The organism is Streptomyces montanus (assembly GCF_005786655.1).
GTDB lineage: Bacteria > Actinomycetota > Actinomycetes > Streptomycetales > Streptomycetaceae > Streptomyces > Streptomyces sporangiiformans.
The window spans coordinates 1-56191 of record NZ_VBZC01000052.1 but is presented as its reverse complement, the minus strand read 5'-3'; the positions used below and the strand labels follow the sequence as shown (position 1 = coordinate 56191).

The following is a 56191-nucleotide window of genomic DNA, read 5'->3' as shown; positions in this document are numbered from 1 at the left end:
AAACCCTCTTCGATCAAGTTCGAGGTGAAGGTGCCCGCCGGCCGCCTGTTCGTCATGGGGGACCACCGGGCCAACTCCGCCGACTCCCGTTACCACCGCACCGAGGGATTCAACGGCACGGTCTCCGAGGACGGGGTCGTCGGCCGGGCCATGGTCATCGCCTGGCCCATCGGTCACTGGAGTCGTCTGGAGGAACCGGACACCTATGCGTCCGTGCCCGACGCGCCCGGCGGGTCGACCACCGCCATCGGCGAGTCGCATAGGGTGGCCAATGCGGATCGATACGGATTGATCCCGCTCCCGAGCCCTGCGGAACTCCCGCTCGTTATGGGAGTGGTGGGCCTGCGTCGGATCTGGCGCAGGCGGCGGCACGGAGTGAGGAGTGGATGTGGGGGATTTGGCGGTCGGCGCACGGTCCGGGCAGGAGGGTCCCGAGGACAAGCCGGAGCGACCCGAGGAGATGGCTCCCCCAGCCGCAGAGGACGCCTCGGGTTCCGGGGGTGACTCCGGAGCCGGCGACGACAGGAACGAGCGGGGTGGGGACGCCCCGCAGCCGAAGAAGCAGCGGTCCTTCTGGAAGGAACTCCCGCTGCTCATCGGCATTGCTCTCCTCCTCGCTCTGCTGATCAAGACCTTCCTGGTGCAGGCGTTCTCGATTCCCTCGGACTCGATGCAGAACACGCTCCAGCAGGGCGACCGTGTACTGGTCGACAAGCTGACCCCGTGGTTCGGCTCGGAGCCCGAGCGCGGCGAGGTCGTCGTCTTCCACGATCCCGACAACTGGCTGGCGGGCGAGCCCACACCCAACCCGAACGCGATTCAGAAGGCCCTCAGCTGGATCGGCCTGATGCCGTCCGCCGAGGAGAAGGACCTCATCAAGCGGGTCGTGGCGGTCGCCGGCGACACCGTCGAGTGCAAGGGCACGGCCCCTCTGAAGGTCAACGGCCATGCGCTGAAAGAGCCCTACGTGTACCCGGGGAACACGCCGTGCACGGTCGACGACACGGGCGGCCAGTTCAAGGTGAAGGTACCCGAAGGCAAAATCTGGGTCATGGGTGACCACCGGCAGAACTCGCTGGACTCCCGCTACCACCAGCAGGACAGCAACAAGGGCTTCGTCCCCGTGGACAACGTCGTCGGCCGCGCCATCGTGGTCGCCTGGCCGCCCACCCGCTGGTCCACGCTGCCGGTGCCGGACACCTTCGACCAGGGCCTCAGCGCCGCCGCGGCTCCGGGCGTACTCGGTCTCGCGGGCGCGGTGCCCTTGGTGCTGTGGCGCAGGCGGCGGATTACCGTCGGAAACCCCAGGGTTTCTGAGCGGGGTACCGCCGGGTAGGGTGCCGTCCCAGATCGCCGATCTTCCGGGGCCGGAACCAGGGCCCCGGGGTCGATTCTCCGAGTTGGGGGAGCACTGATGAGCGGGACAGGTCGTACGGACGAGGGCCACGGACGGCTCGGCAGCAAGCTGTCGGGGCTGGCCGTGGCCCTTGGCTGTGTGCTCTTCCTCGGCGGGTTCGCCTGGGGCGCGGTCGTCTACCAGCCGTACACCGTGCCGACCGCCTCGATGTCGCCCACCATCGCGGCCGGCGACCGGGTTCTGGCCGAGCGGATCGACAGCGGTGACATCAAGCGCGGCGACGTCGTCGTCTTCAAGCAGGCCAGCTGGGGCAATCTCCCCATGGTCAAGCGCGTCGTCGCGGTGGGCGGCGACACGGTCTCCTGCTGTACGGACGGCAAGCTGACCGTCAACGGCAAGAAGATCGAAGAGTCGTATCTGCCCAAGGGCTCCGAGGCCGAGGCGAGCAAGATTCCCACCATCGACGTCCCCAAGGGCCGGCTTTTCCTGCTCGGTGACGAGCGCAGCGGCTCCCTCGACTCGACCGCCCACCTCACGGAGGCCGGCAACGGCTCGGTACCGGTCGGCGCGGTGAGCGCGCGGGTCGACGCGGTGGTGTGGCCCATGGACGGCATGCTGGACCGCCCCACCGGCTTCGAGACGCTCGGCGGCATCTCCCAGCCGGGCCCCCTGCGTCTGGTCCTCGCCACGATCGTGGCGGGCGCCGTGCTCGTCCTCGGCGGGGCGGCCTACGGGCCGGTCGCCAAGCGGGCGGCTCAGCGACGCAGCCGTACCGGAGGGACGAGGGAGCAGGCTCTTGCGGGGTGAGCAGCCGCTTGAGGGGCTCGCGGACCCCGGCGAACTGCGGAAGGTCGCTGCGGCCCCCGGTGAGCTGAGGAAGGTCGCCCGGGTGGTGCTGCTCGACCCGCAGGATCGCATCCTGCTGCTGCACGGCCACGAGCCCGAGGATCCGTCCGACAACTGGTGGTTCACGCCGGGCGGCGGTGTGGAGGGTGAGGAGACGCGCGAGGAGGCCGCATTGCGGGAACTCGTGGAGGAGACCGGCATCACCGAGGTCGAGCTCGGCCCGGCGCTGTGGCGGCGGACCTGCTCCTTCCCGTTCGCGGGACGCCGCTGGGACCAGGACGAGTGGTACTACCTGGCCCGTACCACTCAGACGGCGACCCAGGCCCTGGGACTGACGGAGCTGGAACGGCGCAGTGTCGCCGGAGCACGCTGGTGGACGTGTCAGGAACTGACCGAGGCACATGAGACGGTGTATCCGACCAGACTCGCCGGGCTGCTGCGCAGGCTGCTCGACGAGGGTCCCCCGGCCAGGCCCGAGATCCTCGACACTGAAATTGTCTAGAGGCGCGCGGGGCTGGCGCACAATAGGGGGACGCACGGCTGAAGGGGAACATGCCATGAGCGCCGAGGACCTCGAGAAGTACGAGACCGAGATGGAGCTGAAGCTCTACCGGGAGTACCGCGATGTCGTCGGTCTGTTCAAATATGTGATCGAGACCGAACGGCGCTTCTACCTCACCAACGACTACGAGATGCAGGTCCACTCGGTCCAGGGCGAGGTGTTCTTCGAAGTGTCCATGGCGGACGCCTGGGTGTGGGACATGTACCGCCCCGCTCGCTTCGTGAAGCAGGTTCGGGTACTCACGTTCAAGGACGTGAACATCGAGGAATTGAACAAGAGCGATCTGGAGCTGCCGAGCAGCTGAGGGGTCTGGACGGAGGCTCGTGTGGGTGACTGAGTTGTCCACACCCGGCGGGTTGTCCACCAAGATCCAATAGCGCGCGGATGTGCCCTCAATGTTGGCGCCGGAGGTGGTGCCGACATGAACGCACGCAACGCAGGCAGCTCTAGCGACACAAGCAGTGCCAGCAACACAGGTAGCGCCAGCAACACACGTGGCGCGAGCAACGCACGCAGCGCACTCGGTGAGTACGGCGAGAACCTGGCCGCACGGCGGCTGGCCGAGGCCGGGATGAAGGTCCTGGAGCGCAACTGGCGCTGTGGCAGGACCGGTGAGATCGACATCGTGGCCCAGGACGGGGACGCGCTGGTCGTCTGCGAGGTCAAGACCCGCCGGGCGGGCGCCTTCGAACACCCGATGGCCGCCGTCACACCGCTCAAGGCCGCGCGGCTGCGGGGCCTCGCCGAGCGCTGGCTGCAGGAACACGGAGGGGCGCCACCCGGAGGCGTCCGCATCGACCTCGTAGGCGTCGTCCTCCCCGACCGCGGCGCACCCGTGGTGGAACACGTGCGGGGTGTGGCCTGATGGGATTCGCCCGTACATGCGCGGTGGCCCTGGTCGGAGTCGAGGGCGTTGTCGTCGAGGTCCAGGCGGACCTGGAACCGGGGATCGCGGCGTTCACCCTGGTGGGACTGCCCGACAAGAGCCTCACGGAGAGCAAGGACCGGGTGAGGGCGGCCGTCGTCAACTCCGGCGGCGAGTGGCCCCAGAAGAAGCTCACGGTGGGGCTCAGCCCCGCGTCGGTACCGAAGGGCGGCAGCGGATTCGACCTGGCGGTAGCCTGCGCCGTGCTGGGAGCCTCCGAGCGGATCGACCCACGGGTCCTCACCGACATCGTGATGATCGGAGAGCTGGGCCTGGACGGCCGGGTCCGGCCCGTACGGGGCGTGCTGCCGGCGGTGCTCGCCGCGGCGGACGCGGGGTACGAGCAGGTGGTGGTGCCCGAGTGCGCGGCCGCCGAGGCCTCCCTGGTGCCCGGTGTGTCGGTACTCGGCGTCCGCAGCCTGCGGCAGTTGATCGCCGTCCTCACGGACGAGCCGGTTCCCGACGAGGATCCGGACGAGCAGGGCCGGCCGGACCCGCTCCTCGCGGGCCTGCGCATGCCGGGCACCGGCGCCGCCACCGGTATGCACAGCATGGGCGCGGCGCAGCACGACCACGGCCATGACCTGGCCGATGTCGTCGGTCAGCTCTCCGCGCGGACGGCGGTGGAGGTAGCCGCGGCCGGTGGGCACCATCTGTTTCTCGAAGGCCCTCCGGGAGCGGGAAAGACGATGCTCGCCGAGCGGCTGCCCGCCATCCTGCCGCGGCTCGCGAGGGAGGAGTCGCTGGAGGTCACGGCGGTCCACTCGGTCGCCGGCCTGCTGCCCCCGGGAAAGCCCCTGATCGACGTTCCGCCCTACTGCGCACCCCACCACTCGGCGACGATGCAGTCACTGGTCGGCGGCGGCCAGGGCGTCGCACGTCCCGGGGCGGTGTCCCTGGCCCATCGAGGGGTGCTCTTCCTCGACGAGACACCGGAGTTCAGCGGCCAGGCCCTGGACGCGCTGCGCCAGCCCCTGGAGTCCGGACACGTAGTGATCGCGCGCAGCGCGGGCGTCGTGCGCTTCCCGGCGAGGTTCCTGATGGTGCTCGCGGCCAATCCGTGCCCGTGCGGCCGCTTCTCGGTGACCGGCGACTCGTGCGACTGCCCTCCCGCCATGGTCCGCCGCTACCAGGCCCGGCTCTCCGGCCCGCTGCTCGACCGGGTGGACCTCAGGGTCGAGGTGGACCGCGTCACGCGCGCTGAGTTGACCGAGCGCGGTGTGCGGGGCGAATCCACCTCGACGGTCGCCGATCGCGTCCGAGCGGCCAGGAAGCGGGCCGCCGCGCGCCTGACGGGTACACCCTGGCGGACCAACAGCGAAGTGCCGGGGCGGGAGCTGCGCAGCCGGTGGTACGCGGCGCCGGGCGCCATGGAGGAAGCCGAGCGGGGCCTGGAACGGGGGCTCCTCACGGCCCGTGGCCTGGACCGCGTACTGCGCGTCGCCTGGACCGTCGCGGACCTCGTCGGACACGACCGGCCCGACGCGACAGACGTCACCCTCGCCCTGCAACTGCGCACCGGAGTCCCGCGCGGGGTGCCGATGGCGATCGGGGCGTTGTCATGAGCGGGGACGACGAGCGGCTTCACCGTGTCTTCCTCGCACGCGTCATCGAACCCGGGGACGAGGCCTGCGGGCGCTGGCTACGGGAGATCGGCGCGGGGGAAGCGGTACGGCGGCTCGTCGGAGGCGGGGAGCAGCCGACGGGGGTGACCGACAAGCGGTGGGCAGGTCTGAGGGCCCGGGCCGAGCGGGCGGAGCCGGAGCGGGACCTGGTGGCGGCACGGGAGGCGGGGACGCGGTTCGTGTGTCCCGGGGACTCCGAGTGGCCGGCGCAGCTCGACGATCTGGGAGACGCGCGGCCCCTCGGGCTCTGGGTGCGCGGGCGGCCCAGCCTGCGGATATGGGCGCTGCGGTCCGTCGCGGTCGTGGGAGCCAGGGCCTGCACCGAGTACGGCGCCCATATGGCGGCCGTATTCGGCGAGGGACTCGCGGAGCGCGGGTGGGTTGTGGTGTCCGGGGGCGCGTACGGGATCGACGGCGCGGCGCATCGCGGTGCGCTGGGGGCCGGGGGCGCCACCGTCGCCGTGCTCGCCTGCGGGGTCGACCGGCCCTATCCGCGTGGGCACACTCAGCTGATCAGCAGGATCGCCGAGCAGGGTCTGGTCGTGGGGGAGCTGCCGCCCGGTGATCATCCGACGCCGAGCAGGTTCATCCTCCGCAACAGGGTCATCGCGGCGCTGACCCGGGGCACGGTGGTCGTCGAGGCGGCGTACCGCAGCGGAGCGCTGGTGACCGCCAGGGCGGCTCAGCGGCTGGGGCGGTTCACGATAGGGGTGCCCGGTCCCGCCACCAGCGGGCTCTCGGCCGGTGTCCATGAACTGCTCCGGGGAGACGCGGTGCTGGTCACCGACGCCGACGAGGTCGCCGAGCTGGTCGGTGACATGGGGGATCTGGCACCGGACCGGCGCGGGCCGGTGCTCCCGCGTGACCTCCTCGACCCGGGCGCCGGACGCGTCCTTGCGGCGCTGCCCGCGCGGGGGACCGCCTCGGCCGAGGAGATCGCCAGAGGCGCGGGGACGACGCAGGACGACGCGGTCGGGAGACTGTACGAACTCCGCTCACTTGGGTTCGTCGAACGACACGGCGACGGCTGGAAGTTGACACGCCAGGCGATGATCCCCGTCCACACGGATCGGGGGCGATGCTGACCGAGCGTGTTCGGCCGTCCGGGCGACACCCCGATGGCCTTGGCAGTTCCCGCAGTTGGCGCCTCACGACGGTCACGCACGGCAACGGACGTGACCCTGAGGGGCGCCCAGCGGAACGTATCTGCGCACGGTGGTTCCCCTGCTCTTCGCTCACTGCGACTCCCCAGTCACGCTACGCTCACGGGGATTCCGACTCAGACAGCAACTGGATACAGACCGACAGCTCACTCAGGCACCCCAGTTCACGGCAGAACGGCACAAGACGACGAATGCCCCAGCACACCTCCGGGTCTGACCGGGCGGCTGCTCCCCCCACTGCGCGAAGCGGCGTGCGGCCACCCGCGCCCTCGACGCTCGACGAGCTGTGGAGGTCGTACAAGGCCACGGGCGACGAGCGCTTGCGCGAGCAGCTGATCCTGCACTACTCGCCGCTGGTGAAGTACGTCGCGGGCCGCGTGAGCGTGGGGCTGCCTCCCAATGTCGAGCAGGCGGACTTCGTCTCATCGGGGGTGTTCGGGCTGATCGACGCGATCGAGAAGTTCGACATCGAGCGGGAGATCAAGTTCGAGACGTACGCGATCACGCGGATCCGGGGCGCGATGATCGACGAGCTGCGGGCGCTGGACTGGATCCCGCGATCGGTGCGGCAGAAGGCACGCAACGTCGAGCGGGCCTACGCGACGCTGGAGGCGCGGCTGCGGCGCAGCCCCTCCGAGGGCGAGGTGGCCGCCGAACTGGGCATCGGTGTGGACGAACTCCACTCGGTCTTCAGCCAGTTGTCGCTGGCCAACGTGGTGGCGCTGGAGGAGCTGCTGCACGTCGGGGGCGAGGGCGGCGATCGGCTGAGCCTGATGGACACGCTCGAGGACACGGCTGCCGACAATCCCGTGGAGGTCGCCGAGGACCGGGAGCTGCGGCGCTTTCTCGCACGGGCGATCAACACGCTGCCCGAGCGTGAGAAGACCGTGGTCACGCTCTACTACTACGAGGGGCTCACGCTCGCCGAGATCGGCAATGTGCTCGGGGTGACCGAGAGCCGGGTCAGCCAGATCCACACCAAGTCGGTGCTCCAGTTGCGGGCGAAGCTCGCGAGTTTCGGGCGCTGACCCTCGCCGAATCGTCCCTTCCCCGTCCCGGCCGGGTCGGCCGGCTTCCCCTGCCCTCTCTGACGCCGACGTGCCGAGTCACTCCCTTCGCCCGCGGTCCGTCCGTAAAGTGGAGACGTGCCAAGGATTCGAGCGGCCTCCGTGGCCGAGCACCGATCGATGCAGCGAGCCGCCCTGTTGGACGCGGCGCGGTCACTGCTGTCCGAGGGCGGGACAGAGGCGCTGACCTTCCCGGCGCTGGCCGAGCGCACGGGACTCGCGCGGTCCTCCGTCTATGAGTACTTCCGGTCGCGGGCGGCCGTGGTCGAAGAGCTCTGCGAAGTCGACTTCCCGGTCTGGGCGGCCGAGGTCGAGAAGGCGATGGCGCTGGCCGCGACGCCCGAGGGCAAGGTCGAAGCGTACGTCCGGCAGCAGCTCCAGCTGGTCGGAGACCGACGTCACCGGGCCGTGGTCGCGATCTCCGCGAGCGAGCTCGACGCGGGCGCGCGCGAGAAGATCCGCGCGGCGCACGGCGGGCTCGTCGCGATGATCGTGGAGGCGCTGGGTGACATGGGGCATGAGCAGCCTCGTATGGCCGCCATGCTTCTTCAGGGAATCGTGGACGCCGCGGTCCGGCGGATCGAGCTGGGCGCTGCCGAGCAACCCGACGTCATCACCGACGCCGCCGTCGCGATGGCTCTGCGGGGTGTGCGGGGCTAGGTACTGGTCCTGGGTGGCCGAAGCCGAGGCGCCGTCAGGCACCTTCTGGGCGCCCCTGGTCCGCAGGGCCCTCCGGTACGCCGATGACCGGGAGCAGGCGTGAGGGGCCGCGGTGGAGCAGCCAGGGCGGCAGCAGGGAGAGCGGGTCCAGATAGGCGTCGGCCCTGCGCAGGCCCCAGTGCAGGCAGCGTGTCGCGCAGTGGGAGCCTGCCGGTTCCACGACGCCGACGACCTCGCCCGCCGCGACCTTCGCTCCCTTCCTCACCGTCGCGCGCACCGGTTCGTACGTGGTGCGCAAGGGGGGATCGCCGGTGCCGTCCAGTTCCACGGAGACGACTCCGCGGCCCGCGACCCGGCCCGCGAAGGAGACGCGGCCGGCAGCCACGGCCCGGACCGGAGTGCCTGAGGGCGCGGCGAGGTCCACGCCGCGGTGGCCCCGCCCGTACGCGCTCGCCGGTGGCTCCCAGCCGCGGGTCACCCGTGGCCGTGTCCCTACCGGCCAGGCGCGCCCGACAGCCGGCACCGGCCCGTCGACTCTCGGCGGCACCGCCCCGCCCGCTCTCGGCGGCAACGCCCCGTCGGCTTTCGGCGGCGACGCTCCGTCCACCCCGGCTTTCGGCGGCGACGGTCCGTCCACGCCGCTGTCGCGTGCAGCGGCCGGAGGCAAGGCGGCTCCGAGGGCGGTCGCTGTCAGGCACAACACCAAGGCCAGCCACGTACGAAGGCATCGTGTGCATCGTTCTGCTCGCATGCGAGAACGCTCTCGCGGTACGGCGAGAGAAGTGGATCATGGCCGGGATCTGTGGAGTACCGGCCGGTTGTGGACAGCGGCGTCACCCGGTGCCTCGCGTGTCCCGTACACTTCTGGTGGCGATCCGGGTCACCGGGTCGACTTCGCACGCCCCGACACCAAGCCCTCACAGGCCGGTGTCAGCGCCCCTCGGTCCCTAGTGGCAGGCGCGTCGTGGGCGTCAGGCGCGAGTGCCGTCCGGCACGCGCGGCACAACCGAGAAAATTCAAGGAGAACGGCCATGGCCGTCGTCACGATGCGGGAGCTGCTGGAAAGCGGCGTCCACTTCGGTCACCAGACCCGTCGCTGGAACCCGAAGATGAAGCGCTTCATCTTCACCGAGCGCAACGGTATCTACATCATCGACCTGCTCCAGTCGCTGTCGTACATCGACCGCGCCTACGAGTTCGTCAAGGAGACCGTCGCCCACGGCGGCACGGTCATGTTCGTCGGCACGAAGAAGCAGGCGCAGGAGGCCATCGCCGAGCAGGCCACCCGCGTCGGCATGCCCTACGTCAACCAGCGCTGGCTGGGCGGCATGCTCACCAACTTCTCGACCGTCTACAAGCGCCTGCAGCGCCTGAAGGAGCTTGAGCAGATCGACTTCGAGGACGTCGCGGCCTCCGGTCTGACCAAGAAGGAGCTGCTCGTCCTCTCCCGCGAGAAGGCGAAGCTGGAGAAGACCCTCGGCGGTATCCGCGAGATGCAGAAGGTGCCCAGCGCCGTCTGGATCGTGGACACCAAGAAGGAGCACATCGCGGTCGGCGAGGCCCGGAAGCTCAACATCCCGGTCGTCGCCATCCTCGACACCAACTGCGACCCCGACGAGGTCGACTACAAGATCCCGGGCAACGACGACGCGATCCGCTCCGTCACCCTGCTCACCCGCGTGATCGCCGACGCCGTCGCCGAGGGCCTCATCGCCCGCTCCGGTGCCGCCGCCGAGGCGAAGGGCGAGAAGGCCGCGGGCGAGCCGCTCGCCGAGTGGGAGCGCGACCTGCTCGAGGGCGGCGAGAAGAAGGCCGAGGAGACCACCTCCGAGGCCCCTGCCGCCGAGGCCCCGGCTGCTGCCGCCGAGGCCCCCGCCGCCGAGGCCGAGAAGTCGGCCGAGACGGAGAAGCCGGCCGAGGCCCCCGCCGCCGAGGCCGAGAAGCCGGCCGAGACCGAGCAGGCCTGACCCGGCGTCACGGCTGACTGACGGCGGGCGGCGCGGACCGCGCCGCCCGCCGTTCACCCACAGCCCGTAGATCTTCGGCGGACGCCAGCCCGATCAGCCGCGGACGCCGACTTCGAGACTTCGAACTCCGAGAAGAGATTCACAGATCATGGCGAACTACACCGCCGCCGACGTCAAGAAGCTCCGCGAGCTCACCGGCGCCGGCATGATGGACTGCAAGAAAGCGCTCGACGAGGCCGACGGCAACGTCGACAAGGCCGTCGAGGCCCTGCGCATCAAGGGGCAGAAGGGCGTCGCCAAGCGCGAGGGCCGCTCCGCCGAGAACGGCGCCGTCGTCTCCCTGATCGCCGAGGACAACACCTCCGGTGTCCTCGTCGAGCTGAAGTGCGAGACAGACTTCGTCGCCAAGGGCGAGAAGTTCCAGGCTGTCGCGAACGCGCTCGCCACGCACGTCGCCGCCACCTCCCCGGCCGACATCGAGGCGCTGCTCGCCTCCGAGATCGAGCCCGGCAAGACGGTTCAGGCGTACGTCGACGAGGCCAACGCCAACCTGGGCGAGAAGATCGTCCTGGACCGCTTCGCCCAGTTCTCCGGCGCCTACGTCACCGCCTACATGCACCGCACCATGCCGGACCTGCCGCCGCAGATCGGTGTCCTGGTCGAGCTGGACAAGGCGGACGCCGAGATCGCCAAGGGCGTCGCCCAGCACATCGCCGCCTTCGCGCCGAAGTACCTCTCCCGCGAGGACGTACCGGCCGAGGTCGTCGAGAGCGAGCGTCGCGTCGCCGAGGAGACCACGCGCGCCGAGGGCAAGCCCGAGGCCGCCCTGCCGAAGATCGTCGAGGGTCGCGTCAACGCCTTCTTCAAGGAGGCGACTCTCCTCGGCCAGCCGTACGCGCTCGACCAGAAGAAGTCCGTCCAGAAGGTCCTGGACGAGGCCGGTGTCGCCCTGAAGCGCTTCGCGCGCATCAAGGTCGGCATCTGAGTCCGTACCGCGATCGACGCGAGACCCCGATAGGGTCGACAGCAGTCATCCGCGTACGCCGTCACACGCGCGCGTGTGACGGACGACAGCAGATCTGACGAGGAGGCCATTGCCGCGCATGGGATGCAACAAACCCCCACCGGCAATGGCCTCCTTCGTATGTGCGACAGGTAAAGAGGCGGGATCTCCATGACCACCACCAAGGCCGACAAGGACGAAAAGAGCGATCACGGCAAAGGCGCGGGGCGCTTTCTGCTGAAGCTTTCCGGTGAGGCGTTCGCCGGTGGCGGGGGACTGGGCGTCGACCCCGACGTGGTGCATGCCATCGCCCGTGAGATCGCCGCGGTGGTCCGCGGTGGTGCCCAGATCGCGGTCGTGATCGGCGGCGGCAACTTCTTCCGGGGCGCCGAGCTGCAGCAGCGCGGCATGGACCGGGCCCGCTCCGACTACATGGGCATGCTCGGCACGGTCATGAACTGTCTCGCCCTCCAGGACTTCCTGGAGAAGGAGGGCATCGACTCGCGCGTGCAGACCGCCATCACCATGGGACAGGTCGCCGAGCCGTACATCCCGCTGCGCGCCGTACGCCACCTGGAAAAGGGTCGTGTGGTCATCTTCGGCGCCGGTATGGGCATGCCGTACTTCTCCACCGACACCACCGCCGCCCAGCGCGCCCTGGAGATCGACGCCGAGGCGCTGCTCATGGGCAAGAACGGAGTGGACGGGGTCTACGACTCCGACCCCAAGACCAACCCCGAGGCCGTCAAGTACGACTCGCTCAGCTACGGCGAAGTCATCACGCGCGACCTGAAAGTCGCCGACATGACCGCCATCACGCTCTGCCGGGACAACAAGCTGCCCATCCTGGTCTTCGAGCTTCTGGCGGAGGGCAATATCGCACGGGCCGTCAAGGGTGAGAAGATCGGCACTCTCGTGGGGGATCAAGGCAGCCGGGCCTGACCGGGGACCTTCCCTGCGCGGGACGGACCCTGACCGGGGGATGGACAATGTCCTGCGGGTCGGGAACCGTGCAGGAATAAGACGCGACGCAGCCGGCCGCCGACCCCGAACAGGAACAGCTGCCGGGCCTACTCAAGACACGCAGGAGCAAGTGGTGATCGAAGAGACCCTCCTCGAAGCCGAGGAGAAGATGGAGAAGGCCGTCGTGGTCGCCAAGGAGGACTTCGCCGCGATTCGCACCGGTCGTGCGCACCCGGCGATGTTCAACAAGATCGTGGCCGACTACTACGGCGCGCTGACCCCGATCAACCAGCTGGCCTCGTTCTCGGTGCCGGAGCCGCGCATGGCCGTGGTGACCCCGTTCGACAAGAGCGCGCTGCGCAACATCGAGCAGGCGATCCGCGACTCCGACCTGGGCGTCAATCCGAGCAACGACGGCAACATCATCCGGGTGGTGTTCCCCGAACTCACCGAGGAGCGCCGCAGGGAGTACATCAAGGTGGCCAAGACCAAGGGCGAGGACGCCAAGGTCTCGATCCGCTCCGTCCGCCGCAAGGCCAAGGACGCCATCGACAAGCTGATCAAGGACGGCGAGGTCGGCGAGGACGAGGGCCGCCGTGCGGAGAAGGAGCTCGACGACACCACCGCGAAGTACGTCGCTCAGGTGGACGAGCTGCTCAAGCACAAGGAAGCAGAGCTGCTCGAGGTCTGATGAACGACTCTTCCTGGGGAGCGCCGCCACAAGCCGGGTACTGGGGGCCGTCCGACCAGGGGCCCGTCCAGGAGGCGGCCCCGGCGGGTCCCGCATACGATGCGCAGGACGCCCAACAGACTCGCCCCATGCCCATCGTGCCCGATGTACCCGAGCATGGCGGAGACCAGGATGACGACCGGGGGGCCGCTCCGACGGGTGGCCCCCCGTTCCGCGACGAGACGCCGTCGACGCCGCAGCACCCGGCTCCGTCGTGGCATCAGCAGAAGCCGCAGGAGCCCATGCCCAGCGCCCCACAGCCAGCGCCCGCACCGCAGAAGAAGAGCGCGGGCCGCGACCTGGGTGCCGCCATAGGAGTCGGCGTCGCGCTCGGTGCGGTGATCATCGCGTCGTTGTTCGTCGTCAAGGCCGTCTTCATCGGCGTCATAGCGGTCGCCGTCGTGGTGGGCCTGTGGGAGCTCACCTCGCGGCTCGACGAACGCAAAGGCATCAAGGCACCCCTCGTGCCGCTCGCGGTCGGCGGTGCGGCGATGGTGGTCGCCGGATACGTCCGGGGCGCCGAGGGCGCCTGGGTGGCGATGGCGCTCACGGCCCTCGCGGTCCTGGTCTGGCGGATGACGGAACCACCCGAGGGTTACCTCAAGGACGTCACGGCGGGCCTGTTCGCGGCCTTCTACATCCCGTTCCTCGCCACGTTCGTGGCACTGATGCTCGCCGCGGACGACGGCGCGTGGCGGGTCCTCACCTTCCTGCTGCTCGCCGTGGTGAGCGACACGGGCGCGTACGCCGTCGGCTGGCGCTTCGGCCGGCACAAGCTCGCCCCGCGCATCAGCCCCGGCAAGACCCGCGAGGGCCTGCTCGGCGCGGTCGCCTTCGCCATGGTGGCGGGCGCCCTGTGCATGCTGTTCCTGATCGACGACGGCAGCTGGTGGCAGGGCGTGCTCCTCGGGCTCGCGGTGGCCGTCAGCGCCACGCTCGGCGACCTCGGCGAGTCCATGATCAAGCGTGACCTGGGCATCAAGGACATGGGGACACTACTGCCGGGACACGGCGGAATCATGGACCGGCTGGACTCGCTCCTGCCCACGGCCCCCGTGGTGTGGCTGCTGCTGGTGATCTTCGTCGGCTCCGGGTGACACCTGTCTGTGGTGCGGCTGCACTGCGGTTTGTGCGTGAGGGGCTCGTTGGCCACAGGCGAACGAGCCCCTTTTCGTATGTCCGCGCCACTGTGTGGCCATGCCTGGGTCAGGAGAGCCGGCGGTGATCACAGGCGATCGACCGTTCGATCTTCCAGCGGTGCCGACCGAGGCGTTCGCCGGACTCGATGCCGGGCCGCGCGATGCGCGCCGAGCCCGCGCTCGCGCAGCCAGGCCAGGTGTTCGGCGGAGAAGTACGCCTTGTCCGCGCGGAGTTTGACGGGTCGGCGCGGCCGTGGTCCCCGGCGGGACCGGACGGCGGGTATGCCGCGGATGAGCGGCTTGAGGGCGAGGCTGTCGTGCATGTTCGCGCCGGACACTGCGACGGCAAGCGGGATGCCCTGGGCATCGGACAAAACGTGCAGCTTGCTGCCCTTCGTGCCGCGATCGACCGGGTTCGGCCCGGTCAGCGATCCCCCCTTTGGCCGGCCTCGGTCCATACCGTGAAGGGGCGATGCGCGGTGGCGGGCGACGTGCCGAACGTCGGCGGCAGATGCCGCCATGCACAGCCGCTGGTCAGCGCGTACACCACTGCCGTGAACACGGCCCGCTCGTCACACGGTGCGGTCCCACCACGGAGCGGTCCCACCACCTTGCGGACGAGCAGCGAACGACGGCAGCAACGGGGCGGCCAGCTCCCAGAGTTCATCAGGAAAAAGGACGCTTCGATAGATCAGCACCCACGACCGGCATCATGCCGCACGAACATCAAGTCACGTGAGACACCCTCTAAGCCTTGATTGGTGCGGCCGACCTGGCGGCCTGCTCGATCTTCGCGCAGTAGGCTGCACGGGCTTCCTCGTCGATCTGCTTCTCGTGTTCGGCGCGCACCCCGGTCCGGCCGTCGAGGCCCTCGCGCAGGATATCGGCGTGCCCGGCATGCCGGATGGACTCGCCGAGGACATGGACCATGACGGCGAACAGGTTCGTGTTGGGATAAGGCTCCGGCCACCACGGCACATGGCCGGGGGCGTCGAGGGGAAGCTCGTTGATCGTCGCGTCCGAGTGTTCCCACGTGCGCCGGTAGAACCCGATGATCTGATCGCGGGCCTCGTCCTCGGTCGCCCACAGATCGCTGCCGTTGTAGTCCTGCCATCGGGGCAGCGGTTCCGGGGAAGGGCGGTCGAAGACCTCGCCGAAGTACCTGGCCTCGACGGTGGCCACGTGTTTGACCAGGCCGAGGAGGTTGGTCCCGGTCGCTGTCAAAGGCCGGCGGGCGTCGTATTCGGACAAGCCGTCGAGTTTCCAGAGCAGCGCCTTGCGGTCCCGCCGCAGTCTCCCGTGCAGGTTGTCTTTCGCGAATTCATCGATCATGCGGCATGAGCCTGCCATGGGCTGCTCGTGGTCTCAAGATCCCGTTCGTGGTCCGCAACGAGTGGCAGAGCCGAGGCCTGGCCATGGCCGCCGCCCTGACGTGCTACAAGAAGCTCGCGAAACTTGCCACGTGAGACAACCTCTTAACGGAAGTCCCTGCTCCGCAATGAGGCCTGCTAGTCCATCCAAAGTGGAACAAGGTGGTTTGTGCGATTCCCCCAAAGAGTCCATGAAAGGGTGCTGGACAGCCGAAGTGCCCGAGCGGTACCTTGAGCCAAAAAGAAGGGGAGCCGATGGAACAGCTGAGGCAAAACTTAGCGCAACTGTTCGCATCTACACCGTACTCCCCGCGCGCTGTTCTGGAATCCCTCAGTGAGGTGCCGGAACTGGGCCGGGAATTCGCAATGCCGAACTCGGGCAAGCACGGCTATCCGCTGATTGAGCACACGTTCATGGTGTGCAATATGTTCGAGCGAGCCTTTCCGGAGTGGCCTCTTGAGGCCGCCTTCCCGAAGTCAGCATTCCGTCTTCTTCTGTGCCTGCACGACATGGGCAAGCCAGCCGCGCTACGGATGAACGACAAGGCAAAGCAGCATGTGTTGACGGTCGAGCTTGTTCGCAAATACCAGTCGGTGCTGCCTGTCTCTCATGAGGCTTTGGCCACTACACTGGGGCTCCTTTCCGACGATGCTCTCGGTCTTTTCGTCCGCAACAAGATTCCAGAGGAAGAAGCGGTGGAGCGGGTGGGTCGGATGTACGCCCGATCCGAAGGCGTGGATGCAGATCAATTCTTTGGCGTACTGACTGCATATTATCAAGTGGACAGTGGCTCCTATACGAAGTACGCCTTCGCGTTGAGCGAACCCTTCGTTCCCAAGCCGAAGCTGGAGGCGGTTTTCAGGTGGAACGCCGAAGGTGAGCCTGTCTATGACCCGTCACGGTGTCGTTTGCAATTCAGCGAACCGACAGAATTCCGCTACGAGCATCTGAAGTCCGCCTGGCTGGCTAGGAGCGCTCATGGACTCTGCCAAGGCTAGCGAAGTTGTCGCCGATTGGCATCGCAGATGCAGGCAGAGTCAGCGTGTGCATTACGACTCGGGAACACGCTGCACCAGAATCAACGCAGTTCTGGGGCTTGCCAACATCGTGCTCGCGATATTCGTGAGTTCCGGTGCGTTCTATATCATCAGCGCCGGTACACAGTTGTACATCAAAGTCATCACCGGCGTGCTCAGCGTCCTGTCGGTGGTTACTGCCGTGATGCAGGCATTGCTCCGCTACGAACAGCGGGCGGCTGAATACAAGGCAATGTCGGCTGAGTATGGTGCACTGAGGCGCAAGCTGGAGCTGATGGTCATCAAGGCGTGGCGAGAGGGCGAACTGCTTCAGGAGCTGGCTGCTGTAAAAGAAAGGATGGATGAGCTTGCGGCGAGGTCTCCGGCGATCCCGCCGGGCGTGAAGAAGCGAGCCGTAAAGAATCTCGAATCCAAACCTCGCAAGTTTCCTGCGTTCGCACCTTTCGACGATGGGAGGGACTCTCATGTGGTCACCCCCCTCCGTGATGTGAATCAGACGGATGCGAGTACTACATGATAGTGGTAATTGAAGGCCCAACGAACTCGGGTAAAACCACTTTGAGTAAAGGGCTGGAGTCCGCGTGGCAACAGCGTGGGAAACGGGCTCTGCGACTCAGTACGCTCTTCGACGAAGATCCCGCTCATGTGGTCATGAAGTCACTGACCAACCCTTCGAGCCAGTCCGTCAGGTTGGATCCCTGGACCGATGGGGTTCTATACCTCGCACACCTCTGCAGAAAGACTGAAATCCTCAGGTCGGCCTTGAGTGAAGGCGTATACGACCACATCATCGTGGACCGAATGGAACCGTCTGTCATCGCCTATGGGGCCGTTAACGGGTTGGGCGTGGCTACGATGCGCTCGTTCGTCGACCCACTGGTGGGTGGCCTGCCGCGGCGTGAAGCAGTGCTGCTGGACATAGGTCTGGACACCATGCTCCACCGAGCTACAGATAGTCCCTTGAGCCGGAAAGACACCCTGATCAAGAAGTCATGGGATTCGTATACATCTGAATTGCAGCGCACGATGCGTGACTTATACCCGGACTATCACCACATCCATGCGGACGGCTGCGCATACGATGACGTGCTCGATTGGACCCTTGACAGGCTCGGTGTTGGCTGAATGCCTTCGGCCGGTAGACGGATCCAAATCGCATCTGACGTCGCTGATATTGCTCTCGGGTGGCCTCAAAAGGTCTCACTTCATGAGATTATGGGCTCGGAGTTCGAGAGAGCTTCCATCGGTGCGGACACTGTGGACATCGTCTCCATTGGAAAAATGGCGCGAGAGCTCATGCGTGCAGCCAGGGCGTTGCTCGGAGCCAAGATTCGACACAGTTTGACGATAACCGCCCCGCAGAATGGGGTGGCCGCCTGCGATGAATTAATCGGCGATCATCCGATACCTACCGCGCGAAGCATGCTGGCCGGTAAGGCGCTTGTCGAATTCGTGGCAGCTGGTCGTGGAAGTTCCACGCCGGTTATATTCTTGGTGTCGGGTGGAACGTCAAGCGTCTGCGTGGCCCCGACACCGCCTGTGACATTGCCGGATCTGCAGGCCATCTGGCATGCGGCGTTGGCCGCAGGAATCGACGTCACTCGACTGAATCAGTTACGAGCAGCCGTGTCCCGGATACATGGGGGCGGAATCCTACGTCTCTGCCGAGATCGGGCCAGTTGGTCGTTCATCGTAGTCGACAACGTCCAGTCGGGGATCGAATGGGTCGGCTCCGGCCTGACTTTCCCATACGAGCCGGATCGGCAACTTGTCGGGGAGTTGCTTCGAGTTTTGGCCTTGGATGCCGATGTCGGTGCGCGGATTTGGGATGCGGTCGGCGCGCGTGCGCAAATGAACGAAGCAGAGCTTGTCCGCCGGCACGAGAACTGGGTGATCGCCGATACGTCCTTGAGTCTGCAGGTGGCCACTGAGACCGCAATCAACAAGGGCTACCACGTTGTCTCTATGGGCGGAAAGGTCCAAGGTGATGTGCGCCTGCTGGCGCGTAGGTTTGGTGAGTATCTGGCACAGCCAGAACTCCGTGGCCGGAGGGTCTGCATACTTGGGGCCGGCGAGGGGACCGTACAAGTGCGCGGTCAAGGCCGAGGGGGACGTTGTCAGGAGTTGGCGCTCAGGATGGGCCGAGAGCTGGTCTCGGCGCGTGGTTACGCTTACTTCGCCGCAGCGGCATCCGACGGGCAGGATCATCTTCCCGGTGTGGGGGGAGCGTGGGTGGACTCTTTCTCATGGGACCGCATTAATGCGCTGAGTTCCGTCGATGTGGAGCGGGCAATGGCCGACAATGACTCGTACAATGTGCTTCGCAGGGTCGGCGGCCTGCTTCCTGGCGTGCCTACTGGGTGGAATCTGTGCGATATATACGTGTTGTGCGCAGAGGAATAGTGAGTACCGCACCATGTCGCAGCCGTAAGCCCGAGATGTGGTCTGGTCCTCGTCGTACTCCCAGCAGCGACCTCCATGACGTCGGACAAGGGGCTGACGACGACAAGGGACGCCCCGTGAGGACGGCCCTCCCCGGGCTGGGACACCGGTCCACAGGAGCGCAGCTTTTGACCCGCTCACCGCCATGGCTCCGTGGCCAGTGGTCGCACGTGTGTTTCGTCCTGTCATACCCGCAGGGCTCGGCGGGAGCGCTAATGCCGGACTGCTGAGACTTCAACGAGGCGACATGGAACGTGTGTCCGATTAATTCGAGATCTTGGATCAAGTGTTTACGGAAAGGTCACTCGGGGGTAGGGTAAATTCTCTTGCTCGGTCACGCTCGGGGGAGATCAGTGGCGATCGAAATCGAACAGAAGTTTGAAGTCTCAATCGGACTCATTTCGAGCATCAGTGAGAGTTTGCGGAACGATCCCACGCTGGGGAACTTCACCCTCTCGTACGCGAGAAAAGTGACAAACTTTGACACGTATTTTGACGTCAGTGGGCAGATCGCTTCGCGTGAGTGGTCTTTGCGTGTGAGGGAAAAGTCTGCTGGGGCATTTTCTGTGGCCTTGAAGCGTCCGCGTTCGGGAGTCGGCGGGAGCGCCGCTATTCATCGGGAGGAGCTGGAAAACCCGGCGGATGGCTCTCTGGCTGAAGTTCTCACCACTATTGTGGACATCCTGAAGGACGAGAACATCATTTCCGCCCCCTCTGTTGCCATAGAAACCCTCATTCATCGTGGCGGAATTGCCGCTGCGTTGCGCGAACTCGGACTGATCAATGCCTATCCAGTGAAAACGACCCGAGACATCTGGGTGGTGGCCGACGCGAACGGAGACATTGCGGAGCTCGTTGTCGACGAAACCGAGTATCTAGATGCTTCTGAGGGGAGTGTACGGGAAGGGCGGATTGAAGTAGAGATCTCTGATGCAGTGAATGCGAATAAGCTCACTGAGGTATCTCGCTGCCTGGGTCGCAGGTTCAATATCCGTGAAGTTCATACCTCTAAATTCCAGCAAGCTCTGGTTCATCACGCCTCGCGACATCTTCGGGATAAACTTGAGGCAAAGGTAACCCTGGGCGATGTTTCAGATTATGAAACGCTTCTCGCGCAAATTGATGCGTCCAGTGAGTTCGTTCGTGGATATCAATTCCATCGATCTGCGGACAGGCGCATCTTTGATACTTATTTCGATACGAAGAAACATGAACTCTTCAGGCGAGGCTGGTACTTGCGCCTGCGCCGTGAAGGGGAATCCAAGCAACTGACCTTCCGCAGGCTGAAGGAGCGCGGGGAGCAGCGATACGGCCTGGTGATGCAGCAAGAAATCGTCGTGCAACCGTCCAGTGACATGAACGAGGCATGGTCTGCGATCCAGAACTGGCTAGCGCCAGTTCGAGGTGCTTCGCGGTCGACACCGCCGGCTGATTTTTCTCGTCTTGAAGCATCGCTTGCCGCATCGGGTCTCCATAACAGTCTGGAAGTGGATGTGACGAGAACATCCTGGATTGTTGACCGTGCCGATGTCAGGTCGTCTGATCTCAGAAACCGTATTGCAAAAGTCAAGTATGACAGGGTCGCTTTCCGGCGTCCAAGTCAAACGACAGCGCTGTCTCACTTTGAGTTTGAAGTAACTGGCGTTGAAGACGAAGATGCCGCCCCCAACACCTTGAGGCGTGATTCATATCAGGCCTTCTTGGGTGACTTTCTGGAGGTTTGTGTAGACAAGACGAATGGCGGGCAGGTTGATAAGCGCACGAGTGCCAAGTATTTTCACGGCCTGACGGAGCTGGGCATTGTCAAGAAGAAGCCTGAGTGGCTGACCGACGGCAGGCTGGAGCTGCAAATACTGGCCCGCGAGAGTGCGCCAGAAGCAGTGCAGTCCCGCAACTGGGGACTGATGCGTTTCTGGAGTGCTCTCGCGACGCTGACAGCGGGATTGTTTGCACTCAGTGCAGGTCAGGGTGACGGCCTCCTGACAGGTGGTTCCACCAGCATCATCTCGATAACAATGCAGACTCTTGGATTCTTTGCGCTGGTTCTGGGTTCCTTCTTCCTGTTCAAGGATCCACCAGGCCCGGTCTCCCGTGCGCGCAGATTGGTGATCATTGTGTGCACGGTGATGGCTGCGGTCGTTATTACGATTCCATTCATGGGGCGGGGTAACGCCGCAGATGCAACTGCTTTTCTCGGCCTCTTGCCACTCGTGATTTCGCTGTCAAGGAATGGGATGCGAGGTTGAGTCAGCTGGCGCGGAGGGCCTCTGGGCGACGGTGTGCGTGGTTGCCTCCGGGGCGTCGTCGGGATGGGTAGGCCGAGCACGGCACGTTGCTGGGCCGCGCGGTAGCCGACGCGGACCTGGCGCAGGGCGCCGAGGGCGGTGGAGTAGCGGCGGGACTTGGTGGAGAAGTGGCCGCGGAAGCGTGCCTGGGGTGATCGGTGACGGCCGGTGACGGCCGGTGATGGTCGGTGACGACCACTGACGCCAGTCGTCCGGATCGCCAATCGCAGGTCGCACGAATCGATCTGCCACACTGGGACGGCCATGCCTAAGCCCGGAGAACTCACATTCGTCGCCCCCCGCGGAGCCAAGAAGCCCCCGCGCCACCTTGCCGATCTGTCGCCCGCTGAGCGCAAGGAAGCCGTTGCCGCGATCGGGGAGAAGCCGTTTCGTGCGAAGCAGCTGTCGCAGCACTACTTCGCGCGGTTCGCTCACGAGCCGGAGCAGTGGACCGACATCCCCGCCGGTTCGCGTGCCAAGCTCCAGGACGCGCTGCTTCCCGAGCTGATGACAGTCGTGCGGCATCTGTCCACCGACCAGGACACGACGCGCAAGACCCTGTGGCGGCTGTTCGACGGGACGCTCGTCGAGTCCGTGCTGATGCGCTACCCGGACCGGGTGACGATGTGCATCAGCTCGCAGGCGGGGTGTGGGATGAACTGCCCCTTCTGCGCCACCGGACAGGCCGGTCTCGACCGGAATCTGTCGACCGCCGAGATCGTGCACCAGATCGTCGACGGCATGCGGGCGCTGCGGGACGGCGAGATTCCCGGTGGTCCCGCGCGGCTCAGCAACATCGTGTTCATGGGCATGGGTGAGCCGCTCGCCAACTACAAGCGCGTGGTCGGAGCGATACGCGCGCTCACCGACCCCGAGCCGGACGGGCTCGGCCTGTCCCAGCGGGGCATCACCGTGTCGACCGTCGGGCTGGTCCCGGCCATCCACCGGTTCGCCGACGAGGGCTTCAAGTGCCGGCTCGCCATCTCGCTGCACGCGCCGGACGACGAGCTGCGCGACACCCTCGTCCCCGTCAACACACGGTGGAAGGTGCGCGAGGTCCTCGACGCCGGGTGGGAGTACGCGGCCAGGTCGGGGCGTCGGCTGTCCATCGAGTACGCGCTGATCCGGGACATCAACGACCAGGCGTGGCGCGGCGACCGCCTCGGGCGGCTGCTGAAGGGCAGGCCGGTGCACGTCAACCTGATTCCGCTGAACCCGACGCCCGGCTCGAAGTGGACCGCCTCCCGGCCCGAGGACGAGAAGGCCTTCGTCGAGGCGATCGCGGCGCACGGCGTGCCGGTCACCGTCCGGGACACCCGTGGCCAGGAGATCGACGGGGCATGCGGGCAGCTCGCGGCCACCGAGCGGTAGCGCCGGCTCTCTCAGCGGCCACCACTCGGTGGTCGCGAGGTGCGGCGCTGTAGTCTGAGCCCTGTACGTACACCTTCATATTCCGACAGGGGAGCGCCACAGCGCTGAGAGTGCGGTAGCGGACCGCAGACCCTCTGAACCTTGCCCAGGTCATTCTGGGTAGGAAGTTCGGTCATCACTCAAGCTGTTGCACCCTGCCCGGGAACTGTCAGAGGCTCCCGGGCAGGGCCGCGTCTCTTCCTGGTCACCCCAGGAGGAATTCAGTGAGCACCACCAAGAAGATCACGGCCGTGGCCGTAGGCCTGGGACTCGTCACGCTGTCCGCCTGCGGGTCGTCCGAGTCCGGCTCCGGCGACACGAGCGCCGACTCCAAGACCGTGACCCTCGTCAGCCATGACTCCTTCGCCGCGTCCAAGAGCGTGATCAAGGACTTCGAGAAGCAGTCCGGATACAAGGTGAAGGTCCTCAAGGACGGCGACGCCGGGCAGGCCGTGAACAAGGCGATCCTCACCAAGGACAACCCGCAGGGCGATGTCTTCTTCGGCGTCGACAACACCCTGTTGTCCAGGGCGCTCGACAACGGGCTGTTCCAGTCGTACGAGGCCAAGGGCACCGACCTGATCCTGCCGAAGTACCGGGTCGACCAGGACAAGCACCGGGTCACGCCCATCGACACCGGTGACATCTGCGTCAACTACGACAAGTCCTACTTCAGCAAGCACAAGCTGACGCCGCCGCAGTCCTTCGACGATCTGCTCAAGCCCGAGTACAAGAACCTCCTCGTCACCGAGAACGCCGCCACCTCCTCTCCCGGCCTCGGCTTCCTGCTCGGCAGCGCCGCGAAGTACGGCGACGACGGCTGGCCGGACTACTGGAAGAAGCTGAAGGCCAACGGCGTGAAGGTCGTCGACGGCTGGGAGCAGGCGTACAACGAGGAGTTCTCCGGATCGGCCGGCGGCAAGAAGGCGGGCGGTGACCGGCCGCTGGTCGTCTCCTACGCCTCGTCCCCGCCCGCCGAGGTCGTCTTCGCCGACCCGAAGCCGAAGACCGCGCCCACCGGCGTCGCGGCCGGCACCTGCTTCCGGCAGATCGAGTACGCGGGCCTGCTGAGCAACGCCGAGAACGAGAAGGGTGGCAAGGCACTCCTCGACTTCCTGCTCTCCAAGACGTTCCAGGACGACATGCCGCTCAACATGTTCGTGTACCCGGTCCGGGAGGGCGCCCAGGTGCCCCACGAGTTCGTGAAGTTCGGCCCCCAGGCCGAGGCCCCCGAGACCCTGCCCCCCGCCAAGATCGCCGACAACCGTGACCAGTGGGTCAAGTCGTGGAACTCGCTCGTACTGAAGTAGCCGAAGCAGCCGAAGCAGCCCCCAAGCGGCAGGCGGTCCCCCAGGGGCGCGGGAGCGCGGCGCGGCTCGGGCTCATGGTCCTGCCCGTCGCGTTCTTCGCGGTCTTCTTCGCCTATCCCGTCACCGCGATCGTGGCCCGCGGTCTCAAGGTCGAAGGCGCCTGGCAGTTCGGGCGGATCGGCGAGGTGCTGGCCCAGCCCGACATCCGGCACGTCCTGTGGTTCACGACCTGGCAGGCGCTCGCCTCGACCGCGCTCACGCTGCTGATCGCGCTCCCCGGCGCGTACGTCTTCGCGCGCTTCGACTTCCCGGGCAAGCAGGTGCTGCGGGCCGTCGTCACCGTCCCGTTCGTGCTCCCGACGGTCGTCGTGGGGACCGCCTTCCTGGCTTTGGTAGGGCGCGGGGGACTCCTTGACGAGCTGTGGGACGTACGACTGGACACCACCGTCTGGGCCATCCTGCTCGCGCACATCTTCTTCAACTACGCGGTCGTCGTACGCACCGTCGGCGGCCTCTGGTCCCAGCTCGACCCCCGCCAGGAGGAGGCCGCGCGCGTGCTGGGCGCCTCGCGGTTCGCGGCCTGGCGCAAGGTGACCCTCCCGGCCCTCGGCCCCGCGGTCGCCGCTGCCGCACTCATGGTCTTCCTCTTCACCTTCAGCTCCTTCGGTGTGGTGCAGATCCTGGGCGGACCCACCTTCTCCACCCTCGAAGTCGAGATCTACCGGCAGACCTCGGAGATCTTCGACCTCTCCACGGCCGCCGTGCTCACCATGATCCAGTTCGTGGCCGTGGGGGCGGTTCTCGCCGTCCACGCGTGGACGGTACGCCGCCGGGAGACCACTCTGCGTCTCGTGGCCGCCTCCGTGACCGCGCGACGGCCGCGCGGAGCCGGGCAGTGGGCGCTGCTCGCCGCCGTCCTCGGCACCGTCGCCGTACTGCTGGTGCTGCCGCTGGCCGTGCTGGTCCAACGCTCGCTGGACACACCCGGATTCGGGTACTACAAGGCGCTGACCGACGACGACAGCGGCGTCTTCCTCGTGGCGCCGATCGAGGCCGTCGGCAACTCACTGGAGTACGCCCTCGCGGCCACCGCCCTCGCCCTCCTGATCGGTGGACTCGCGGCCGCCGCCCTGGCCCGGCGCCCTCAGGCTCCCGGCTCCGATCGAGCAGGGAGGACCCCCGTCGCGGGCCGTCTCCTACGGGGCTTCGACGCCCTGCTCATGCTCCCGCTCGGCGTCTCCGCCGTGACCGTGGGCTTCGGCTTCCTCATCGCGCTCGACGAGCCGCCGCTGGACCTCAGAAGCAGCTGGATCCTGGTGCCGCTCGCCCAGGCGCTGGTCGGCGTCCCCTTCGTCGTACGGACCATGCTGCCCGTCCTCAGGGCGGTGGACGCACGGCTGCGTGAGGCGGCGGCCGTGCTCGGGGCCTCGCCGTGGCGGGTGTGGCGCGAGGTCGATCTGCCGATGGTGCGGCGGGCGCTGCTGATCGCGGCCGGATTCGCCTTCGCCGTGTCGCTCGGCGAGTTCGGCGCCACCGTCTTCATCGCACGGCCCGACAACCCGACCCTGCCGGTGGCCGTGGCCCGGCTGCTCGGGCGCGCGGGCGAGCTCAACTACGGTCAGGCGATGGCCCTTTCAACGATCTTGATGGTGGTGTGCGCGGTGGCGTTGCTCCTTCTGGAACGCGTGCGCACCGACCGGACGGGGGAGTTCTGACCATGCTCAAGCTGGATGCGGCGACCGTACGGTTCGGGGCGCGGGCCGCGCTCGACGCCGTCGGCCTCGACGTCGCCGAACACGAGATCGTGTGCGTGCTCGGGCCCAGCGGCAGCGGCAAGTCGACGCTGCTGCGGGCCGTGGCGGGCCTGCAGCCGCTCGACTCCGGGCGGGTGTTCCTGGACGGCCGCGACCTCGGCGGGGTGCCCGCGCACAAGAGGGGCGTCGGCCTGATGTTCCAGGACCACCAGCTGTTCCCGCAGCGCGACGTGGGCGGCAATGTGGCCTTCGGGTTGCGGATGCACGGCGTGTCGAAGGCCGAACAGGACGCTCGCGTACGGGAGTTGCTGGAGCTGGTCGGACTGCCGGGAGCCGCGTCCAGGGCGATCGCCTCCCTCTCCGGAGGCGAGCAGCAGCGCGTCGCACTCGCCCGTGCGCTGGCCCCGCGCCCCCGCCTGCTCATGCTCGATGAACCGCTCGGCCAGCTCGACCGCTCCCTGCGCGAGCGACTCGTCGTCGAACTCCGTGAGCTCTTCGACGAGTTGGGCACGACCGTGCTCGCGGTCACCCATGACCAGGGCGAGGCGTTCGCGCTCGCCGACCGGGTCGTGGTGATGCGCGACGGGCGGATCGCCCAGTCCGGTACGCCGCTTGAGGTGTGGCAGCGGCCGGCGGACGAGTTCGTGGCGCGCTTCCTCGGCTTCGACAACGTGGTCGGGGCGAGCGTCAGCGGGGAGTTCGCGGACACGCCGTGGGGGAAGGTTCCGGCACCCGCGGGGTCCGAGCAGGGCGAGGGCACGCTGCTCATCAGGCCCGCGGGGGTACGGCTCGTGCCCGCAGGGGAGGGGCTGCGCTGCACGGTGGCCGCGCGCACGTTCCGGGGCACCCATGTCTCCGTACATCTGCAGCCGGAGGATGCGCCGCGCCTGGAGGCGGCGTGTGCGCTGAGGGAGGCGCCGGAGCCGGGGGACGAGGTCGCGGTGGTGTTCGACGCCGCCGAAATTGTCGTGCTCGACGGGGAGCCGTCCACCTAGGGTTCCGAGCATGACGCAACTCGGACATGAGCGCTACTGCGATGAAATCGTCGCGCAGACCGACCTGTTGAGGCAGCACCTGCACGGCGCCGACCTCGCGGTGACCGTGCCGACCTGTCCGGAGTGGACTCTGCGGGAACTCGCCGAGCATGTCGGCCGCGCACACCGCTGGGTCGAGCACATCGTCCGGACACGAGCGACGGAGGAGGTCCCCGAATCGAAGGCGTTCGGCTTCGAGGGGCCGAAGGACGGAGATCCCGGCGTTCCCGCCGCGCTCGACGCCTGGCTGGCGGAGGGCGCCGCGCAGACCGCCGGGACGCTGCGCGCCGCGGGGCCCGACGCCGCCGCATGGACCTGGGCCTGGGATCGGACGGCCGGTTTCTGGGCGCGGCGCATGACGCTGGAGACGGTGATCCACCGGGCGGACGCGGCGATCGCGGCACGCGCGCGCTACGAGGTCGCGCCGGACCTGGCCGCCGACGCCGTCGACGAGTGGCTGCAGATCGTCCGGTTCGTCCAGGAGGCGATGCCCCAGGACTCGGACGTGCAGGAGCTGCGCGGGTCGGGCCGCAGCATTCACCTCCACGCCACCGACGCCGAGCCCGGCCTGAACGCCGAGTGGCTCATCGAGTTCGACGACAAGGGCGTCGACTGGCGCCGCGGCCACGAAAAAGCGACCGTCGCGCTGCGCGGGCCGCTCACCGAGGTCCTGCTCGGCTTCTACCGCAGACTTCCACTGGACGGTGGTCAGTTGGAGGTACGGGGAGAGCGGGAGCTGCTGGAGTTCTGGCTGGAGCGGGCCACCTTCGGGTGACCACCTTGGGCCTCAGGGCGGCGGCTCACCTTCGGTGACGGCTGCGGCCCGCGCCCCCGCACGGACACGTCCGTGCGGGGGCGCGGGCCTGTGACAACCGAGCGCTACTCAGCGGTCAGCGGTCAGCGGTCGTCCGACGCGCCACGACGGCGCAGTGCGAACACCAGGGCGCCGCCGGCCACGACGAGCGCGGCCGCGATACCGGCGATGGGTCCGGCGTTGGAACTCGCCCCCGTCTCGGCGAGGTTGGAGTCATCGGCCGCGGGCGACGGAGCGTTGTTCCCGGCGGGTGCGGGGGAGGTGCTCTCCGACTCCGACGGCGTCGGCTTCTTCGAGGGAGTCTCGGCAGGCGTCCGCGAGGGCGTCGGGGTGGCCGGAGGAGCCGGCGTGTCCGAGGACTCGCACGCCTCGGCCGGCGTCGTCAGGCTCGGCTCGATGTCCTCGTCGACCTGGTTCCCGGCCTTGACGTGGATGCGGTACGTCGCGTTCGGCTGCCAGTCCTCGGTGAAGTCGATGGTCACGCCCTCGCGGGAGCCCTTGACCTCCTGGCTGCCGATGAGCTTTCCTTCCGCGCCGTCCGACTCGAGGTAGACGGTGACGGTGGCCGGGACCCCGGTGGGGTCCTTGTCGGTCACGCTGATGACGCCCTTGTCGCCATCGCACTTGGCGAGGGCCGAGAACTCACTGATGTCGCAGGCCAGTGCGTTGCCCGCGGCACCGAGCGCCAGCGCGGCCGAGGCGGCGGCAACACCGAGAACGCGCACGGTACGTGGGGTACGACGAGATCGACGAGATATGGACACGATTGCCCTTCACGGGGTGCACAACTGAGGGGGGTGGGGGTGCGGGGAGCACTGTGATCACAGCACTCCCGGACGCCCCACAGGTTTATGGGGCGCCGTCACTCCCTGTCAATCTGTGTGTCCGTCTTGACCGTTGGCTTTAGCTGACGTTTGCCAGAGGGGCCGGAGCGGTGGCCGTTGTCGCCGTCAGCGCGCGGTCGCCCCGGCCAGTCGGGCCAGTGCCTCCGGGGCCTCCTCGACCCGGTCGACGAGGGCGATCCGCGGCTCCATCGAGCGGTCCCTGGCCAGTGACTGGAGCAGCGGCCAGACCGGCAGCCGCTCGGTCCAGTGGACGCGGTCGACCAGGACCATGGGGGTGGGTTCGCCGCGCGACTCGTAGTAGTTCGGGGTCGCGTTGTCGAAGACCTCCTGTACGGTCCCGGCGGCGCCCGGCAGGAAGACGACACCCGCGTTCGAGCGGGCCAACAGACCGTCCTCGCGGGTCGCGTTGGCGAAGTACTTGGCGATGTGGCCGGCGAAGGCGTTCGGCGGCTCGTGGCCGTAGAACCAGGTGGGGATCCCGACCGAGTCCCCGCCGCCCGGCCAGCGGTCGCGCAGGTCGAGGGCGGCGGTCGCCCACTCGGTGACCGAGGGCGTGAACGACGGGGCCTTGGCGATGAGCCGGCATGCCTCGGTGAGCATCTCGTCGTCGAAGACCGAGGCGTACGCGCCGAGGTTCGCCGCCTCCATCGCGCCCGGCCCGCCGCCGGTGGCGACGGTGAACCCGGCACGGGCCAGTGAGCGGCCGAGCCGGGCGGCACCCTCGTAGGCCTCCGTGCCGCGCGCCAAGGCGTGCCCGCCCATCACGCCCACCACCCGTGCCCCCACGAGGAGTTCGTCGAGGGCGTCCGAGACGGCGTCGTCGTGGATCGCGCGGAGCATCGACGCGAAGATGTCGCCGTCCGTCTTGGTCTGCTGGAACCAGGCGTATGTGAGGGCGTCCGGCGTCGCCTCGTAGCCCCGCTCGGCGATTGACTCGAAGAGTTCGCCGGGCGTGTAGAGCAGTCCGCGGTACGGGTCGAAGGGCAGGCCGGGTACGGGCGGGAAGACCAGCGCTCCGGTGGCCCTGATCCGGGCCGCGGCGTCCGGATCCATCGGGCAGCCGAGGAAGACGGCGCCCGCGGTGTCCACGGAGAGCAGTTCTGGCGTGCGGTCCGTCAGGTCGACGGCCTGTATGCGGTGTTGGGCGAGAGATCCGCGCGACGAGACGACCTCGTCGAACTCGGCGAGGGACTCGATCTCGCGGTCAAGGGAAGCGATGGAGGCGGGTGTCGGCTGCACCCGCCCATCGTAGGGAGCACCCGGTAAGGGACGCGTTCAGCCCTGGACAGCCGCCGGGTCCATCCACATGACCTCCCAGGTGTGGCCGTCCGGGTCGTCGAAGGCCCGGCCGTACATGAATCCGTGGTCCTGGGTCTCGCCGGTCGCCGAGCCGCCCGAGGCGATCGCCTTGTCGACCAGCTCGTCCACCTTCTCGCGGCTCTCCGCGCTCAGACACAGCAGCACCTCGCTGGTCTTCGTCGAGTCGGCGATCTCCTTCTTCGTGAAGTCCGCGTAGCGCTGCTTGGTCATGATCATCGCGACGATCGTGTCGCTGATGACCACGCTCGCGCAGTGCTCGTCGGAGAACTGAGGGTTGATCGCGTAGCCGAGCTCGGTGAAGAACTTCTTGGAGGCGTCGAGGTTGTTCACGGCGAGGTTCACGAAGATCATCTGCTGATACATCTCAGGTCTCTCCCTTGGGCGGTGATGTGCTGTTCGTGGGGGTAGACCAGGGGCTCGCACGAAACTCATCGGCCACGGCCAACATTTTTCGTACGAGATCGCCGTGCGGTGCTCGTAGGGCTGTTTGCGCGGGATCAGCCGGCCAGAGGCAGTGCCGCGAGCTCCCCGACAGCCAAGGTCAGCGGACCGAGGACGGCGAGCAGCGCGCCCGCGCGCAGTGCGGCCGCGCCGCGCAGCATCGCGGTGGGTGCGCCGAGGCGCAGCAGGGCTTGTGTGGTGTCGGAGCGTGCGTACCTGGCTTCCACGGCGGCGGTCAGAAGCGTCGCGACGGCGCATCCCGCGACGAGCAGCGCGCCCAGCGTGGTGAGCGGCCCGACGTCGGGGCGCGTGCTGGTGTAGAGCGTGGCCATGACGTACGCGCCCGAGGCCACCGCGCACACCACGCCGAGCGGTCGGCCGATGCGCCCTGCCTCCTCCATGAGCACACGCCCGGCGAGCAGCCGCAGCGCTCCGGGTCGCATCGCCTGGAGCAACCGGCCGCACAGGTGGGTGATCCCGGGCCCGACCAGTGCCAGACCGAGCGCGGTGAGCGCCCAGCCGACGAGCACGCCGACAGGGCCGCCCGTGAACACCTTGGACAGGGCGAGCCCGGGGACGGGCCCGGTACGGCTCGCGTACTCCCCGACGGCCAGCCCGGCCGCCAGCACCGCCATGCCCCAGGGGAGTCCATTGGGGGCGGGGAGAGGGGCAAGGATCTGCTGTGGGGTGACCGGTGGGTCCGCCTGGGCCTGGGCGCCGGCGTGCCCGGCGGTGCCGGAATCGCCGCGCTCGCCGAAGCCGTCCCGCACACCGGCCCGGGCGTCGGCCCCGTTGCGTGCGCCGCCGCTGCCCGGCTCACCCATGGCTCCGGATGCCGCGGACCTGCCGCGCCGACCGGATTCGCCGGGAGGGCCGGAGCCGTCGTGCGGGTCGGAGGCGCTGCTGATGCCGGGGGCGTCGTGCGTCCTGGAGCCGTAGTGCCAGTCGAACGGGGTGTGAACGCCGGAGGCGCCGCGTGCCCCCGCGTCGTGGGGTCCGGAGGCACTGTGTGCCTCGGGTTCCTCGTGTGAGCCGGAGACATCGCGGGTCCCGGAACCCTCGTGCGGTCCGGAGGCACCGCCCGTGCCCGAGCCGTCGCCCGCCCCCGGGCTCTCCTGCGTCCCCGAGCTGCCGCCCGTCCTCGATCCCTCGCGTGTGCCTGGGCCTTGGTCTGTCCCCGGGCCCTGGTGTGTTACCGAACCCTCGCCCGTCCCCGAACCTCCGTGTGCCCCCGAGCCCTCACCCTCTCCCGAGCCCTGATCCGTCCCCGAGCCCTCACCCGCCCCCGAGCCGGAAGCTCCGGCCACCCCGGTTCCGCCCCGTGCGCCGAGACGCGCGTACGAGCCGAAGAGGGTGCGCCCGCGCTGGAGGGGGGCCGGTTCCCCCGCGCGCGGGCGCAGCGTCACCGCGCTCGATGCCGACGCGGTGAGCGGCACCAGCGCGAGCAGCGTGAGGACGGCCGGAAGCGGCAGCGGCCGGCCGGCGGCGAGGAGTTCGGCGGCGTCGCCGTCGAAGGGGAAGCCGGTCAGGTCGCCGCGCAGATGGAGGAAGAAGAGCAGGGCGAGCATCGAGCCGAGCGTGCACGACACAGCGGTGGAGGTCGCGGCGAGGATCATCAGGCGGCCGGGACCGAGGCCGATCGCCGACAGGCCGGGCCGGGGGCGGGTGGCCGGGTCGGTGCGGGCGACCGCGACCGCGAGGTACACGGTGGCGGCGAGCGGCGCGACGCACCAGGCGAGCCGGACCAGGGCCGCGGCGGAGGCGTCCGGATGCCCCATCGCGAACCCCAGGGTGCACAGGAGGAGGAAGCCCGTGCCCGCCGACGCCGTGGCGACCAGGAGCCTGCGGAGCTGGACGGCGGGCCGGGCACCCCGGGCTAGGCGGAGAGCGAGCACGCGGCCCGGCCTTCCGTCTCGGCCACCGGGGGCAGGTGGACGGTTTTCACGCGCCGCCCGTCGAGCAGCGGCACCGCGCGGTCGGCGAGGGCAGCGGTGTCCGCGTCGTGCGTGGCCAGTACGACGGTGATGCCGTGCGAGCGGGCCGCCGTGGTGAGCGTACGCAGGGCGTGGGTGCGGTCGGCGCGGTGCAGCGCGGCGGTCGGCTCGTCCGCGAAGAGCACGGTGGGCGCGGGGGCCAGCGCGCGGGCGATGGCGACGCGCTGACGCTCGGCCTGGAGCAGCTCGTACGGGCGCTTGCGGGCGCAGCCGCCGATGTCGAGGCGCTCCAGCCACTCCACGGCGGTGGCCTTGGCCTGGCGGCGCCCGATGCCGCGCAGCATCAGGGGCAGTGCGGTGTTCTCCCAGGCGTTCAGCTCGGGCACGAGGACGGGCGCCGGGTCGATCCAGCCGAAGCAGTCGCGGCGCAGCCGTTCGCGGGTGAGCGGGCTCATGGTGTGCACGGGCTTGCTGTGGAACCAGACCTCGCCACGCTGCGGCACGAGCTGCCCGGACAGGCACTGGAGGAGGGTCGTCTTGCCGCTGCCGCGCGGGCCGCCGATGGCGAGAATCTCGCCCTCGCCGACTCCGATCGAGACGCCGCTGAGCGCGGGCGAGCCGTTGTGCTTGACGTGCAGGCCGTGTGCCCAGAGCACGTCGTTGTCCGGCGGAGCCACCATGGGCGTACACCTCGGTTCAGATCAGAAATGCCGTGCGGAGTCCCCCTCGGACGAGGGGAAGTCCCTCGTCCGGGGGAACGAAGGCAGGGCCGATCGGTCACAGGGCACGCTAGGTAGTCGGAGCGGGGAGGCCGGACAGTACGCGGCCCCGGGGCGCCCATTCTCACTCGAACGGGCGGCACCGGGGCCGGTGTTGATCACACAGTCAGCTCATCGGAGCCGTGTCGGTTCATCGAAGCCACGTCGGCTCGTCGGATCCCTTCGCGAAGATCACAGCCGCGTCCATGCCTCGGTCAGCACCTGGCGGACTATCGACTCGATCTCGTCGAACGTCGACTGGTCGGAGATCAGCGGCGGCGACAGCTGGATGACCGGGTCGCCGCGGTCGTCGGCGCGGCAGTAGAGGCCGTACTCGAAGAGCTTCTTGGAGACGAAGCCGTAGAGCACGCGCTCCGACTCCTCGTCCGTGAACGTCTCCTTGGTGGCCTTGTCCTTCACCAGCTCGATGCCGTAGAAGAAGCCGTTGCCGCGGACGTCGCCGACGATCGGCAGGTCGTGCAGCTTCTGCAGGGTCGTCAGGAACGCGCTCTCGTGGTCGAGCACGTGCTGGTTGAGCTTCTCGCGCTCGAACAGGTCGAGGTTGGCGAGACCGACCGCGGCCGACACCGGGTGTCCGCCGAAGGTGTAGCCGTGCAGGAAGGTGTTGTCGCCCTTGTAGAACGGCTCGGCGACGCGGTCCGAGACGATGCAGGCACCGATCGGGGAGTAGCCCGAGGTCATGCCCTTGGCGCAGGTGATCATGTCCGGGACGTAACCGAACTTGTCGCAGGCGAACATCGTGCCGAGGCGGCCGAAGGCGCAGATGACCTCGTCGGACACAAGCAGCACGTCGTACTGGTCGCAGATCTCGCGCACCCGCTGGAAGTAGCCGGGCGGCGGCGGGAAGCAGCCGCCCGCGTTCTGCACCGGCTCCAGGAAGACCGCCGCGACCGTCTCCGGGCCCTCGAAGAGGATCTGCTGCTCGATCTGGTCGGCGGCCCAGCGGCCGAAGGCCTCCGGGTCGTCGCCGTGGATCGGAGCGCGGTAGATGTTCGTGTTCGGGACCTTGTGCGCACCCGGCACCAGCGGCTCGAAGGGCGCCTTCAGGGCGGGCAGGCCGGTGATGGACAGGGCGCCCTGCGGGGTGCCGTGGTAGGCGACCGCCCGTGAGATGACCTTGTACTTGGTGTACTGCCCGCGCAGCTTCCAGTACTGCTTGGCGAGCTTCCAGGCCGTCTCGACCGCCTCGCCGCCGCCGGTGGTGAAGAAGACCTTGTTGAGGTCGCCCGGCGCGTGGTGGGCGAGACGTTCCGCCAGCTCCACCGCCTTCGGGTGGGCGTAGGACCACACCGGGAAGAACGCCAGCTCCTGCGCCTGCTTGAACGCCGTCTCCGCGAGCTCGGTGCGGCCGTGGCCCGCCTGGACCACGAACAGACCCGCGAGACCGTCGAGGTAGCGCTTGCCCTTGTCGTCGTAGATGTAGGTGCCCTCACCCCGGACGATGGTGGGGACGGGCGCGTTCTCGTACGAGGACATGCGGGTGAAGTGCATCCACAAGTGGTCGTACGCGGTCTTGCTGAGGTCCTTGGAAGTCACGGCTATCTGGTTCCCCACATATAGGTCTGCTTCTTGAGCTTGAGGTAGACGAAACTCTCGGTGGAGCGCACGCCGGGCAGGGTCCGGATGCGTTTGTTGATCACTTCGAGGAGGTGGTCGTCGTCCTCGCAGACGATCTCCACCATCAGGTCGAAGGAGCCAGCGGTGATCACGATGTACTCGACTTCCTGCATGGCCGACAGCGCGTCCGCGACGGGATCCAGGTCGCCGTCGACGTTGACGCCGAGCATCGCCTGACGCCGGAAGCCCACGGTGAGCGGGTCCGTGACGGCGACGATCTGCATCACGCCCTGGTCGAGCAGCTTCTGGACCCGCTGGCGCACGGCCGCCTCCGAGAGACCGACGGCCTTGCCGATCGCCGCGTACGGCCGGCGGCCGTCCTCCTGGAGCTGTTCGATGATGGCGAGGGAGACGGCATCCAGATGGGGCGTGCCGTTCCTGGACTCGCGGGAGTCCCTGGGGTCTGCGCTTCGACTGGCCACGCGGACACTGTGCACGAGGACTCGACAGTTCCGCAAGGCCCAATCGATGAAATTCGTTGTTTGTGCGGCTTCGGTTTGCGGATTTCGCAGAAGTGGCGGGATCTGGGGGGTTGAAAGCGTCGCGCCACGGACTAGGGTGGTTGTCTCAGCTATTGGACATCCGACAGGAGGGCCGGGCAGTGAGCACCGAGCTGCGTCGTCTGCGCAACTACATCGACGGAGAGTTCCGCGACGCCGCCGATGGACGGACCACAGAGGTGGTCAATCCCGCGACGGGCGAGGCGTATGCCACCGCGCCGCTGTCCGGGCAGGCGGATGTCGACGCCGCCATGGCTGCCGCGGCACAGGCCTTCCCGGCCTGGCGCGACATGATCCCGGCCGAGCGGCAGAAGGCCCTCCTCAAGATCGCGGACGCGTTCGAGGAGCGTGCCGAGGAGCTCATCGCCGCGGAGGTGGAGAACACGGGCAAGCCCACCGGCCTGACCCGCTCCGAGGAGATCCCGCCGATGATCGACCAGATCCGCTTCTTCGCGGGGGCGGCCCGGATGCTGGAGGGGCGCAGCGCCGGCGAGTACATGGAGGGCCTGACGTCGATCGTGCGCCGCGAGCCGGTCGGCGTCTGCGCGCAGGTCGCGCCCTGGAACTACCCGATGATGATGGCCGTGTGGAAGTTCGCCCCTGCGCTCGCCGCGGGCAACACGGTCGTGCTGAAGCCGTCGGACACGACTCCTGCCTCGACGGTCCTGATGGCCGAGATCATCGGCTCGGTCGTCCCCAAGGGCGTTTTCAACGTCATCTGCGGCGACCGTGACACCGGCCGGCTGATGGTCGAGCACCCGACGCCCGCGATGGCCTCGATCACCGGTTCCGTACGCGCCGGCATGCAGGTCGCCGAGTCGGCCTCCAAGGACGTCAAGCGCGTTCATCTGGAACTGGGCGGCAAGGCGCCGGTCGTGGTCTTCGAGGACACCGACATCGCCAAGGCCGTCGAGGACATCTCGGTCGCGGGCTTCTTCAACGCGGGCCAGGACTGTACGGCCGCCACCCGCGTCCTCGTCCATGAGTCCATCCACGACGAGTTCGTGACCGCGCTGGCCAAGGCCGCCGCCGACACGAAGACGGGGCAGCCGGACGACGAGGACGTGCTGTACGGGCCGCTGAACAACCCGAACCAGCTCGCCCAGGTCACCGGCTTCATCGACCGACTGCCCGCGCACGCCAAGGTCGAGGCAGGTGGCCACCGGGTCGGCGAGAAGGGCTTCTTCTACGCCCCGACCGTCGTCTCGGGCGTCAAGCAGGACGACGAGATCATCCAGAACGAGGTCTTCGGTCCGGTCATCACCGTCCAGCCCTTCACGGACGAGGCCCAGGCCGTCAACTACGCGAACGGTGTCGAGTACGCCCTCGCCTCCTCCGTCTGGACGAAGGACCACGCGCGCGCGATGCGCATGTCCAAGGCCCTCGACTTCGGCTGCGTGTGGATCAACACGCACATCCCGCTGGTCGCGGAGATGCCGCACGGCGGCTTCAAGAAGTCGGGTTACGGCAAGGACCTTTCGGCGTACGGCTTCGACGACTACACGCGGATCAAGCACGTGATGACGTCGCTGGACTGACGCGTCGACGCTTCCCGCGCGGAACGCGCCCCGGACGGGAGCAGGTGAACCGTCCGGGGTTCGCGAACGGCGGTACGTGGGAGCGGAGTTGTAGCAGAATCGCGATCATGAGGAACGCGCCCGGAGACGAACGGATCGGCGCCGCCGCCACCTTCGGGCTGCTGGGGGGTCTGGGCCTTGCACGACACGGAGGAACTCGTGGCCCTGCCACGGTGGTTGCGCCGTAACGTGCCCGTGCTGCGCGAGCGGTTTCCAGCCGTACCGGAGGCGGTGTGGCGCAGGGCCGAGTCGGTCGACGAGCGCGAGTTCGCCGTCGCCGTGGCGGTGATGGCGGCGATCGTCACCGCCGCGTCCACCGCGGGCCGGCTCACCGGGGGCCGCTCGGCCTTCTATCAGTCGGCGCTGAACGGCTTCGGACTGCACGGCCTGGTCCACCTCGCCCAGGCGGCCGCGGTGCGCGGCTACACCCCGGCTCCGCGACCTCACCGCTTCTGGTGATCCCGTTCACCCTCTGGGCCCGCGGCAAGCTGCGTCGCGTACTCGGCCGACGGTTCAGGTGAGGAACGTCGCGTTGAGGACCCGTTCGGCCACCGGGTTCATGTCCTCGCTCTTCGCGTCGGTCGCGTTGATCGAGTAGACGAGCGTGCGGGACAGGTCGGGGGTCGTGGCGATCACCGTGCTGTAGCCGGGGCGGGCGCCGGTCTTGAGCCAGAGGGCGACGCCGTCCTTTTCGTAGTACTGCAGACCCGCGCTCATGGTCGCGACGCCCTCCTTGACCTTCGGCAGCGTGAGCATCTCCTTCCTCAGGAGCGGACGCGGGACCACCTTTCCGCGGAACAGCCCGACGAGGAGGCGTTCCAGGTCAGCCGTCGTGGAGATCATGTCGCCCGCCGCCCACCGGTCCGACATGTTCCACTCGGTGGCGTCCACGAGACGGCCGTCGGCGAGTCTCTGGTAGCCGCGGTTGTGAGGGCCGTGGACGCGCGGGTCGGGGCCACCGGGGAAGGACGTGCGCCGCATACCGAGGGGCCTGAAGATCCGTACGGCCGCCTGGTGTTCGTACGAGTCGCCCGTGATCCTCTCGATGAGCATGCCGAGCACGGTGTAGTCGATGTTTCTGTACTGCTGCCGCTCGCCCGGGGCGTAGGGGGCGGGCCCCTTGGCGACGGAGGCGGCCACGACCTCCTCCGGCGTCAGCGTCTTGTAGCGGTTCTCGTAGCCCTCGCCGTTCACATCGCCCAGCGTGGAGCCCGCCTGCAAACCGCTCGTGAAGGTGAGCAACTGCCGTACCGTGATGGGCTTTTTGAAGGCGGCCGACAACAGTCCGGGAAGGTAGGTCTGAACGTGCCCGTTCAGGTCCACCTTTCCTTCCGCGGCGAGTTGGAGCACCACGGCCGCCGTGACGACCTTGGTCGTGGAACCGGCCCGGAAGCGGCCGTGCTCCAGGGCCGCGCGGCCGCTGACGAGGTCGTGCACCCCGGCGCTGCCGCGCCAACTGCCGTCCCTGCCGCCGACCCGGACGAGCGCGGCCGTCGCGTCGTCGTCCGGCAGCCCGGCGAGCGCGGCGCGCAGCGCCTTGACGTTCGGCCCGGCGGAATCCCGTAAGACGGTCGCGGTCTTGGCGGGGGAGGCCGAGGCGGTTCCGGCCAGGGGGCCGGCCGCCAGGCCCAGGACGACGAGAGCGGCGCAGGCGGTACGGATACGGGCGTGCATCAAAGGCTCCTCAGGGTCGTGGATGCCCTTGATCCTCCGGGCGTACGCCGTGACCGCGAATCGTCGACGAGGAGGGCACACCCCCTGGCCCGACCCTGAGTCAACGGACCTGTGCGACAAGGGTGTTGACAGGGATTTCCCCTAGGGCCGGGTCCTTGCCGCAGAAAAAAACTGTTATCCCGGAAGGCTCTGCTCCGTCTCCTTTGCACACGCGGCACACAAGGCACACACGCCTCCCGCACTCATGCCGCGCACCGCCCAAGACCCCGTCCGTCACAGGAGCTCTTCATGGCAGAGCACAACAAGCACCGGATCAGCCGCCGCAGCCTGTTCCAGATCGCAGGAGGCGTCGTCGCCGCGGGCGCTGTCGGCGGACTGGCGGTCTCGCTGAGCGGCCGTGACGCGGCGGATGCCGCGCAGACCGGCGATGCCGCGCAGACCGGCGGGTCGGCGACGCCCGGCACCACCGGCACGGACGGCGCGTTCGCGCACCCCGGGATGCTGCACAACGCCGAGGACCTCAACCGCGCCAAGGCCAAGGTCGCCGCGGGCGCCGACCCGTGGCTGTCCGGCTGGCAGAAACTGACGGCCAACCGGCACTCCGCGAGCACCTGGAGGCCCAACGCGCAGGCCAAGGTCGTCCGCGGCGGCACCGGACAGAACTACGTGATCCTCTACAACGACGTCCACGCCGCCTACCAGAACGCCCTGCGCTGGAAGATCGCCGGCACCAAGGAGAACGGGGACGCCGCCGTCGCGATCCTCAACGCCTGGTCGGACCGGCTCACGGAGCTCACCGGCAACGCCGACCGCTTCCTGGCCGCCGGAATCTACGGCTACCAGTTCGCGAACGCCGCCGAGTTGATGCGCGGATACGAGGGCTTCGACCTCGAACGCTTCCAGAAGATGATGCTCGACATCTTCCACCCCATGAACGAGGACTTCCTCACCCACCACAACGGCGCCGCTATCAGCAACTACTGGGCCAACTGGGACCTGTGCACCGTCGCGTCGGTCATGGCGATCGGCATCCTCTGCGACGACCGGGCGAAGTTCGACCGCGCCGTCGAGTACATGAAGACCGGTGAGGGCAACGGGTCCTTCCGGAACGCGATTCCGTTCGTCTACGAGGACCAGGGCCTCGCCCAGTGGCAGGAGAGCGGCCGCGACCAGGGGCACACCGTGTCGGGCGTGGGCCTGATGGGCGCGATCTGCGAGATGGCCTGGAATCAGGGCGTCGACCTGTACGGCTACGACAACGACCGCTTCCTGAAGGCCGCCCAGTACGTCGCCAAGTACAACCTCGGAGAGCAGGTGCCGTTCACCAAGTACACCTGGCGCAGCGGGACCGGGCGCGGCAAGTACAACGAGCAGACTGTGATCTCCGACATAGCCCGCGATCAGGATCGCCCGATTTGGGATCTCTTGCACTACCACTACGCCGGCCGCCGCCGGCTCTCCACGCCCTACCTCACGACGATGGCTGAGAATGTGCGTCCGGAAGGCGGAGGCGGCGACTACGGGCCGAACAGCGGCGGCTTCGATCAGCTCGGCTTCGGGACGCTGCTCTACGCCAAGTGACACCGGAGGGGACGTACGTGGACGGGCGTGAGTGGCGCTCCACCATCGCGGCCGCGCAGGCCGGCGACCGGCGTGCCCTCGACGAACTCGTCGAGGGCTGGCTGCCGCTGGTCTACAACATCGTGGGTCGCGCCCTGAACGGCCACGCGGACGTGGACGACGTCGTGCAGGAGACCATGCTGCGCGCCGTCGACAACCTCGGCTCGCTGCGTGATCCGGACAGTTTCCGCTCCTGGCTGGTGGCCATCGCGATGCGGCAGATACGTGACCGGGCGCGGCGGCGTACGTCCGAGTCGCTGTCCGAGGACGCGGCGCACGACGCCGCCGACTTCGCGGAACTCACCGTGCTGCGGCTTCAGTTGGAGGGCCAGCGGCGCGAGGTCGCGGAGGCGGTGCGCTGGCTCGACGACGAGGACCGGGAGCTTCTGTCGCTGTGGTGGCTGGAGGTCGCGGGCGAGATCACCCGGCGCGAGCTGGCCGCGGCCGTCGGTATCAGCCGGCAGCACGCCGCCGTGCGCGTCCAGCGGATGAAGGCACGCCTGGAGGCCGCGCGGGGCATCGTGCGGGCGCTCGACTCGTCCTGTCCCGAGCTGCGTGAGGTCACGGCCCGCTGGGACGGTCGGCCCGACTCGGTGTGGCGCAAGCGTCTGGCCCGGCACATCCGGGGCTGCGGCTACTGCTCGGGGTCGCACGAGTCCGTCGTACCGGCCGAGCGGCTGCTCGTAGGGATCGCGCTCGTCCCGATCCCGGTCGGCTTCACGCTCTCGCTGGCCTTCGGTGGCAAGACGGCGGTCGCGGCCACGACCGTCGGCTGGTCGGCCAAGGTCATCGGCGCGCTCACCAAGCCCGCCGTGGCCATGACGGCCGGGGCGACCATCGTCGCGGGCGGTACGTACGTCGTGACGCAGCCGGCGGACGAGCCGCCCCCGAGGGCCGCCCCCACGGCGTTGAGTACGGCCCGCCCCAAGCCCTCGCCCAAGCCCTCGCCCAAGCCATCCGCCTCGCCCGCACCGTCGCCGCCGCCGAAGAAGGTCGATCTGTACGGCACGGTCGTCGACGCCGTCGACCGGGCTCCCGACCCGAACGCGCGTCCCGCCGACCTGCCCCGCCGGCCCGCGTCCGGCCTCACCAGCAGCGGCGGCCCGAGGACCGTCATGAACCACCGCGGCGACAGCGTGACGCTCAAGGGCCAGGGCTACGTCCTGGTGCGCTGGCAGATCTTGCCGCAGTACCGGCCGGGCGGGTTGGTCATGCCGACCTGGACCGGTCTGCGGGGCAAGCTCTTCCACGTGGCGTCGGGCGGCGGCCGCCGGATGGACGACCCCCTCGGGGGCGACGACGGCTCCGTCACCGGCATGGGCGGGCCGGACATCGGCTACGCCGTCCTGCCGTCCGGAACCCAGCAGATGTGGCAGAACGAGTACTTCTACGTCGACGGCACCGTCACCCTCACCCAGAACGAGCGGGGCTGCGACTACAACATGACCGTCTTCCCGAGGAGCTGGGACGACATGAACAAGGACGTCATGACGGGCCCCGACCAGGGCGCGATCCGTTACGGCCTCGTCCGCGACAACGGCAAGGACACGGCGCCGGTCCCGCAGTACCTCACCCGCGCGAAACCGGAGGATCCGGCGACGGTGCCTCAGAAGTCCCAGGTGGCCGACTAGTTGCTCGTCACCTCGCGCAGTGAGCACAGCGTGTCGATGCGGTTCGTCGTGATCGAGTCGACGCCCGCGTCGAGCAGCCGTCGCATGGAGCGGCGGGTGTCGGGTGTCCAGACCGACAGCAGGTAGCCGTCGCGGTGGACGCGGGCGACGACGTTCCGGTCGACCAGGCTGAAGCGGTAGTTGAGCCAGCGCGGGCGTATCGCGTCGAGCAGGGCGGGGCGCGGCGGCGCGAGCGTCGTCCAGGTGAGGGCGATCTCCGCGGCGGGGTCGGCCGCGCGGACGGCGAGCATGGTCTCGGCCCCCGCGCTGTAGTACACCCGCTCGTCGGCACCGAGATCACGGATGACGTCCACGATCCGGCGTACCGCCCGGGGGTTCGCGGCGCCCGGCAGGTCGACCATGAAGCGGCCGTGGTCGGTCGCCTTCAGGGCTTCCTCCAGGGTGGGAACGCCGCCGGCGGTGAGCCCGCGCACCTCCTCCGCGGAGAGCGAGAGCAGCGGCCGGTCCTGCTCCCACAGCCGCTTCAGGGTCGCGTCGTGCAGCAGCACGGGCACGTCGTCGCGGGTCAGCCGGACATCGAACTCGACCGCGTCCGCGCCCAGGTCGAGCGCGGAACGCAGCGAGTCGATCGTGTTCTCACGGACGCGGTAGGGGTCGCCGCGATGGGCCACGGCTGTCACGGTGCGCATGGGCCCATTGTGCTGGCTCGGGCCCTGCCTGTTCAGCCGCACCTGTTCAGGGCGCGAGCCACGTGGAGGTGTATGTGTCGATCTCGGCGGTGATCCTCGCCTTGCCGGCCGGATCGAGGAACGACGCGTCGACGGCGTTCTTGGCGAGCGCGGCGAGACCCTGTTCGTCGAGGTCGAGGAGCCGGGCGGCCACCGCGTACTCGTTGTTGAGGTCGGTGCCGAACATCGGCGGGTCGTCGGAGTTGATGGTGACCAGCACGCCCGCGCCCACCATCTCCTTCAGGGGGTGCTCGTCGAGGGTGCGGACCGCGCGCGTGGCGATGTTGGAGGTCGGGCAGACCTCCAGGGGGATGCGGTGCTCGGCGAGATGCGCGAGGAGCTTCGGGTCGCGCGCGGCACTCGTGCCGTGTCCGATGCGCTCGGCGCGCAGCTCGCCCAGGGCGTCCCAGACGGTCTCCGGCCCGGTCGTCTCGCCCGCGTGCGGAACCGAGCGCAGGCCGGCCGCGATCGCGCGGTCGAAGTACGGCTTGAACTGCGGGCGGGATACGCCGATTTCGGGCCCGCCGAGCCCGAAGGAGACGAGTCCCTCGGGGCGGATCCTGTCGGTGGTGGCGAGCCGGACGGTTTCCTCGGCGGCCTGGAGCCCCGCCTCTCCCGGGATGTCGAAGCACCACTGCAGGACGGTCCCGAACTCGGTCTCCGCCGCCTTGCGGGCGTCCTCGATGGCGTCCATGAAGGCGACTTCGTCGATGCCCCGGCTGACCGAGGAGAACGGGGTGATGGTCAGCTCCGCATAGCGGATCTGCTGCCGCGCCATGTCGCGGGCGACCTCGTACGTCAGGAGCCTTATGTCCTCCGGGGTGCGGATGAGGTCCACGACCGACAGGTACAGCTCGATGAAGTGGGCGAAGTCCGTGAACGTGAAGTAGTCGACGAGGGCCTCGGGGTCGGTCGGCACCTTGGTGTCGGGGTGGCGGGCGGCCAGTTCGGCGACGATGCGCGGGGAGGCGGAGCCGACGTGGTGCACGTGGAGTTCTGCCTTGGGCAGTCCGGCGATGAAGGCGTGCAGGTCACGGGCGCCGGATGTGTCGCGTGCGTCGCCTGTGCCACGCGGGTCGAGGCGGTCGGTCAAGGGTTCCTCCCCGGGGAACGGCGCCCGGCCGGTGTCCGGCAGGGCGCGGGTGATCGGCTGATCGGTGGTGCGGGATCATCGTAGGCTGCGGCCCATGGGCGTGGGGCTCGGGCCGTAGCATGACGGAACGTACGACAGAGGGGACTCCGCGCATGTCCGACGACGCGCAGACGCCGGGTGCGCCGGAGAACGGTGACCCGGACCCGTGGGCTCCGCCCGAGCGCCGGGTGCCGACGGCCGGTGCCGCGACGCCAGAACCACAGGACATGGCTCCCCGTCCGCGGGTTCCGCTGGACAAGCCCGGCGCGGAGCCGAGCGGCACCCCGGGGCCGTCCTCGGTGCACGACCAGCAGACGGTCACCTCGCTGCCGGGCGCGGACATACCGAACCCGCCGGGTACGGGCATGCCGTCCGCGCCGAGCCCTCAGCCGTGGGCCAACCCCGTCGCACCCCCCGCCGCCTCCGCCCCTGGCAACCCGTTCGCGCCACCCGGCGGCGCCCAGCCCGGCAGCGCCTACCCCGCTCCCGGCGGCGCCTACCCCGCTCCCGGCGGCATGCCCCCGAACACGTCCGGTCACAGCAATCCCTTCGCCGCGCCGGGCGCCGGCGGTGAGCCCGTCCCCCCGCCTCCCATCTCTCCCGACGGCCCCGGCCAGGTGCCGTACGGCTACGGCTACCCGGGACAGCCCTACTACCCCTCCGCCCCCGGAGGCGGCCCGGGCTACGGCTGGCCCGGGATGCCCATGGCCCCGAGCAACGGGCTGGGCACGGCGGGGCTCGTGCTCGGGATCATCGCGGCGGTCGGCTTCTGCCTCTGGCCGCTGGCCATCGTCGTGGGCATCCTCGCGGTGATCTTCGGCGCGGTCGGCCGGGGCAAGGCACGCCGGGGCGAGGCGACCAACCCCGGCCAGGCCCTGGCGGGGATCATCTGCGGAGCCGTGGGCATCGTGCTGGGCGTGGCCGTGGGCGTGCTGGTGATCGTCGGCCCCGGCCTGTTCGGTGATGACGGAAGCAGCGACTCCGGCACCGGCGACGACGGCTTCAGCACCTCGCTCGTCACCGAACGCTGAGCGCCAACCGCTCCCGCGCCGCCATCAACGCGAACCCCAGCAGGTTCGGCCCCCGCCACCGCTCCGGATCGTGTGCGCGCTCGTCGTCCGCGGCGAGCCCGATGCCCCACACGCGGTCCACCGGGCTGGCTTCGACGAGGACCCTCCCCCAGCCTCCGGCCGGGGGGTTCCCCGTCTCGCTTCGCTCGCCTGTGCCCAGCAGAAACGCCTGGAGCTCGGCATGGGCGGCGAACTTGTGCACGCTGCCCTCCACCACGATCCCGAACCGCTCGCGCTCCCATATGGACTCGTCGAAGCCGCGCACCAGCCGCCCCGCCTTCTTGGCCTCGGCGGGATGCTCCGCGGCGAGCACCCGCCGCTCGGCCTCCGCGTCCTGGAACAGCCGGGCCTTGGCGGCCATCATCCAGTGCTCCGCCGTCCCGTACTCCACCCCGTCCACCGTGAACGGCGACGGCCACCACTGGCTCAGACAGCTCGCGCCCACCCGGCCGTCCGGCCGCGGCCGGTGCCCCCAGAAGTGCAGGTACTTGACCCTGCCCCCGGCCCGGACTTCGCTGGTCAGGGCCGCCCACGACTCGATCTTCCCCATACCGCGAGTGTGGCACCCACCACTGACAGTCCGTCCCGGTTTTCCGGGTGGACTCGACACCTTGTCGACAGATTCCGTCGCGTAACCAAAAGGCAACAACGGAATCACTTGTTGAGTGGGGTCTGCTCTGTCAGGATCGGCACTCAAATCGAGCCGGAGCCACGTCGGCCCCGCAGGAAAACGCGGCCGACGGCGGAGGAGAGCTACATGGTCGACCCGGGGCACAGCACGCGCGCCCAGGCACAGGAGTACGTGCGGGAACACTTCGCGGCCGGCGCGCAGTACATAGCGGGCCGTCCGGCCAGGGGCACCTCCGGCCACACCCACGCGGTGGTCGACCCGTCCACCGGCGAGCGCGTGTTCACGTACGAACTGGCGGGCACCGAGGACGTGGACGCCGCCGTCGCCGCCGCCCGGGACGCGTTCCCCGGCTGGTCGGCCGCGACGCCGGGCGAGCGCTCGGACGCCCTGCACCGGTTCGCCGCCGTACTCGCCGACCGCGCCGAGGAGTTCGCCCGCGCCGAGTCCCTGCAGTGCGGCAAGCCCCTCAAGCTGAGCCGGGAGTTCGACGTCCCGGGCACCGTCGACAACACCGCCTTCTTCGCGGGCGCGGCCCGGCACCTCCAGGGACAGTCCGCGGGCGAGTACTCCGGCGACCACACCTCGTACGTACGCCGTGAACCCATCGGTGTCGTCGGATCGATCGCGCCCTGGAACTACCCCCTCCAGATGGCCGCCTGGAAGGTCCTGCCGGCGATCGCCGCGGGCAACACCATCGTCCTGAAGCCCGCCGAGCTCACCCCGCTCACCTCACTGCTCTTCGCCGAGGCCGCCACGCGCGCGGGGATCCCCGACGGCGTCCTCAACATCGTCACCGGTACCGGCAAGGAGGCCGGCGAGCACCTGGTCGCGCACCCGGACGTGGCGATGACGTCCTTCACCGGCTCCACAGCCGTCGGCAAGCGCGTCGCCGAGGTCGCCACCTCCACCGTCAAGCGCCTCCACCTCGAACTCGGCGGCAAGGCCCCGTTCGTGGTCTTCGACGACGCCGACCTGGACGCCGCCGTGCACGGCGCCGTGGCGGGCTCGCTCATCAACACCGGCCAGGACTGCACGGCCGCCACGCGCGCGTACGTGCAAAGGCCCCTCTACGAAGAGTTCGTCTCCCGGACGGCCGACCTCATGGCGACCGTCCGGCTCGGCGACCCCTTCGCGCCGGACACCGACCTCGGCCCGCTCATCTCGCACGGCCAGCGCGACCGCGTCGCCGGTTTCGTCGACCGGGCACGCTCCTCCGCGCGCGTGGTCACCGGCGGCGAGATCCCTCATGGGTTCGAGGACGGCGCGTACTACCTGCCCACGCTCATCGCCGACGCCGCCCAGGACAGCGAGATCGTGCGGTCCGAGATCTTCGGCCCGGTGCTGGTCGTGCTGCCCTTCGACAGCGACGACGAGGGCATCCGGCTCGCCAACGACACCCCCTACGGTCTCGCCGCCTCCGCCTGGAGCCGTGACGTGTACCGAGCCAACCGCGCCACCCGTGAGATCAGGGCGGGCTGCGTATGGATCAACGACCACATCCCGATCATCAGCGAGATGCCGCACGGCGGCTACCGGGCGTCCGGCTTCGGCAAGGACATGTCCGCGTACTCCTTCGAGGAGTACACCCAGATCAAGCACGTCATGTTCGACAACACCGCGGTGGCCGTAAAGGACTGGCACCGCACCGTCTTCGGGGACCGATAGCAGCACACTGGCCGGCCGTCCGACCCGCGGCCGCTCACCCTCCGGAAAGGGCACCACGAGCATGGAGCAGTACGAGCCCGACCGCCTGTCCCCGGCCCGACTCGCCGCCGTGCGACGCGGCTTCGGGAGTGGCAGGGCCTCACTCACCCGCCGGTCGGTGCTGCGCGCTGCCACCGGCGGCGCGTTCGCCCTCGGCGGGATCGGGAGCTTGAGCGCCTGCGGGATCCCCGCGGCGAAGAACACCGCGGGCGTCTCGTCCGAGGACCACTCGGCCGAGGAGAAGCGGATCAACTTCTCCAACTGGACCGAGTACATGGACGTCGACGAGAGCGAGAAGCACCACCCCACGCTCGACGCGTTCACCAGGCGCACCGGCATCAAGGTCAAGTACACCGAGGACATCAACGACAACGTCGAGTTCTTCGGGAAGATCAAGCCCCAGCTCGCGGCGGGACAGGACACGGGACGCGACCTCATCTGCGTCACCGACTGGCTGGCCGCCCGGCTGATCCGCTTCGGGTGGGTCCAGAAACTGGACCCGTCCAACCTGCCGCACGCGTACGCCAACCTGTCCCAGCAGTTCCGCACCCCCGACTGGGATCCGGGACGCGCGTACTCCTACCCCTGGACCGGCATCTCCACGGTCATCGCGTACAACAAGAAGGCGCTGGACGGCGAGGAGGTGAAGTCCGTCTCCGACATGCTCGACAACCCCAGGCTCAAGGGGCGCGTCGGCTTCCTCTCGGAGATGCGCGACAGCATCGGTATGACGCTGCTGGACATGGACAAGGATCCGGCGAAGTTCACCGACGACGACTACGACGCGGCGATCGCCCGCCTCCAGAAGGCCGTCGACAACAGCCAGATCCGCCGCTTCACCGGCAACGACTACACGTCCGACCTCAGCAAGGGGGACCTCGCGGCCTGTATCGCCTGGGCCGGAGACGTCGTCCAGCTCAAGGCGGACACCCCCGACGTCGACTTCGTCATCCCGGACAGCGGGTACCTGACGTCGACCGACAATCTTCTGGTCCCCAACAAGGCGCGCCACAAGACCAACGCGGAACGGCTCATCGACTACTACTACGAGCCGCGGCCCGCCGCCGAACTCGCCGCGTACATCAACTACGTGTGCCCCGTGGACGGTGTGAAGGCCGAGCTCGCGAGGGTCGACCCCGACGCGGCGAACAACCCGCTGATCATTCCCGACGCGGCCATGGCCGCCAAGTCGCACTCCTTCCGCTCCCTGAGCCAGAAGGAAGAGACGGCCTACGAAGAGAAGTTCGCCAAGCTGACCGGGGCGTAACGCCTCCGGCGGGCGCGGCTTCGGGTGTTCGGGCCGCCCGCCCGTTACCCCGAGCGGCACCGGCCCCGCCGCCCGCAACGCCTGACCGCCGCTGTATCCGCGGCCCCGCCCGGGCCGGCCACGAAGCCCACCCCGACATCCAGGACCACACCATGACGAAAGACCGCGGCGGCGACGTCCGCCTCTCCGGGATCAGCAAGACGTACGGCTCCTTCACCGCCGTCCAGCCGCTCGACCTGACCGTGCCCCAGGGATCGTTCTTCGCCCTGCTCGGTGCGTCGGGCTGCGGCAAGACCACCACCCTGCGCATGATCGCGGGCCTGGAGGAGCCCACATCGGGGACCGTGTCCCTGGGCGACCAGGACGTGACCCGTCTGCCGCCCTACAAGCGGCCCGTGAACACGGTCTTCCAGTCGTACGCGCTCTTCCCGCACCTCGACATCTTCGAGAACGTCGCCTTCGGACTGCGCCGACGCGGCATCAAGTCGGTGAAGAAGCAGGTCGAGGACATGCTCGACCTCGTCCAACTCGGTGAACAGGCCCGCAAGAAGCCACACCAGCTCTCGGGCGGCCAGCAGCAGCGTGTCGCCGTCGCCCGCGCGCTGATCAACCACCCCAAGGTGCTGCTCCTCGACGAGCCGCTCGGCGCTCTCGACCTCAAGCTGCGCCGCCAGATGCAGCTCGAACTCAAGCGCATCCAGACCGAGGTGGGCATCACCTTCATCCATGTCACGCACGACCAGGAGGAGGCCATGACCATGGCCGACACGGTCGCCGTGATGAACGCGGGCCGAGTCGAGCAGCTCGGCTCGCCCGCCGACCTCTACGAGAACCCGCAGACCACGTTCGTCGCCAACTTCCTCGGCACCTCGAACCTCATCGAGGCCGAGGTCGACACCCGGAGCGGCGACGAGATCGTCCTCACGGCGGGCGGCGGCAAGCTCACCCTGCCCGAGGCGCGGTGCTCCGCGCCCACCACGACCGGCGGCAAGGTCGTCGTGGGCATCCGCCCCGAGAAGATCACCCTCACGCACGCCGACGACGCGGGCGAGATCCCCGAAGGACGCAACCGCATCACCGGGAAGATCGCCGACACCAGTTTCATAGGCGTCTCCACGCAGTACGTCATCGACAGCCCCGTCTGCCCCGAGTTCGAGGTCTACGCCCAGAACATCGACCGCGACCCCCGGCTCGTCCCCGGCACCGAGGTCGTCCTGCACTGGAGTCCGGCGCACACGTTCGGTCTCGACGCGGCCCAGTCCCTGCTCGCCGGGACGGTGGGCTCCGCCGGTGTGGAAACGGCGGAGCCGGAAGCAGGGGTGACCGTCCGATGACGACCCTCACCGAGGCGCCACCGCCTCTCGCGCCCGGCCCCGCCGCCACCACCGGGAAGCCCCCGCGCAGAAGAGGCCGCCTCACTCCGTACTGGCTGCTCCTCCCCGGCATCCTCTGGCTGCTGCTCTTCTTCGCGCTGCCGATGGTCTACCAGGCCTCCACGTCCGTGCAGACGGGATCCCTGGAGGAGGGCTACAAGGTCACCTGGCACTTCGCGACCTACTGGGACGCGTTGTCCGCGTACTGGCCGCAGTTCCTGCGCTCGGTCCTCTACGCCGGCACGGCCACGGCCCTGTGCCTGCTGCTCGGCTACCCGCTCGCGTATCTGATCGCGTTCCGTGCGGGCCGCTGGCGCAATCTGATCCTGATCCTGGTGATCGCGCCGTTCTTCACCAGTTTCCTGATCCGTACGCTCGCCTGGAAGACGATCCTCGCGGACGGCGGCCCGGTCGTCGGCGCCCTGGGCTCGCTGCACCTGCTGGACGTCACCAGCGCGCTCGGCATCACGGCCGGGGACCGCGTCCTGGCCACGCCCCTCGCGGTGGTCTGCGGTCTCACCTACAACTTCCTGCCGTTCATGATCCTGCCGCTCTACACCTCGCTGGAGCGCATCGACGGACGGCTGCACGAGGCGGCGGGCGATCTCTACGCCAAGCCCTTCACGACGTTCCGCAAGGTGACGTTCCCGCTGTCGATGCCGGGTGTCGTCTCCGGCACGCTGCTGACCTTCATCCCGGCGAGCGGTGACTATGTGAACGCCGATCTCCTCGGGTCCACGGACACCCGCATGGTCGGAAACGTCATCCAGACCCAGTTCCTGCGAACTCTCGACTATCCGACGGCCGCGGCCCTCTCGTTCATCCTCATGGCCGGGATTCTCCTCATCGTCACGCTCTACATCCGCAAGTCCGGGACGGAGGATCTGGTCTAAATGACCTTCGTACGCTGGTTCAAGCGCCATCTCGTCGTCATCGCGGGCCTGTTGACCCTCGGTTATCTGCTCCTTCCGAACGTCGTCGTCACGGTGTTCTCCTTCAACAATCCGAAGGGGCGCTTCAATTACGAGTGGCAGCAGTTCTCCACGGATGCCTGGACCGATCCATGCGGGGTCGCCGACCTGTGCGGTTCGCTGTCGCTGAGCCTGCGGATCGCGGCCTGGGCGACGCTCGGCGCGACGGTTCTCGGTACGCTGATCGCCTTCGCGCTCGTGCGCTACCGCTTCCGCGCGCGGGGAGCGGTCAACTCGCTGATCTTCCTTCCGATGGCGATGCCCGAGGTCGTGATGGCCGCCTCGCTGCTCACGCTCTTCCTCAACATGGGCGTGCGGCTCGGCTTCTGGACGATTCTGATCGCCCACATCATGTTCTGCCTCAGCTTTGTCGTGACGGCCGTCAAAGCGCGCGTCATGTCGATGGACCCGAGCCTGGAGCAGGCGGCGCAGGACCTGTACGCGGGCCCGCTGCAGACGTTCCTCAGGGTCACCCTGCCGATCGCGGCCCCCGGAATCGCGGCGGGCGCGCTGCTCGCCTTCGCGCTGTCCTTCGACGATTTCATCATCACCAATTTCAACGCGGGCGCGACCGTCACCTTTCCCATGTTCGTCTGGGGTTCGGCACAGCGCGGAACTCCCGTTCAGATCAACGTCATCGGTACGGCCATGTTCATCGTCGCCGTGCTGCTCGTGCTGTCCGGCACGGTCATCGGCAATCGCCGCAGGCGGCACACGGCATGAGCGCCATGACCCGTTGGACGAAATCCCTTTCCGACGCCCAGCCGGTCCCGTACTGGCTGGACGACCCCGGCAGACCCCACCCCGAGCCGGCTCTCACCACCGCCGAAAGCTGCGACCTGCTCGTCGTCGGCGGCGGCTACAGCGGGCTGTGGACCGCGCTCCTCGCCAAGGAACGCGATCCGCGGCGGGACGTGGTGCTGGTCGAAGGCCGTGAGGCGGGCTGGGCCGCCTCCGGCCGCAACGGCGGCTTCTGCGCGGCCTCGCTCACGCACGGCCTGGCCAACGGCCTCGCCCGCTGGCCGGACGAGATCCACCAACTGCAGAAACTGGGCGCCCGCAACCTCGACGAGATCGAGGCGACCGTCGACCGCTACTCCCTCGACTGCGACTTCGGGCGCACCGGCGAGATCGACGTCGCCACCGCGCCGTACCAGGCCGCCGGACTCCGTGCGTGGTACGAGGAGCTGGTGCGCCACGGCCTCGCGGACGGCATCGAGTACCTGGACGCCGATGCCGTACGTCAACAAGTCGACTCACCGACCTTCCTCGGTGGCCTCCACGACCGCCACGGCGTCGCGCTCCTGAACCCGGCCCGACTCTCCTGGGGCCTCAAGCGCGCCTGCATCGGCCTGGGCGTCCGCGTGTACGAGCACACGCCCGCGCTCACCCTGCGGGCGCACGGCGCCGGAATGGCCGTACGCACTCCGTACGGCAGCGTCCGCGCCCGCCGGGTCGCGCTCGGTACCAACATCTTCCCGAACCTGGTCAGACGGGTCCGCCCCTACACCGTCCCGGTCTACGACTACGCGCTGATGACCGAGCCGCTCACCACCGACCAACTGGCTTCCGTGGGCTGGCGGAACCGCCAGGGACTCGGCGACAGCGCCAACCAGTTCCACTATTTCCGGCTGTCGGCCGACAACCGCGTCCTGTGGGGCGGATACGACGCGGTCTATCCGTACGGCGGCAGGGTGCGTGCCGAGTACGACGACCGCCCGGAGACGTACGCGAAGCTCGCCGGGCACTTCTTCACCTGCTTCCCGCAGCTGGAGGGTGTCCGCTTCACACACGCGTGGGGCGGCGCGATCGACACCTGCTCCCGCTTCTCGGCCTTCTTCGGTACGGCACATCGGGGACGGGTCGCGTACGCGGCCGGCTACACCGGGCTGGGCGTGGGGGCGACCCGGTTCGGCGCGGACGTGATGCTCGACCTGCTGGCGGGGGAACGCACCGAACGTACGGCCCTGGAAATGGTCCGCAAGAAGCCGCTGCCCTTCCCGCCGGAGCCCTTCGCCTGGACGGGGATCGCGCTCACCAAGTGGTCGCTGGCGCGGGCGGACGCCCACGACGGCCGGCGCAATCTGTGGCTGAAGACCATGGACCGGCTGGGGCTCGGTTTCGACAGCTGACGGCGCGTGGTCCGCAGCGTGATCCACCGGCGTGCGCCCAGCTCGAAGACCGTCACCGGGTCACCACCAACAAGTCGCCGGAACCGCGTAATGCCCGGCCGGGACCCCTCTCTCTCCAATGACGCGAACCGCGTCGGCACGAGAAAGAGAGGACCCCTGATGACTGAGGCGAAGACGGCGGTCGAGTGGCTCGCTTCGGTGGCTCCGCACCCCGAGGTCTGCCGCTGGGAATGGGACCACAGCCCCCTGGGGGTCACGCTGCTGCCGGCGGGCAGGCTGTGGGACGTACTCATCCTGCCGGGCGAGCTCGGCATCGCCACGCTCGACGTACTGACGCGGGTCATCGACCAGCCGGGGCCGGTGCTCGTCGATTTCGGCGACGCCCGGACGGGGTTCTTCGTGCCGCCGGGTACGGCGGCACGCTGGCTCGGCACGGGGGTGCGCGCCGCCGGTCTCGGCACCTGGATCGTGGTGCCGTGTCCGGGCCGCTCCACCGGCGGCACCCGCTGGCTGGTCCCGCCGGACGGCTCGGGCACGCTGACGGATCCGGCGCTGCTGGAACTGGCGATGCACGAGGCGGCGGCCGCTCTGGCGAGCGGCGAAGGGTTATGAGCCGCCCTGGCGTCGGCCGCCTGTGCGGCCGACGCGGTGCAGGAACACGGTGAGCGTGATCAGCAGCATCGCGCTCAGGACTAGGCTTCCCGCCACGTCCAGCGGCCAGTGGTAGCCGCGTCGGATCAGACCGAAGCCGACGGCGACGACCAACACCACACAGGCGATGGTGAGTTCGCGGCGGACGTAGGTGTCGCGCAGCCAGGGAAGCAGGAGCAGGACGGCCGCCCCATAGGCGACGGCGGCCGTCGCCGTGTGGCCCGAGGGATAGAAGCCGTCGCCCTCCATGCCGGGTGGGCCCGCCCGGCCGACGACCGCCTTCAGCGGGGCGATCAGAGCCGGTACGGCGGCCAGGGCGACCAGGGCCGCGAGCGGCGGGAGCCACCAGCGGGGCGTACCGGCGCGACGCGCGCGCCAGGCGACGTACGCGAGGACCGCGACCAGCACCGGGACGGCGACGATGAAGTTCCCCAGGTCCGCGAGGAACTCGGCGGCGCCGCCCGGGAGACGGCTGCCCGTGATCGCACGCCCGAGGCGCTCGTCGGCGCGGCGCAGCGGAGTGTCGACGGCCGCCTGCCAGGTGAGGAACGCGAAGAGAAGGGCCAGACCGCCCAGAAACAAGGTCGGCCGCCCCGGAACAGGGGGGGAAGTTCCGAGACGGCCGTCCAGACCGGGTCGTCGCACGCCCCGGGGGGTTTGGGGCGGGCGACTGTCCGATCGGTGAGGAGATCTGAAGCCGGAAGCTCCAGTTGTGTGCGCGATGGCACGACCAGGGTGAGGCTGGGGAGGCCCCGACCTGGTGTCACCCACAGTCCCCTGTGGGCGGGGTGTATCTCTCATCTGGGTAGAACTTACGACAGGGGATCGGCCTCCGACAGACGGATAGGGCACCCGTCATGCACCTCGCACACGTTCTTCACATGCCCTGCTCCTGGCTTCCGCTACACCGGAACCAGATGCGAGAGGCCCTGCTCAGATGCGGGTGAAGGCCTGCTCGAGGATGTCGAGCCCCTCAGTGAGCAGATCCTCGCCGATGACCAGCGGCGGCAGGAAGCGCAGCACGTTGCCGTAGGTGCCACAGGTCAGGACCAGCAGGCCCTCCTGATGGCAGGCCTTGGCGAGCGCGGCGGTGGCCTCGGGGTTCGGCTCCTTGGTGGCCGGGTCCTTCACGAGCTCGATGGCGATCATGGCGCCGCGGCCCCGGACGTCGCCGATGATGTCGTACTTCTCCTGCATGGCACCGAGACGCGCCTTCATGACCGTCTCGATGTGCCGCGCCCTGGACTTGAGGTCGAGCTCCTTCATGGTCTCGATCGAGCCGAGGGCGCCCGCGCAGGCGACGGGGTTGCCGCCGTAGGTGCCGCCCAGGCCACCCACGTGCGCGGCGTCCATGATCTCGGCGCGGCCGGTGACGGCGGCCAGCGGCAGCCCGCCCGCGATGCCCTTCGCCGTGGTGATCAGGTCGGGGACGATGCCCTCGTCCTCGCACGCGAACCACTGACCGGTGCGGCAGAAGCCGGACTGGATCTCGTCCGCGACGAACACGATGCCGTGGTCCTCGGCGAACTTGCTGAGCGCGGGAAGGAAGCCCTTCGCCGGCTCGATGAAACCGCCCTCGCCCAGCACCGGTTCGATGACGATCGCGGCCACGTTCTCCGCGCCGACCTGCTTGCTGATCTGGTCGATGGCCTGCGCGGCGGCCTCGGGGCCGCAGTTCTCGGCACCGGTCGGCCAGCGGTAGCCGTACGCCATCGGCATGCGGTAGATCTCGGGCGCGAACGGACCGAAGCCGTGCTTGTACGGCATGTTCTTGGAGGTCAGCGCCATCGTGAGGTTCGTACGGCCGTGGTAGCCGTGGTCGAAGACGACGACGGCCTGGCGCTTGGTGTACGAGCGGGCGATCTTGACGGCGTTCTCGACGGCCTCGGCACCGGAGTTGAACAGCGCGGACTTCTTGGCGTGGTCGCCGGGGGTGAGCTCGGCCAGCGCCTCGGCGACGGCCACGTAGCCCTCGTACGGCGTGACCATGAAACAGGTGTGGGTGAAGTCCTGCAGCTGGGCGGAGGCGCGGCGTACGACGGCCTCGGCGGACGCGCCGACGCTGGTCACCGCGATGCCGGAGCCGAAGTCGATCAGCCGGTTCCCGTCGACGTCCTCGATGATCCCGCCGCCCGCGCGCGCGGTGAACACGGGCAGCACGGACCCCACACCGGCCGCGACCACGGCGGTACGGCGGGCCTGCAACTCCTGCGACTTCGGGCCGGGGATGGCGGTGACGACGCGGCGCTCCTGCGGAAGTGCGCTCATGAGGGGCTCCCTGGGGTCGTGCGGACGGGTTCTTCGCGCAATCGGCTTCTTCGCGCAATCGGCTTCTTTCCTCGCAGGCTAGGGCCGGGGACGGGGAGTGGGCATGCTCCATGTGGGTGTTGTCGGGACCTCGCGTTGTCCGCCGTGGACATTGCGGCGGCTCCGCGGTCGGGCCCCGCCCGGCCGGGTAAGCGGTGAACTCCCCTTGCGGGGGCATTAGATTGGCTCGCTGATGGTGAATGGAGCAGCTGGTCAGGGAGCGGGAGCGGGAGCGATGGACAGCGACGGTACGCAGGACGCACGGGGCACACATGCCGATCGTGTGCCGCGCCCGGCGGCACCGCCTCACGTGCCGCCGCGGCCCACGCAGGCACCGGGCGCGCCGCCGCTGCCGGACGGATCGCAGTTTCTGGCGTGGCTGCGGACCCACCGGCCCGAGGCGGCGCCGGGCGTCTGGCGGTTCGGGCACCGGCCGCGGCCGGACGAGGAACCCGAGGTCATCCCCACCCGGCAGCTGCTCAGTGGCGCGCTGATCGCCTTCCTCGTGGGGTGGCTGATCTGGTCGCTGCTGTGGAACGGCTACCTGGGCGGCTGGTGGGTCCTGCCGCTCGAACTGTTCACACCGGATTCCTGGCGTCACAGCGGGGACCAGGTCGCCAACGCCTTCCTCTGGTACGGCTACTACACCGTGATCGCCCTGGCCATCATGGTGGCCGTCGGGCGGCTCGGCCGCTGGGGCGAGGTGTGGCGCCGCTTCGGGCCGCCCGCCTGGCGCCGGGCCGCGCCCACGACCGAGCGGCCGCCCACGCCCGAGGAGGACCCCGCCCAGTGGCCCCAGCTGCGGGCCGCCGGAGCCACGGAC

General features: G+C 68.7%; 53 protein-coding genes and 4 pseudogenes (1 of these 57 cut by a window edge). 39 read left to right on the top strand and 18 right to left on the bottom strand.

What is annotated here, in order from left to right:
- The 10 genes from lepB (FE633_RS35185) to FE633_RS35140 all read left to right on the top strand — a co-directional run.
- On the top strand, window positions 1-504 hold the 3' portion of the coding sequence (lepB, locus tag FE633_RS35185; RefSeq protein ID WP_138049233.1) for a signal peptidase I. The gene continues 588 nt to the left of window position 1, outside the view; the window shows 504 of its 1092 coding nt (coding positions 589-1092); its start codon lies off the left edge, out of view; it ends in the stop codon at window positions 502-504.
- Entirely contained in the window at window positions 389-1336 is a 948-nt protein-coding gene (gene lepB, locus FE633_RS35180) for a signal peptidase I (protein ID WP_138049232.1), read from the top strand. The genes lepB (FE633_RS35185) and lepB (FE633_RS35180) overlap by 116 nt, the downstream gene beginning before the upstream one ends.
- A 78-nt stretch (window positions 1337-1414) precedes the next feature.
- Window positions 1415-2164 carry a signal peptidase I gene (lepB, locus tag FE633_RS35175; RefSeq protein WP_138049231.1) on the top strand — a complete coding sequence of 250 codons (750 nt, stop codon included), beginning with the start codon at window positions 1415-1417 and terminating at the stop codon, window positions 2162-2164.
- Window positions 2165-2198: 34 nt separating this feature from the next.
- Entirely contained in the window at window positions 2199-2705 is a 507-nt protein-coding gene (locus FE633_RS35170) for an NUDIX hydrolase (RefSeq protein WP_138049246.1), read from the top strand.
- A 55-nt stretch (window positions 2706-2760) separates the two neighbouring features.
- Window positions 2761-3069, top strand: coding sequence for a DUF2469 domain-containing protein (locus FE633_RS35165; protein WP_055510545.1), 309 nt, complete (start codon window positions 2761-2763; stop codon window positions 3067-3069).
- Between the two features lie 117 nt (window positions 3070-3186).
- Window positions 3187-3630, top strand: coding sequence for a YraN family protein (locus FE633_RS35160; protein WP_138049230.1), 444 nt, complete (start codon window positions 3187-3189; stop codon window positions 3628-3630).
- Window positions 3630-5255, top strand: a complete 1626-nt coding sequence (locus FE633_RS35155; protein WP_138049229.1) for a YifB family Mg chelatase-like AAA ATPase — start codon at window positions 3630-3632, stop codon at window positions 5253-5255. Before FE633_RS35160 ends, FE633_RS35155 begins: the two co-directional genes overlap by 1 nt.
- Entirely contained in the window at window positions 5252-6400 is a 1149-nt protein-coding gene (dprA, locus tag FE633_RS35150; RefSeq protein WP_138049228.1) for a DNA-processing protein DprA, read from the top strand. The genes FE633_RS35155 and dprA overlap by 4 nt, the downstream gene beginning before the upstream one ends.
- Window positions 6401-6669: 269 nt before the next feature.
- Window positions 6670-7506: an RNA polymerase sigma factor WhiG gene (gene whiG / locus FE633_RS35145; protein ID WP_138049227.1), complete on the top strand. Its 837-nt coding sequence runs from the start codon at window positions 6670-6672 to the stop codon at window positions 7504-7506.
- A gap of 141 nt (window positions 7507-7647) precedes the next feature.
- Entirely contained in the window at window positions 7648-8205 is a 558-nt protein-coding gene (locus FE633_RS35140; protein WP_138049245.1) for a TetR/AcrR family transcriptional regulator, read from the top strand.
- Between the two features lie 34 nt (window positions 8206-8239).
- Here the strand turns inward: FE633_RS35140 and FE633_RS35135 are convergent, their stop codons facing one another.
- On the bottom strand, window positions 8240-8956 hold the full coding sequence (locus FE633_RS35135) for a M23 family metallopeptidase (protein WP_246113976.1): 717 nt from the start codon (window positions 8954-8956) through the stop codon (window positions 8240-8242).
- Window positions 8957-9236: 280 nt separating this feature from the next.
- Here FE633_RS35135 and rpsB point away from each other — a divergent pair, with 280 nt between their 5' ends.
- The 5 genes from rpsB to FE633_RS35110 all read left to right on the top strand — a co-directional run bounded on the left by rpsB (window position 9237) and on the right by FE633_RS35110 (window position 13965).
- The gene (rpsB, locus tag FE633_RS35130; protein WP_138049225.1) at window positions 9237-10172 is read left to right on the top strand and encodes a 30S ribosomal protein S2; all 936 of its coding nucleotides are present in this window, start codon (window positions 9237-9239) and stop codon (window positions 10170-10172) included.
- A gap of 148 nt (window positions 10173-10320) precedes the next feature.
- On the top strand, window positions 10321-11157 hold the full coding sequence (gene tsf / locus FE633_RS35125; protein ID WP_138049224.1) for a translation elongation factor Ts: 837 nt from the start codon (window positions 10321-10323) through the stop codon (window positions 11155-11157).
- 189 nt (window positions 11158-11346) lie between these two features.
- Entirely contained in the window at window positions 11347-12117 is a 771-nt protein-coding gene (pyrH, locus tag FE633_RS35120) for a UMP kinase (protein WP_138049223.1), read from the top strand.
- 154 nt (window positions 12118-12271) lie between these two features.
- The gene (gene frr / locus FE633_RS35115; protein ID WP_138049222.1) at window positions 12272-12829 is read left to right on the top strand and encodes a ribosome recycling factor; all 558 of its coding nucleotides are present in this window, start codon (window positions 12272-12274) and stop codon (window positions 12827-12829) included.
- Entirely contained in the window at window positions 12829-13965 is a 1137-nt protein-coding gene (locus FE633_RS35110) for a phosphatidate cytidylyltransferase (RefSeq protein WP_138049221.1), read from the top strand. Before frr ends, FE633_RS35110 begins: the two co-directional genes overlap by 1 nt.
- A 128-nt stretch (window positions 13966-14093) precedes the next feature.
- Here FE633_RS35110 and FE633_RS35105 read toward each other — a convergent pair whose 3' ends face one another.
- The 3 genes from FE633_RS35105 to FE633_RS35095 form a co-directional block, all read right to left on the bottom strand.
- Window positions 14094-14465, bottom strand: coding sequence for a transposase (locus tag FE633_RS35105; RefSeq protein ID WP_246113975.1), 372 nt, complete (start codon window positions 14463-14465; stop codon window positions 14094-14096).
- Window positions 14432-14674, bottom strand: a complete 243-nt coding sequence (locus FE633_RS49895) for a transposase (protein ID WP_138049219.1) — start codon at window positions 14672-14674, stop codon at window positions 14432-14434. Before FE633_RS49895 ends, FE633_RS35105 begins: the two co-directional genes overlap by 34 nt.
- 80 nt (window positions 14675-14754) lie before the next feature.
- Entirely contained in the window at window positions 14755-15339 is a 585-nt protein-coding gene (locus FE633_RS35095; RefSeq protein ID WP_138049218.1) for a DinB family protein, read from the bottom strand.
- 5 nt (window positions 15340-15344) lie between these two features.
- Here FE633_RS35095 and FE633_RS49355 point away from each other — a divergent pair, with 5 nt between their 5' ends.
- From FE633_RS49355 to FE633_RS35070, 6 genes are all read left to right on the top strand, one after another.
- On the top strand, window positions 15345-15473 hold the full coding sequence (locus tag FE633_RS49355) for a hypothetical protein (RefSeq protein ID WP_281291308.1): 129 nt from the start codon (window positions 15345-15347) through the stop codon (window positions 15471-15473).
- A gap of 159 nt (window positions 15474-15632) precedes the next feature.
- A complete protein-coding gene (locus tag FE633_RS35090; RefSeq protein WP_138049217.1) occupies window positions 15633-16376 on the top strand; it encodes a hypothetical protein in 744 nt (247 codons plus the stop codon).
- Complete coding sequence (locus FE633_RS35085) at window positions 16357-16932, top strand: SLATT domain-containing protein (protein ID WP_138049216.1); 576 nt, start codon at window positions 16357-16359, stop codon at window positions 16930-16932. The genes FE633_RS35090 and FE633_RS35085 overlap by 20 nt, the downstream gene beginning before the upstream one ends.
- Window positions 16933-17216: 284 nt before the next feature.
- On the top strand, window positions 17217-17540 hold the full coding sequence (locus tag FE633_RS49600) for a hypothetical protein (RefSeq protein ID WP_342791237.1): 324 nt from the start codon (window positions 17217-17219) through the stop codon (window positions 17538-17540).
- A 132-nt stretch (window positions 17541-17672) separates the two neighbouring features.
- Window positions 17673-18818 (top strand): DUF4147 domain-containing protein, encoded by a 1146-nt coding sequence (locus FE633_RS35075; RefSeq protein WP_171060243.1) that lies wholly within the window; start codon window positions 17673-17675, stop codon window positions 18816-18818.
- A gap of 392 nt (window positions 18819-19210) precedes the next feature.
- A complete protein-coding gene (locus FE633_RS35070; RefSeq protein ID WP_138049213.1) occupies window positions 19211-21103 on the top strand; it encodes a CYTH domain-containing protein in 1893 nt (630 codons plus the stop codon).
- A gap of 24 nt (window positions 21104-21127) precedes the next feature.
- Here FE633_RS35070 and FE633_RS48835 read toward each other — a convergent pair.
- Window positions 21128-21282 (bottom strand): annotated as a pseudogene (locus FE633_RS48835) (replication initiator); the annotation flags it as partial.
- A 124-nt stretch (window positions 21283-21406) separates the two neighbouring features.
- Here FE633_RS48835 and rlmN point away from each other — a divergent pair.
- From rlmN to FE633_RS35040, 5 genes are all read left to right on the top strand, one after another.
- Window positions 21407-22513: a dual-specificity RNA methyltransferase RlmN gene (rlmN, locus tag FE633_RS35060; RefSeq protein WP_138049212.1), complete on the top strand. Its 1107-nt coding sequence runs from the start codon at window positions 21407-21409 to the stop codon at window positions 22511-22513.
- A gap of 263 nt (window positions 22514-22776) precedes the next feature.
- The gene (locus FE633_RS35055; RefSeq protein WP_138049211.1) at window positions 22777-23862 is read left to right on the top strand and encodes a thiamine ABC transporter substrate-binding protein; all 1086 of its coding nucleotides are present in this window, start codon (window positions 22777-22779) and stop codon (window positions 23860-23862) included.
- A 74-nt stretch (window positions 23863-23936) separates the two neighbouring features.
- Window positions 23937-25577, top strand: coding sequence for an ABC transporter permease (locus tag FE633_RS35050; RefSeq protein ID WP_138049244.1), 1641 nt, complete (start codon window positions 23937-23939; stop codon window positions 25575-25577).
- Between the two features lie 2 nt (window positions 25578-25579).
- On the top strand, window positions 25580-26611 hold the full coding sequence (locus tag FE633_RS35045) for an ABC transporter ATP-binding protein (RefSeq protein ID WP_138049210.1): 1032 nt from the start codon (window positions 25580-25582) through the stop codon (window positions 26609-26611).
- Window positions 26612-26621: 10 nt separating this feature from the next.
- Entirely contained in the window at window positions 26622-27425 is an 804-nt protein-coding gene (locus tag FE633_RS35040; protein WP_138049209.1) for a maleylpyruvate isomerase family mycothiol-dependent enzyme, read from the top strand.
- Between the two features lie 122 nt (window positions 27426-27547).
- On the opposite strand, the gene FE633_RS35035 is transcribed toward FE633_RS35040, so the two are convergent.
- The 7 genes from FE633_RS35035 to FE633_RS34995 form a co-directional block, all read right to left on the bottom strand.
- A complete protein-coding gene (locus tag FE633_RS35035; protein ID WP_138049208.1) occupies window positions 27548-28228 on the bottom strand; it encodes an LAETG motif-containing sortase-dependent surface protein in 681 nt (226 codons plus the stop codon).
- A 186-nt stretch (window positions 28229-28414) separates the two neighbouring features.
- Window positions 28415-29548 (bottom strand): LOG family protein, encoded by a 1134-nt coding sequence (locus FE633_RS35030; protein WP_138049207.1) that lies wholly within the window; start codon window positions 29546-29548, stop codon window positions 28415-28417.
- 36 nt (window positions 29549-29584) lie between these two features.
- Window positions 29585-29992 (bottom strand): VOC family protein, encoded by a 408-nt coding sequence (locus FE633_RS35025; protein WP_138049206.1) that lies wholly within the window; start codon window positions 29990-29992, stop codon window positions 29585-29587.
- 134 nt (window positions 29993-30126) lie between these two features.
- A complete protein-coding gene (locus tag FE633_RS48830; RefSeq protein ID WP_246113973.1) occupies window positions 30127-31965 on the bottom strand; it encodes a hypothetical protein in 1839 nt (612 codons plus the stop codon).
- On the bottom strand, window positions 31947-32684 hold the full coding sequence (locus FE633_RS35005; protein ID WP_138049205.1) for an ABC transporter ATP-binding protein: 738 nt from the start codon (window positions 32682-32684) through the stop codon (window positions 31947-31949). The genes FE633_RS48830 and FE633_RS35005 overlap by 19 nt, the downstream gene beginning before the upstream one ends.
- Before the next feature lie 270 nt (window positions 32685-32954).
- Window positions 32955-34337 carry an aspartate aminotransferase family protein gene (locus FE633_RS35000; protein ID WP_138049204.1) on the bottom strand — a complete coding sequence of 461 codons (1383 nt, stop codon included), beginning with the start codon at window positions 34335-34337 and terminating at the stop codon, window positions 32955-32957.
- Complete coding sequence (locus FE633_RS34995; protein WP_171060242.1) at window positions 34322-34837, bottom strand: Lrp/AsnC family transcriptional regulator; 516 nt, start codon at window positions 34835-34837, stop codon at window positions 34322-34324. Before FE633_RS34995 ends, FE633_RS35000 begins: the two co-directional genes overlap by 16 nt.
- A 164-nt stretch (window positions 34838-35001) precedes the next feature.
- Between FE633_RS34995 and FE633_RS34990 the strand changes: the two genes are divergently transcribed.
- The gene (locus tag FE633_RS34990) at window positions 35002-36438 is read left to right on the top strand and encodes a gamma-aminobutyraldehyde dehydrogenase (RefSeq protein ID WP_138049202.1); all 1437 of its coding nucleotides are present in this window, start codon (window positions 35002-35004) and stop codon (window positions 36436-36438) included.
- A 107-nt stretch (window positions 36439-36545) separates the two neighbouring features.
- Window positions 36546-36974, top strand: a pseudogene (locus FE633_RS34985) (HXXEE domain-containing protein); the annotation flags it as partial.
- Window positions 36975-36990: 16 nt separating this feature from the next.
- On the opposite strand, the gene FE633_RS34980 reads toward FE633_RS34985, so the two are convergent.
- The gene (locus FE633_RS34980) at window positions 36991-38151 is read right to left on the bottom strand and encodes a serine hydrolase domain-containing protein (RefSeq protein WP_138049201.1); all 1161 of its coding nucleotides are present in this window, start codon (window positions 38149-38151) and stop codon (window positions 36991-36993) included.
- Between the two features lie 288 nt (window positions 38152-38439).
- On the opposite strand from FE633_RS34980, the gene FE633_RS34975 reads away from it, so the two are divergent.
- Complete coding sequence (locus FE633_RS34975; RefSeq protein ID WP_138049200.1) at window positions 38440-39732, top strand: alginate lyase family protein; 1293 nt, start codon at window positions 38440-38442, stop codon at window positions 39730-39732.
- 17 nt (window positions 39733-39749) lie between these two features.
- Complete coding sequence (locus FE633_RS34970) at window positions 39750-41402, top strand: RNA polymerase sigma factor (protein ID WP_138049199.1); 1653 nt, start codon at window positions 39750-39752, stop codon at window positions 41400-41402.
- Here FE633_RS34970 and FE633_RS34965 read toward each other — a convergent pair.
- Window positions 41399-42091, bottom strand: coding sequence for a glycerophosphodiester phosphodiesterase (locus FE633_RS34965; RefSeq protein ID WP_138049198.1), 693 nt, complete (start codon window positions 42089-42091; stop codon window positions 41399-41401). The two genes, FE633_RS34970 and FE633_RS34965, sit on opposite strands and share 4 nt — an antisense overlap.
- A gap of 46 nt (window positions 42092-42137) precedes the next feature.
- A pseudogene (locus tag FE633_RS34960) lies at window positions 42138-43309 on the bottom strand (adenosine deaminase); the annotation flags it as partial.
- 66 nt (window positions 43310-43375) lie between these two features.
- On the opposite strand from FE633_RS34960, the gene FE633_RS34955 reads away from it, so the two are divergent.
- Window positions 43376-44293, top strand: a complete 918-nt coding sequence (locus FE633_RS34955) for a DUF4190 domain-containing protein (protein ID WP_246113971.1) — start codon at window positions 43376-43378, stop codon at window positions 44291-44293.
- Here FE633_RS34955 and FE633_RS34950 read toward each other — a convergent pair.
- Window positions 44280-44882 carry a riboflavin biosynthesis intermediates N-glycosidase gene (locus FE633_RS34950; protein ID WP_138049196.1) on the bottom strand — a complete coding sequence of 201 codons (603 nt, stop codon included), beginning with the start codon at window positions 44880-44882 and terminating at the stop codon, window positions 44280-44282. The two genes, FE633_RS34955 and FE633_RS34950, sit on opposite strands and share 14 nt — an antisense overlap.
- Window positions 44883-45089: 207 nt before the next feature.
- Here FE633_RS34950 and FE633_RS34945 point away from each other — a divergent pair, with 207 nt between their 5' ends.
- The 7 genes from FE633_RS34945 (at window position 45090) to FE633_RS34915 (ending at window position 53022) form a co-directional block, all read left to right on the top strand.
- On the top strand, window positions 45090-46628 hold the full coding sequence (locus FE633_RS34945; RefSeq protein ID WP_138049195.1) for a gamma-aminobutyraldehyde dehydrogenase: 1539 nt from the start codon (window positions 45090-45092) through the stop codon (window positions 46626-46628).
- 61 nt (window positions 46629-46689) lie between these two features.
- Window positions 46690-47934 carry an ABC transporter substrate-binding protein gene (locus tag FE633_RS34940; protein ID WP_138049194.1) on the top strand — a complete coding sequence of 415 codons (1245 nt, stop codon included), beginning with the start codon at window positions 46690-46692 and terminating at the stop codon, window positions 47932-47934.
- Window positions 47935-48086: 152 nt separating this feature from the next.
- Entirely contained in the window at window positions 48087-49268 is a 1182-nt protein-coding gene (locus FE633_RS34935) for an ABC transporter ATP-binding protein (protein ID WP_138049193.1), read from the top strand.
- The gene (locus tag FE633_RS34930; protein ID WP_138049192.1) at window positions 49265-50200 is read left to right on the top strand and encodes an ABC transporter permease; all 936 of its coding nucleotides are present in this window, start codon (window positions 49265-49267) and stop codon (window positions 50198-50200) included. Before FE633_RS34935 ends, FE633_RS34930 begins: the two co-directional genes overlap by 4 nt.
- Entirely contained in the window at window positions 50201-51001 is an 801-nt protein-coding gene (locus FE633_RS34925; RefSeq protein ID WP_138049191.1) for an ABC transporter permease, read from the top strand.
- A 5-nt stretch (window positions 51002-51006) separates the two neighbouring features.
- The gene (locus tag FE633_RS34920) at window positions 51007-52410 is read left to right on the top strand and encodes an NAD(P)/FAD-dependent oxidoreductase (protein ID WP_138049190.1); all 1404 of its coding nucleotides are present in this window, start codon (window positions 51007-51009) and stop codon (window positions 52408-52410) included.
- A 159-nt stretch (window positions 52411-52569) separates the two neighbouring features.
- On the top strand, window positions 52570-53022 hold the full coding sequence (locus FE633_RS34915) for a hypothetical protein (RefSeq protein ID WP_138049189.1): 453 nt from the start codon (window positions 52570-52572) through the stop codon (window positions 53020-53022).
- On the opposite strand, the gene FE633_RS34910 is transcribed toward FE633_RS34915, so the two are convergent.
- Both FE633_RS34910 and gabT read right to left on the bottom strand, forming a co-directional pair.
- Window positions 53017-53643, bottom strand: a complete 627-nt coding sequence (locus tag FE633_RS34910; RefSeq protein WP_342791235.1) for a phosphatase PAP2 family protein — start codon at window positions 53641-53643, stop codon at window positions 53017-53019. The two genes, FE633_RS34915 and FE633_RS34910, sit on opposite strands and share 6 nt — an antisense overlap.
- A 351-nt stretch (window positions 53644-53994) precedes the next feature.
- Entirely contained in the window at window positions 53995-55329 is a 1335-nt protein-coding gene (gene gabT / locus FE633_RS34905; RefSeq protein WP_138049187.1) for a 4-aminobutyrate--2-oxoglutarate transaminase, read from the bottom strand.
- Window positions 55330-55603: 274 nt separating this feature from the next.
- Between gabT and FE633_RS34900 the strand changes: the two are divergent.
- Window positions 55604-56191, top strand: a pseudogene (locus FE633_RS34900) (ATP-binding protein); the annotation flags it as partial.

Excerpts from the sequence above, each read along its gene's own strand:
- lepB (WP_138049231.1), top strand. The coding sequence starts at position 1,415 with ATGAGCGGGACAGGTCGTACGGACGAGGGCCACGGACGGCTCGGCAGC.
- FE633_RS35165 (WP_055510545.1), top strand. The coding sequence starts at position 2,761 with ATGAGCGCCGAGGACCTCGAGAAGTACGAGACCGAGATGGAGCTGAAG.
- FE633_RS35160 (WP_138049230.1), top strand. The coding sequence starts at position 3,187 with ATGAACGCACGCAACGCAGGCAGCTCTAGCGACACAAGCAGTGCCAGC.
- FE633_RS35155 (WP_138049229.1), top strand. The coding sequence starts at position 3,630 with ATGGGATTCGCCCGTACATGCGCGGTGGCCCTGGTCGGAGTCGAGGGC.
- dprA (WP_138049228.1), top strand. The coding sequence starts at position 5,252 with ATGAGCGGGGACGACGAGCGGCTTCACCGTGTCTTCCTCGCACGCGTC.
- whiG (WP_138049227.1), top strand. The coding sequence starts at position 6,670 with ATGCCCCAGCACACCTCCGGGTCTGACCGGGCGGCTGCTCCCCCCACT.
- FE633_RS35135 (WP_246113976.1), bottom strand. The coding sequence starts at position 8,956 with ATGCGAGCAGAACGATGCACACGATGCCTTCGTACGTGGCTGGCCTTG.
- rpsB (WP_138049225.1), top strand. The coding sequence starts at position 9,237 with ATGGCCGTCGTCACGATGCGGGAGCTGCTGGAAAGCGGCGTCCACTTC.
- tsf (WP_138049224.1), top strand. The coding sequence starts at position 10,321 with ATGGCGAACTACACCGCCGCCGACGTCAAGAAGCTCCGCGAGCTCACC.
- pyrH (WP_138049223.1), top strand. The coding sequence starts at position 11,347 with ATGACCACCACCAAGGCCGACAAGGACGAAAAGAGCGATCACGGCAAA.
- FE633_RS35110 (WP_138049221.1), top strand. The coding sequence starts at position 12,829 with ATGAACGACTCTTCCTGGGGAGCGCCGCCACAAGCCGGGTACTGGGGG.
- FE633_RS35105 (WP_246113975.1), bottom strand. The coding sequence starts at position 14,465 with ATGGACCGAGGCCGGCCAAAGGGGGGATCGCTGACCGGGCCGAACCCG.
- FE633_RS49895 (WP_138049219.1), bottom strand. The coding sequence starts at position 14,674 with ATGAACTCTGGGAGCTGGCCGCCCCGTTGCTGCCGTCGTTCGCTGCTC.
- FE633_RS35095 (WP_138049218.1), bottom strand. The coding sequence starts at position 15,339 with ATGATCGATGAATTCGCGAAAGACAACCTGCACGGGAGACTGCGGCGG.
- FE633_RS49355 (WP_281291308.1), top strand. The coding sequence starts at position 15,345 with ATGAGCCTGCCATGGGCTGCTCGTGGTCTCAAGATCCCGTTCGTGGTC.
- FE633_RS35090 (WP_138049217.1), top strand. The coding sequence starts at position 15,633 with ATGGAACAGCTGAGGCAAAACTTAGCGCAACTGTTCGCATCTACACCG.
- FE633_RS35085 (WP_138049216.1), top strand. The coding sequence starts at position 16,357 with ATGGACTCTGCCAAGGCTAGCGAAGTTGTCGCCGATTGGCATCGCAGA.
- FE633_RS49600 (WP_342791237.1), top strand. The coding sequence starts at position 17,217 with ATGGAACCGTCTGTCATCGCCTATGGGGCCGTTAACGGGTTGGGCGTG.
- rlmN (WP_138049212.1), top strand. The coding sequence starts at position 21,407 with ATGCCTAAGCCCGGAGAACTCACATTCGTCGCCCCCCGCGGAGCCAAG.
- FE633_RS35050 (WP_138049244.1), top strand. The coding sequence starts at position 23,937 with ATGGTCCTGCCCGTCGCGTTCTTCGCGGTCTTCTTCGCCTATCCCGTC.
- FE633_RS35045 (WP_138049210.1), top strand. The coding sequence starts at position 25,580 with ATGCTCAAGCTGGATGCGGCGACCGTACGGTTCGGGGCGCGGGCCGCG.
- FE633_RS35040 (WP_138049209.1), top strand. The coding sequence starts at position 26,622 with ATGACGCAACTCGGACATGAGCGCTACTGCGATGAAATCGTCGCGCAG.
- FE633_RS35025 (WP_138049206.1), bottom strand. The coding sequence starts at position 29,992 with ATGTATCAGCAGATGATCTTCGTGAACCTCGCCGTGAACAACCTCGAC.
- FE633_RS35005 (WP_138049205.1), bottom strand. The coding sequence starts at position 32,684 with ATGGTGGCTCCGCCGGACAACGACGTGCTCTGGGCACACGGCCTGCAC.
- FE633_RS34980 (WP_138049201.1), bottom strand. The coding sequence starts at position 38,151 with ATGCACGCCCGTATCCGTACCGCCTGCGCCGCTCTCGTCGTCCTGGGC.
- FE633_RS34975 (WP_138049200.1), top strand. The coding sequence starts at position 38,440 with ATGGCAGAGCACAACAAGCACCGGATCAGCCGCCGCAGCCTGTTCCAG.
- FE633_RS34965 (WP_138049198.1), bottom strand. The coding sequence starts at position 42,091 with ATGCGCACCGTGACAGCCGTGGCCCATCGCGGCGACCCCTACCGCGTC.
- FE633_RS34955 (WP_246113971.1), top strand. The coding sequence starts at position 43,376 with ATGTCCGACGACGCGCAGACGCCGGGTGCGCCGGAGAACGGTGACCCG.
- FE633_RS34950 (WP_138049196.1), bottom strand. The coding sequence starts at position 44,882 with ATGGGGAAGATCGAGTCGTGGGCGGCCCTGACCAGCGAAGTCCGGGCC.
- FE633_RS34945 (WP_138049195.1), top strand. The coding sequence starts at position 45,090 with ATGGTCGACCCGGGGCACAGCACGCGCGCCCAGGCACAGGAGTACGTG.
- FE633_RS34940 (WP_138049194.1), top strand. The coding sequence starts at position 46,690 with ATGGAGCAGTACGAGCCCGACCGCCTGTCCCCGGCCCGACTCGCCGCC.
- FE633_RS34935 (WP_138049193.1), top strand. The coding sequence starts at position 48,087 with ATGACGAAAGACCGCGGCGGCGACGTCCGCCTCTCCGGGATCAGCAAG.
- FE633_RS34930 (WP_138049192.1), top strand. The coding sequence starts at position 49,265 with ATGACGACCCTCACCGAGGCGCCACCGCCTCTCGCGCCCGGCCCCGCC.
- FE633_RS34925 (WP_138049191.1), top strand. The coding sequence starts at position 50,201 with ATGACCTTCGTACGCTGGTTCAAGCGCCATCTCGTCGTCATCGCGGGC.
- FE633_RS34920 (WP_138049190.1), top strand. The coding sequence starts at position 51,007 with ATGACCCGTTGGACGAAATCCCTTTCCGACGCCCAGCCGGTCCCGTAC.
- FE633_RS34915 (WP_138049189.1), top strand. The coding sequence starts at position 52,570 with ATGACTGAGGCGAAGACGGCGGTCGAGTGGCTCGCTTCGGTGGCTCCG.
- gabT (WP_138049187.1), bottom strand. The coding sequence starts at position 55,329 with ATGAGCGCACTTCCGCAGGAGCGCCGCGTCGTCACCGCCATCCCCGGC.